This is a genomic window from Streptomyces sp. NPDC002817, from assembly GCF_053592055.1.
In genome coordinates this window covers 1-57,671 of the sequence record NZ_JBSFUY010000039.1, presented here as the reverse complement: position 1 = coordinate 57,671, position 57,671 = coordinate 1, and the positions used below count along the sequence as shown (strand labels likewise).

At 70.3% G+C, this 57,671-nt stretch carries 46 protein-coding genes and 1 pseudogene (1 of these 47 running past the window's edge); 23 read left to right on the top strand and 24 right to left on the bottom strand.

The window, feature by feature from the left end; genetic code table 11:
- From ACWD3I_RS42325 to ACWD3I_RS42310, 4 genes are all read right to left on the bottom strand, one after another.
- On the bottom strand, positions 1-835 hold the 5' portion of the coding sequence (locus ACWD3I_RS42325) for a UDP-N-acetylglucosamine--N-acetylmuramyl-(pentapeptide) pyrophosphoryl-undecaprenol N-acetylglucosamine transferase (RefSeq protein WP_365407184.1). It extends 335 nt beyond the left edge of the window; only the first 835 of its 1,170 coding nucleotides appear in the window; its start codon is at positions 833-835; the stop codon falls past the left edge of the window.
- Positions 836-1,135: 300 nt separating this feature from the next.
- Positions 1,136-2,026 carry an LLM class flavin-dependent oxidoreductase gene (locus tag ACWD3I_RS42320; RefSeq protein ID WP_365407187.1) on the bottom strand — a complete coding sequence of 297 codons (891 nt, stop codon included), beginning with the start codon at positions 2,024-2,026 and terminating at the stop codon, positions 1,136-1,138.
- A gap of 539 nt (positions 2,027-2,565) precedes the next feature.
- Positions 2,566-3,126, bottom strand: a complete 561-nt coding sequence (locus tag ACWD3I_RS42315) for a hypothetical protein (protein ID WP_365407190.1) — start codon at positions 3,124-3,126, stop codon at positions 2,566-2,568.
- 3 nt (positions 3,127-3,129) lie between these two features.
- Positions 3,130-3,495: a hypothetical protein gene (locus ACWD3I_RS42310; RefSeq protein WP_365407193.1), complete on the bottom strand. Its 366-nt coding sequence runs from the start codon at positions 3,493-3,495 to the stop codon at positions 3,130-3,132.
- Positions 3,496-3,654: 159 nt separating this feature from the next.
- Here ACWD3I_RS42310 and ACWD3I_RS42305 point away from each other — a divergent pair, with 159 nt between their 5' ends.
- The 3 genes from ACWD3I_RS42305 to ACWD3I_RS42295 all read left to right on the top strand — a co-directional run bounded on the left by ACWD3I_RS42305 (position 3,655) and on the right by ACWD3I_RS42295 (position 6,006).
- A complete protein-coding gene (locus tag ACWD3I_RS42305) occupies positions 3,655-4,647 on the top strand; it encodes an ArsR/SmtB family transcription factor (protein WP_365407196.1) in 993 nt (330 codons plus the stop codon).
- A gap of 325 nt (positions 4,648-4,972) precedes the next feature.
- Complete coding sequence (locus ACWD3I_RS42300; RefSeq protein ID WP_365407199.1) at positions 4,973-5,329, top strand: hypothetical protein; 357 nt, start codon at positions 4,973-4,975, stop codon at positions 5,327-5,329.
- A 101-nt stretch (positions 5,330-5,430) separates the two neighbouring features.
- Positions 5,431-6,006, top strand: coding sequence for a hypothetical protein (locus ACWD3I_RS42295; protein WP_365407202.1), 576 nt, complete (start codon positions 5,431-5,433; stop codon positions 6,004-6,006).
- A 24-nt stretch (positions 6,007-6,030) separates the two neighbouring features.
- Here ACWD3I_RS42295 and ACWD3I_RS42290 read toward each other — a convergent pair.
- A pseudogene (locus tag ACWD3I_RS42290) lies at positions 6,031-6,181 on the bottom strand (IS5/IS1182 family transposase); the annotation flags it as partial.
- Between the two features lie 96 nt (positions 6,182-6,277).
- On the opposite strand from ACWD3I_RS42290, the gene ACWD3I_RS42285 reads away from it, so the two are divergent.
- Positions 6,278-6,817, top strand: a complete 540-nt coding sequence (locus tag ACWD3I_RS42285; RefSeq protein ID WP_365407205.1) for a DUF6882 domain-containing protein — start codon at positions 6,278-6,280, stop codon at positions 6,815-6,817.
- 406 nt (positions 6,818-7,223) lie between these two features.
- Positions 7,224-7,385 (top strand): hypothetical protein, encoded by a 162-nt coding sequence (locus ACWD3I_RS42280; RefSeq protein WP_365407211.1) that lies wholly within the window; start codon positions 7,224-7,226, stop codon positions 7,383-7,385.
- Positions 7,386-7,776: 391 nt separating this feature from the next.
- Here ACWD3I_RS42280 and ACWD3I_RS42275 read toward each other — a convergent pair whose 3' ends face one another.
- From ACWD3I_RS42275 to ACWD3I_RS42265, 3 genes are all read right to left on the bottom strand, one after another.
- Positions 7,777-11,769: an nSTAND1 domain-containing NTPase gene (locus ACWD3I_RS42275; RefSeq protein WP_365407214.1), complete on the bottom strand. Its 3,993-nt coding sequence runs from the start codon at positions 11,767-11,769 to the stop codon at positions 7,777-7,779.
- Positions 11,770-12,188: 419 nt separating this feature from the next.
- The gene (locus ACWD3I_RS42270) at positions 12,189-13,190 is read right to left on the bottom strand and encodes an aldo/keto reductase (RefSeq protein WP_365407217.1); all 1,002 of its coding nucleotides are present in this window, start codon (positions 13,188-13,190) and stop codon (positions 12,189-12,191) included.
- Between the two features lie 49 nt (positions 13,191-13,239).
- Entirely contained in the window at positions 13,240-13,869 is a 630-nt protein-coding gene (locus ACWD3I_RS42265) for a ScbR family autoregulator-binding transcription factor (RefSeq protein ID WP_365407220.1), read from the bottom strand.
- 38 nt (positions 13,870-13,907) lie between these two features.
- Here ACWD3I_RS42265 and ACWD3I_RS42260 point away from each other — a divergent pair, with 38 nt between their 5' ends.
- From ACWD3I_RS42260 to ACWD3I_RS42250, 3 genes are all read left to right on the top strand, one after another.
- Positions 13,908-15,059, top strand: a complete 1,152-nt coding sequence (locus ACWD3I_RS42260; protein ID WP_451084338.1) for a ScbA/BarX family gamma-butyrolactone biosynthesis protein — start codon at positions 13,908-13,910, stop codon at positions 15,057-15,059.
- Between the two features lie 299 nt (positions 15,060-15,358).
- On the top strand, positions 15,359-16,594 hold the full coding sequence (locus ACWD3I_RS42255; protein WP_451084337.1) for an acyl-CoA dehydrogenase family protein: 1,236 nt from the start codon (positions 15,359-15,361) through the stop codon (positions 16,592-16,594).
- Entirely contained in the window at positions 16,591-17,334 is a 744-nt protein-coding gene (locus ACWD3I_RS42250; RefSeq protein WP_365407229.1) for an HAD family hydrolase, read from the top strand. The genes ACWD3I_RS42255 and ACWD3I_RS42250 overlap by 4 nt, the downstream gene beginning before the upstream one ends.
- An 85-nt stretch (positions 17,335-17,419) precedes the next feature.
- On the opposite strand, the gene ACWD3I_RS42245 is transcribed toward ACWD3I_RS42250, so the two are convergent.
- Together ACWD3I_RS42245 and car are read right to left on the bottom strand one after the other, a co-directional pair.
- On the bottom strand, positions 17,420-18,019 hold the full coding sequence (locus tag ACWD3I_RS42245) for a TetR/AcrR family transcriptional regulator (protein WP_365407232.1): 600 nt from the start codon (positions 18,017-18,019) through the stop codon (positions 17,420-17,422).
- A gap of 208 nt (positions 18,020-18,227) precedes the next feature.
- The gene (car, locus tag ACWD3I_RS42240) at positions 18,228-21,740 is read right to left on the bottom strand and encodes a carboxylic acid reductase (protein WP_365407234.1); all 3,513 of its coding nucleotides are present in this window, start codon (positions 21,738-21,740) and stop codon (positions 18,228-18,230) included.
- A gap of 591 nt (positions 21,741-22,331) precedes the next feature.
- Here car and ACWD3I_RS42235 point away from each other — a divergent pair.
- From ACWD3I_RS42235 to ACWD3I_RS42190, 10 genes are all read left to right on the top strand, one after another.
- Positions 22,332-23,417, top strand: a complete 1,086-nt coding sequence (locus ACWD3I_RS42235) for a hypothetical protein (protein ID WP_365407237.1) — start codon at positions 22,332-22,334, stop codon at positions 23,415-23,417.
- A gap of 134 nt (positions 23,418-23,551) precedes the next feature.
- Entirely contained in the window at positions 23,552-24,385 is an 834-nt protein-coding gene (locus ACWD3I_RS42230) for a 2-amino-3,7-dideoxy-D-threo-hept-6-ulosonate synthase (protein ID WP_365407240.1), read from the top strand.
- Between the two features lie 106 nt (positions 24,386-24,491).
- On the top strand, positions 24,492-25,604 hold the full coding sequence (locus ACWD3I_RS42225) for a 3-dehydroquinate synthase II family protein (protein ID WP_365407242.1): 1,113 nt from the start codon (positions 24,492-24,494) through the stop codon (positions 25,602-25,604).
- A gap of 75 nt (positions 25,605-25,679) precedes the next feature.
- A complete protein-coding gene (locus tag ACWD3I_RS42220; protein WP_365407245.1) occupies positions 25,680-27,044 on the top strand; it encodes an aspartate kinase in 1,365 nt (454 codons plus the stop codon).
- 118 nt (positions 27,045-27,162) lie between these two features.
- A complete protein-coding gene (locus ACWD3I_RS42215; protein WP_365407248.1) occupies positions 27,163-28,407 on the top strand; it encodes a cytochrome P450 in 1,245 nt (414 codons plus the stop codon).
- Between the two features lie 62 nt (positions 28,408-28,469).
- Positions 28,470-30,011: a GMC family oxidoreductase gene (locus ACWD3I_RS42210; protein WP_365407251.1), complete on the top strand. Its 1,542-nt coding sequence runs from the start codon at positions 28,470-28,472 to the stop codon at positions 30,009-30,011.
- Between the two features lie 53 nt (positions 30,012-30,064).
- A complete protein-coding gene (locus ACWD3I_RS42205) occupies positions 30,065-31,558 on the top strand; it encodes an aldehyde dehydrogenase family protein (RefSeq protein ID WP_365407253.1) in 1,494 nt (497 codons plus the stop codon).
- 32 nt (positions 31,559-31,590) lie between these two features.
- Positions 31,591-32,343, top strand: coding sequence for an alcohol dehydrogenase catalytic domain-containing protein (locus ACWD3I_RS42200; RefSeq protein ID WP_365407256.1), 753 nt, complete (start codon positions 31,591-31,593; stop codon positions 32,341-32,343).
- On the top strand, positions 32,256-32,612 hold the full coding sequence (locus ACWD3I_RS42195) for a zinc-binding dehydrogenase (RefSeq protein ID WP_451084336.1): 357 nt from the start codon (positions 32,256-32,258) through the stop codon (positions 32,610-32,612). The genes ACWD3I_RS42200 and ACWD3I_RS42195 overlap by 88 nt, the downstream gene beginning before the upstream one ends.
- Positions 32,613-32,664: 52 nt before the next feature.
- On the top strand, positions 32,665-33,969 hold the full coding sequence (locus ACWD3I_RS42190; RefSeq protein ID WP_365407259.1) for a flavin-containing monooxygenase: 1,305 nt from the start codon (positions 32,665-32,667) through the stop codon (positions 33,967-33,969).
- A gap of 290 nt (positions 33,970-34,259) precedes the next feature.
- Here ACWD3I_RS42190 and ACWD3I_RS42185 read toward each other — a convergent pair whose 3' ends face one another.
- The 10 genes from ACWD3I_RS42185 to ACWD3I_RS42140 form a co-directional block, all read right to left on the bottom strand.
- Positions 34,260-35,489, bottom strand: coding sequence for a cytochrome P450 family protein (locus tag ACWD3I_RS42185; RefSeq protein ID WP_451084335.1), 1,230 nt, complete (start codon positions 35,487-35,489; stop codon positions 34,260-34,262).
- Positions 35,490-35,537: 48 nt separating this feature from the next.
- On the bottom strand, positions 35,538-36,836 hold the full coding sequence (locus ACWD3I_RS42180; RefSeq protein ID WP_365413088.1) for an MFS transporter: 1,299 nt from the start codon (positions 36,834-36,836) through the stop codon (positions 35,538-35,540).
- 243 nt (positions 36,837-37,079) lie between these two features.
- A complete protein-coding gene (locus tag ACWD3I_RS42175; RefSeq protein WP_365413086.1) occupies positions 37,080-38,786 on the bottom strand; it encodes an AMP-binding protein in 1,707 nt (568 codons plus the stop codon).
- Between the two features lie 5 nt (positions 38,787-38,791).
- Positions 38,792-39,592 carry an enoyl-CoA hydratase/isomerase family protein gene (locus ACWD3I_RS42170; protein WP_365413083.1) on the bottom strand — a complete coding sequence of 267 codons (801 nt, stop codon included), beginning with the start codon at positions 39,590-39,592 and terminating at the stop codon, positions 38,792-38,794.
- Positions 39,589-40,329, bottom strand: a complete 741-nt coding sequence (locus tag ACWD3I_RS42165) for an SDR family NAD(P)-dependent oxidoreductase (protein ID WP_365413081.1) — start codon at positions 40,327-40,329, stop codon at positions 39,589-39,591. Before ACWD3I_RS42165 ends, ACWD3I_RS42170 begins: the two co-directional genes overlap by 4 nt.
- Positions 40,326-40,817, bottom strand: coding sequence for an iron-sulfur cluster assembly protein (locus tag ACWD3I_RS42160; protein ID WP_365413079.1), 492 nt, complete (start codon positions 40,815-40,817; stop codon positions 40,326-40,328). Before ACWD3I_RS42160 ends, ACWD3I_RS42165 begins: the two co-directional genes overlap by 4 nt.
- Positions 40,814-41,911: a Phenylacetic acid catabolic protein gene (locus ACWD3I_RS42155; protein ID WP_365413077.1), complete on the bottom strand. Its 1,098-nt coding sequence runs from the start codon at positions 41,909-41,911 to the stop codon at positions 40,814-40,816. The genes ACWD3I_RS42160 and ACWD3I_RS42155 overlap by 4 nt, the downstream gene beginning before the upstream one ends.
- Positions 41,912-42,799: a Phenylacetic acid catabolic protein gene (locus tag ACWD3I_RS42150; protein ID WP_266883322.1), complete on the bottom strand. Its 888-nt coding sequence runs from the start codon at positions 42,797-42,799 to the stop codon at positions 41,912-41,914.
- Positions 42,800-42,851: 52 nt separating this feature from the next.
- A complete protein-coding gene (locus ACWD3I_RS42145; protein ID WP_365413075.1) occupies positions 42,852-43,844 on the bottom strand; it encodes a 3-oxoacyl-ACP synthase III family protein in 993 nt (330 codons plus the stop codon).
- The gene (locus ACWD3I_RS42140) at positions 43,844-44,902 is read right to left on the bottom strand and encodes a ketoacyl-ACP synthase III family protein (RefSeq protein WP_451084334.1); all 1,059 of its coding nucleotides are present in this window, start codon (positions 44,900-44,902) and stop codon (positions 43,844-43,846) included. The genes ACWD3I_RS42145 and ACWD3I_RS42140 overlap by 1 nt, the downstream gene beginning before the upstream one ends.
- Positions 44,903-45,273: 371 nt before the next feature.
- On the opposite strand from ACWD3I_RS42140, the gene ACWD3I_RS42135 reads away from it, so the two are divergent.
- Complete coding sequence (locus ACWD3I_RS42135; RefSeq protein ID WP_365413071.1) at positions 45,274-45,828, top strand: transposase; 555 nt, start codon at positions 45,274-45,276, stop codon at positions 45,826-45,828.
- Positions 45,829-45,895: 67 nt separating this feature from the next.
- Here the strand turns inward: ACWD3I_RS42135 and ACWD3I_RS42130 are convergent, their stop codons facing one another.
- Positions 45,896-46,954 carry a ketoacyl-ACP synthase III family protein gene (locus ACWD3I_RS42130; RefSeq protein WP_451084333.1) on the bottom strand — a complete coding sequence of 353 codons (1,059 nt, stop codon included), beginning with the start codon at positions 46,952-46,954 and terminating at the stop codon, positions 45,896-45,898.
- Positions 46,955-47,780: 826 nt separating this feature from the next.
- Here ACWD3I_RS42130 and ACWD3I_RS42125 point away from each other — a divergent pair.
- The 4 genes from ACWD3I_RS42125 to ACWD3I_RS42110 all read left to right on the top strand — a co-directional run bounded on the left by ACWD3I_RS42125 (position 47,781) and on the right by ACWD3I_RS42110 (position 54,130).
- Positions 47,781-49,250, top strand: a complete 1,470-nt coding sequence (locus tag ACWD3I_RS42125) for an MFS transporter (protein ID WP_365413733.1) — start codon at positions 47,781-47,783, stop codon at positions 49,248-49,250.
- Between the two features lie 499 nt (positions 49,251-49,749).
- Positions 49,750-51,672 (top strand): 2-oxoacid:acceptor oxidoreductase subunit alpha, encoded by a 1,923-nt coding sequence (locus ACWD3I_RS42120; RefSeq protein WP_365413735.1) that lies wholly within the window; start codon positions 49,750-49,752, stop codon positions 51,670-51,672.
- Positions 51,665-52,777: a 2-oxoacid:ferredoxin oxidoreductase subunit beta gene (locus ACWD3I_RS42115; protein WP_365413737.1), complete on the top strand. Its 1,113-nt coding sequence runs from the start codon at positions 51,665-51,667 to the stop codon at positions 52,775-52,777. Before ACWD3I_RS42120 ends, ACWD3I_RS42115 begins: the two co-directional genes overlap by 8 nt.
- 777 nt (positions 52,778-53,554) lie before the next feature.
- Positions 53,555-54,130: a peptidase inhibitor family I36 protein gene (locus ACWD3I_RS42110; protein WP_451084332.1), complete on the top strand. Its 576-nt coding sequence runs from the start codon at positions 53,555-53,557 to the stop codon at positions 54,128-54,130.
- A 215-nt stretch (positions 54,131-54,345) separates the two neighbouring features.
- On the opposite strand, the gene ACWD3I_RS42105 is transcribed toward ACWD3I_RS42110, so the two are convergent.
- The 3 genes from ACWD3I_RS42105 to ACWD3I_RS42095 all read right to left on the bottom strand — a co-directional run bounded on the left by ACWD3I_RS42105 (position 54,346) and on the right by ACWD3I_RS42095 (position 57,483).
- Positions 54,346-55,608 carry a hypothetical protein gene (locus ACWD3I_RS42105; RefSeq protein ID WP_365414052.1) on the bottom strand — a complete coding sequence of 421 codons (1,263 nt, stop codon included), beginning with the start codon at positions 55,606-55,608 and terminating at the stop codon, positions 54,346-54,348.
- Positions 55,605-56,006, bottom strand: coding sequence for a hypothetical protein (locus ACWD3I_RS42100; RefSeq protein WP_365414054.1), 402 nt, complete (start codon positions 56,004-56,006; stop codon positions 55,605-55,607). Before ACWD3I_RS42100 ends, ACWD3I_RS42105 begins: the two co-directional genes overlap by 4 nt.
- A 286-nt stretch (positions 56,007-56,292) precedes the next feature.
- Positions 56,293-57,483 carry a cytochrome P450 gene (locus tag ACWD3I_RS42095; protein ID WP_365414056.1) on the bottom strand — a complete coding sequence of 397 codons (1,191 nt, stop codon included), beginning with the start codon at positions 57,481-57,483 and terminating at the stop codon, positions 56,293-56,295.
- Between the last annotated feature and the right edge of the window lie 188 nt (positions 57,484-57,671).

Genomic DNA, 57,671 nt, shown 5'->3' with positions numbered 1-57,671 from the left:
GCTCCGCCCCCACATACCCGGTCAGGTGGTACCGCGCCGCGCCCCACGCGGGCAGGTGCCCGGTCTGCCGGCGCAGCTCCTCGACGTTGTCCCGCCCGCACTGGTGGATCACGTTGGCATGCTCCACCAGCCACGGCAGCACGTCACGCACCAGAGAGTTGACCTGCTGGGACCCCTGTGCGCCGCCGGTCACGTAGACGGTGGGCAGCCGCGGATCGAACCCCTGCAGCCCCAGGGCGTCGACCGCCTTCCGGGCCTGCCCGGTGAACACCTCCGGTCGCACCGGGTTGCCTGTCACCACCGCGGCGGCGCGCACGCTCTCGGGCAGGAGCGGCAGCGTGGACGGTGAGGACACCGCGACCCGCGTCGCCGCTGCGGCCAGCGTCCGGTTGGCCAGCCCCAGGCGCACGGTCTGCTCGTGCACGACCAGCGGGACGTGGCACAGGCGGGTCGCGGCCACGCCGACCGGGACCGCCACGTAGCCGCCCGTCGCCAGCACCACATCCGGACCGAAACGCCTGATCGCTTTGCGGGCCTGGAGCACACCGAGCGGAACACGGCTCATGTCCTTGATGTTCGCCGGGGACACCATCTTGATCGGGTTCTTCGACCGCCGGATCTTGCCCACCGCCACCGACTCGAAGCCGATGCCCTCGGCCGCCGCAACCCGCGACTCCAGGCTGTCCGCCTCGCCCACCCACAGGACATCCAACCGGTCCCCTTGCGCCGCAAGACGGGCGTGAAGCGTTCGCACCGCGGTGAGGGCCGGATACGTGTGACCGCCGGTCCCACCACCCGTGACGAGCAGACGGAAGGGACGGTGATCGCTGTTCATGCTGATCTCCAGTTGCTGCGATTCGGGCCGGGGCAGAGCCTCAGACGGCTCCGCGGGCCTTCCCCTGAGCCTCCCACAGACAACGGTAGCGGCGCCCCGAACTGACCACGGTCGCCGCATGCCGACCGGAGTCCTTGGTGGGCAAGACGCCGGGTGATCCAACCGCGCACCCGCTCGGGTGCCGACGTCACTCTCGCATCCCCGCAGGAACGACGTCCCGCATCTTGGCCCGTTGCTCGAATCGCCTTTTGCCGAGCGGAAGTTGGCGCACCTCTCGGATACCCCGGCGGTCGGTGACGGTCAGACGTTTCCCGGAGTCCGCCACCGGGGAAGAACGTCCGCGGCGATCCGGTCGACCACCGACCGCGGCGCGGAGAAGGGACCCTGCGCACGCGGCCACGGGGCGACGACATCGGTGAACCCCAGCTCGTCGGCCCGGCCCAGAAAATCGTCGAAGCAGTCGGCCGACTGAATACTGAGTACCGGTGCGGCATCGGTCTGCAGCATTCGCCGGAACTCCGGATCGGCCTCGCGCCCGTGCGTCGCAAGGGCAGCCGTCATCCGGTCGCTCGCCTCCGAGACAAGACGCCACCACGCGTCGAGCCGCTCCGCCTTCCCTCCGATCGTCACCCACCCCTGCCCGTACCGCGCCGCGACAGACGCTGCCCCGGGACCGTTGGCCGCCACTATGAACGGCAGCCGCGGCTGCTGCCGGCACCCGGGCACCGAACGGGCGTCGACGGCGGAGTAGTAGTCACCCTGGAAGGAGACATGGTCCTCGCGGAGGAGTCGATCGAGCAGCTCGACGAACTCGCCGAACCTGCGGACCCGGCTCTTCGGCGCTCCCTCCCCGAGAACGTCGACGTCGTACCCGCTCTCCGCGCCGGCGCCGACGCCGAGAGTGAGACGCCCCTCGCTGATCTCGTCGAGGCCGATCAGATCGCGGGAGAAGGCCACCGGGTGGCGGAAGTTCGGGCTGGCCACAAGCGTGCCGATTTCCAGCCGCGACGTGACCAGTGCGGCGAGGGTCAGCGTCGGCACCGTGCCGTACCACGGGCCGTCGAGCAGCCCGTCCCAACCGAGGTGGTCGAAAGTCCAACCGTGGTCGAACCCGTACTCTTCGACGCTCGCCCAGATCTTCCGGGCGGCTTCTCCGGAATACTCCGGCAATACCGTCATCCCCACGCGCATGTGCGCCTCCTCGTCCTCTCCGCACAGCCTGCCGCCACCCGGAGCGATTTCCCTGCGCAAGGCACGCGAGTCCTCGGGCCCCGACTGCACATCCCGTGCACCGTCCTGTCCGTACGGATCGGCCGGCCTGAGCACTCGCCGTCCTGCTCCGTCTCTCGATGAGTCCGCCATCGTCGAAGCCCCGGAGGGACTTGAGCGACGAGTGCTCGAGTCTTCCGCACCGGTGATCGGCTCGCAGCTCGATTTCCTCTTGAGTCCGCGGACATCGAGTCGACCCGACGCGGGCTCCACGCCGGAGCCGGCCGCGTTCGCCCGCGACTTGGCCGATCTCACCGGGGCCCGACGGGGAACTGACGCACCAGCAGCAGATGTCACACACCAACCAACGATCAACTAACTGGCGCAGGACAGCGAATGAACGGCTCGCGAGGCGAACGGGGGGGGGTGCCCTGGGCCTCGTGACCCCTGCTGTCCGTCCCGGGGCTGTTCCAGCTCTTCCAGCCCTCATCTGTTCTCGTCTGGACAGTCCCCCTCAGGGCTCAGATGCGTACGACGGCGAAGTCGGGCAGGTCGGGGTAGAGCTGCTGCCTTGTCTCTGTCACACACTCCACGACGACCGGCTCGTCGCGGGCGGTGGCGGCGAAGTCCGTCGCGTTCTGCTCGGTGCCCGAGACACGCACCCCACGGCCCTCAAGGCACTCGCCGACGGCTCGTCTCAGCGGCTGGTCCATGACCTTGCGGTGCTGCTCCACGTACGTGGGCTCGATCATCGACAGATGGCCGAGGTTGCAGCGTTGGACCCGGTCGTTGTACGTCGCGGGGTCTCCCGACGGTGTGATGTCGTACAGCAGACTCAGCCCGTCGATCGGGCTGGTCACCGGATCACCGGTGCGGTAGCCGCTGTCCTCGATACAGGCGAGGAAGCGGGTGATCGCGGTGCGGTACTCGCCCGCCGTCACCCGGTCGTCCCGTAGTGCCCACTGCTGGCCCGGAAGGGCCACGTCCTCGTTCGCCCCTTGCGCACCGCTGTCGGTGCCGGAGGCGCAGGCCGCCACCGCGACTGCCGTCAGCAGCGCGGTGGCGAAATAGCGGAAGCGCACCTGCTAGCTCCTGGTCACGTTGCACGAGTCGCAGCCCCAGTGCAGCCCGTAGGCGGCCCGGGTGGTGGAGGTGTGCGAGGTGTAGGCGTTCTCGCTCGACCCGTAGGCGCGAGGTGTCCACCAGCCGGTGCCGTACTCGATGGCCGAGCTCAGCCGGCCGCTGCAGTCGCCGCTCTGCTTGCGGGTCTGGGCCCAGTTGTAGCTGCCGGTGAACCCGCTCGAGACGTAGTTCGTCCCACAGGAGCGGCTCACCGCCCGGTTGTTGCCGAGCGCCTGCGCGGACGGCGTCGCGAGAGTCGAGACCAGCACGGCGAGGACCCCTGCCGCCGCCACTTTCGAAAGCCGTCTGCCCGCGAGAATTCGTCCCATCACTTCTCCTCCTCGATGGAAGCCAGAGCCGGACGCGGCCCTGCGGCGCACGTCCCGGTTGGCGCGCACTCATGTTCCCGGGCCACGACCGCTGCTGTCATGCTCATGCGACCCTGCTGAAACATCGCAGATGAGGGATCTGAGCACAGGGGGAACACGTTGCTCCGCTTTCATTTCACACCTGAGGACCTGACCAGACTCAGGATCGCCACCGCACCGCACCCGCTGTGGGAGATCGCAGCGAGCCTGCACCGTTTCCAGACCCATGAAGGGCGGTGGGCCTATGCGCCCTGGTACCGCACCGCGCGGTCCGCGCTGTGCAACACCGGACTCGACCGCACGGTACGGACCGTGCTGCTGCCACTCTTCCCGCGGGCGAGCTACTTTCCCGACTTCCTCACCCCGGCAGACGGCGCCGCAGGCCTCGACGCCGGGCTCGAATCCATCCTGGCCGCACCGGACCGACAGGTCGCCCGGGAAGTCACCAAGCTCCAGGAGATCGTCGGCGCTCCTGACTGGACCCGCAAACTCACCGACGGCGCGATGCGAGAGCAGCTTGTCGGTGCGTTACGCGCCTACCACCACGCCGTGATCACCCCCTTCGAGGGGCGCATCCACGAGCGTCTGCACGCCGAGCGCACCCGCCAGACCCGCACGCTGTGCGGTACGGGAATCGAAGGCGTACTGAACTCCCTGGCGCCCTCGATCCGGTGGCGCCCTCCCGTCCTGGAACTCGGCAAATACCCGATTGAGTGCGACATCCACCTCAACGGCCGCGGGCTGCTCCTCATCCCCTCGTACTTCTGCTGGAACACCCCGGTCTCCCTGGCCGACCCCGACCTGCCTCCCGTACTTCTCTACCCCCTCCACCACTCGCCCGGCACCCCCCAGCGCGCCGGCGGCCACGCACCGCTGCACGCCCTGCTCGGGGCCACCCGCACCGTCATCCTGCGCGCCGCGGCCACCGGCGCCACCACCACCGAGGCCGCCCGGCACGCCGGTGTCACCCCCACGACCGCCAGCCATCACACAACGGTCCTGCGCGACGCCGGCCTGATCACCAGCCACCGCCACGCGAACACCGTGCTGCACGCGCTGACACCCCTGGGGGCGTCCCTGCTGGAACAGAACGGATGGCATCGCGTCCACTGACCCGTGGGAAGACGGAGTGCGGCTCGGGGTGCGTAAGCACTCCGGGCGAGGCGAGGGGTCCAGCGGCTTGACGTTCGATCAAATCGTCGACGCGCCGCTGCGGCCTTGCCTTGTCGGCTCGCCGTTGGCTTCATCGCGCCGGCTGTGGCGGTGCGCCTGTTCTCCGTGCGGCGCGGCTGAGGAGCGCCGGGTTCAGCACGTCGAGCGCGGGCAGCGCGGCACGGGCTCGGGCGAGCGTGGGCGCTGAGGCTGCTGTGACGGCTCTGTGGCCGGAGGAGTGGCTTCCGTCATACTCGGGTCGCCGCTGCCCTGGTGAGGTGACTGGATGCGTACCGTCCTTCCCGCACTGCGCGGCTGTCTTCCGCCGCTGCTGGTTCACCTCCTGATAGGTGTCCCCGCGGCCCTCGCCATTCTCTGCACACGCTGGTACATCGCCTACGGCCACTGCGAGTACGTCGACCTGAGCCGCGGGGACTTGGACGGCTGCACCTACGACCAGATCGAGAACAGCGGCTTCGCTCTGATCGCCATGATCCTTTTCGGCGCCCTTGTCCTCCTCCTGCTCCTCCTGTTCGACGTCCTGCGCCCTCTGTATCGCGGCCGGCCCCTCACACCGCGCCTGTTGACCCTGCCGGCACTCCTGATTCCGTACGTGGTGTACGTGATGAACGGGGGATGGTGAGCAGGCGCCGGTGCCGACTACACCCTTGGCGACGACGCGACCGTGCCGGATGACCGCGTGCGGCGCACGGTCGCCACCGTGCGCCTCTGCTGCCTCCCGCCGTGAACAGCCCTGCCAAGATCGCCCAGTTCCCGCAGATACACGACAAGGACGTCGATTTTCCTGGTGGTTCTCGGGTCCAGCTGTGCGGGGACACTGCTGTGGTGCTGTTGACGTGGATCGCTGAGGTGGCGGACGAGCCTCTGGTGCTGGAGCCAGCTGACCGGCGGCTGGAGTGGGAGACCAACACATGGTTTCTGGGTGCGGCTGACGAGGACAGAACCCCGTTGTCCGTCGCCGAGGTGGTGGCTGCCTTCGAGCGGACTGCTGCTGCCATCCGGGAACGCATTCGCGAACTGGGCTTCTCTGGGGTGGCGACGTTCTACGTGTGGCACGACGAGCAAGCAGGGCAGCTCCGGTGCTCGACCGGTTCTGTGCCTCCGGATGCGTTGCCGTTCAGCGGTACGTATGTGGCTTCCGAGGACCTCGGTCCGGTCGTCGAGGGATTTCTGGCCGACAACGAGCCGGGCTTCATCGCGTGGTCGGAGCTGGACGACGTGCAGAGCCTCTCGGAGCAGACCGAGAACGAGCCGGAGATCAGGTCCTTCGGTGTCTGGGTCAGCAGTGTCGGAGCCTGACACTGACTGGTCCTGCCCGTCCACACGGACGAGTCGGCGGTGGAGTCGGCTGCAGCCGGCGAGCCAGGACACGGTCCTTTCAACACCCCATCGGTGGCGGCCGACCCGCGGTGAGGGACTCGATCCCTTAGCGGGCGATGCGATGGCGGATGCCGCGATTGCTGAGGTCTTGTCGTGTGGACGGTCACGTAAGCCCGCTCTGTCGGTGGCGAGGTGCCAGGTGTGAGGGGCCATCGTCGGCTTGTCAGTGGTCTCTGGCAGACTCTGCGACATGGGAATGTTCAAGCGGGTCAAGGCGGACGGTGCTGGTCAGGCCGGGCAGCAAGCCGACTTGAGCATCCTGGTGCTGCAGGGCGGAGACATGATCGAACAGTTGGGTCGTGCCCACATGTCCTGGGGGCTGGGTTCAGCGGACCGCTGGGATCTGGACCAGACGACCGGCATCATCACCTGGACCTTCCCTGACAAGACCGCGACAGCACCAGCACAGATCCTCGGCAGTTTCAGCCCCGGCTCGGGGTCGTGGCTGTGGGCCTGGGCCAACAAGAGCATCCTCCCCGACATGAGCCGTGACGCCCGCATCTTTCGGGACTGGGCAGAAGACAACGGGCACACCGCTCTCACCCAGCCGAAGATCGAGGCCGATGAGGAGGCCGCTGGGACGCTTGCGGCCTTGGCTCTTCGGGTCACCGAGGCGACCGGCTATTACCGGGGCCCGGGAGGCAACTCCGTCGTGATCATCACGTTCGGTCCGGTCACTCTGACCGCCGCCGACGGCAGCGTCTCCAACTTCGACATCAATATCGACTAGCGCCGGAGAGCTGGGCGGAGCCGGACGTCTGGGCCTCAGTGCTCAGGTGCCGAGCGGGAGACTCCTGCGGTCAGCAGTCCTTCGCGGTCGCCGTTCCCTTCTTGTCGGTGGGCTTCCTGGGGCGATCCCAGCCGCCTCGGCCGGCGCCAGGTACTTCCTGACCGTCTTGCGATCCACCCCCAGCGACGCGCCGACCTGCGACTTCGAGGCACGCATACCAGTGGACGCAGATCTCGATGATGTCCACCACAGTGAACGTTCTCCCTGCCATCCGGTTCGTCCTTCGACCTCTCGGTCTCCAGGTCGAAGGACAACGACGACTCCGAGACGCCCAGGGCCCCCGACCCTGGCAACTGGGTCCGCGGGGAGAACGAATGGGCTCCGCGGATACGACGATGGCGTCGCGGTGTTCAACGAGTCCGGTATCGGCGACGACAACGTGTCACAGCTCCGCGAGCTGCGCGGATACCGGGTTGCCAGCGGTGTCTTGTGGCACGATCCGAAGTTCCGGCCAGCCGACTGGGACTGGGTGAAGCAGTTCGCCGACATTCCGTCCGAGTGGTGCTGACCCGGAACGTCGAGTGCAGCTACCTGGCGAGTCGGCAGTGGCAGCTGAGGGTTCCGGCGATCGCGGGGAAGGCGAGGAAGTGGGCGTCCTTGCGCTTGTCGCGGTGGTGCAGACAGCGGAAGCCGCCCAGCCGGCTCACGGTGCGCTCGACAGTCCACCGGTGCCGCCCAGGCGGGTTGAGGATTCGATACCCCGGCGGGCGATCTGGGACCCGGCGCTCCACGATCGCCATGCCCGACCCCCACCCACCCCACCAGATACAACACCTGACAGAACGTGTACCGATCCTCCTCCCTTGCCCTGTTGAGGACCGGCCGCTGGTTGCAGGGGGCGGGTCTGCACGGACGATGGCCACGTCCCCGGGCTGACAGGGCAGGCGAACCCGCGCCCGCTACTGATCGCACGGCGGTGCGTACGGGAGGCGGGGCAGGTAGGCATGCCACTCCTCCTGCGTCAGAACGCCGCGCGTGGTCGAGCAGATGTGGCGGACCGCCTCGTCTACGTCCAGGTTCCACAGCCTGACGGTGTCGGTGCCGCTCGACACCCCGAGCATGTGGCTCGTGGGGCTGAACGACAGGAAGTTGCCCGTTCTGGCATTGGGGCTCATCGACTGGCCGATAGGAGAGGCCTCGGACGGGCGGGTGATGTTCCACAGCCGGACCGTGTTGTCGTTGCCGCCGCTCACCAAGGTGCGGCCGTCTTGGCTGAACGTCAGTGCTACGACGGCTTCGGTGTGGCCTGCGAGTGGGGCACCCGCCTGCGCAGCCTTGAGGGGGGCGGCGGTGTCCCAGAGTCGTACCGTGTCGTCGTCGCTCCCGCTGGCCAGCGTATGGCCGTCGGGGGTGTAGGCGAGCGTGTTGACGGGGCCGAGGTGTCCCTTGAGTGGCGTGCCGAGTGGGACGGCGTGACGTGGGTCGGTCACGTCCCACAGCCGGATGGTGCCGTCCGCGCTGCCGCTCGCGAGGGTGCGGCCGTCAGGGGCGAAGACGAAGGAGTTGACGGAGCCCTCGTGGCCGGTGAGTGGTGCGCCGAGCGGACGTATGCGGGACGGGGCGCTGACGTCCCACAGCTGGATGGTGCGGTCTGTGTAGGCGGTCGCCAGCGTGCGTCCGTCGTGACTGTAGGCCAGTGCTTCGGGGCCCGTGAATCGTGCCTGCAGTTCGACCGGTGACCCGTAGGCGGCAGGTCGGGCCGGGTCGGTGACGTTCCACAGCTGTACTGCGCGGTTCTCCGTCAGCACCGCGAGGGTTTGGCCGTTGGGGGAGAAGGCCATCGAACGCAAGCCGCCGTCTCCGGGCAGGAATGGCCGGCTCAGCGATACGGGTGAGTCGGGGGTCTTCACGTTCCACAGCCGGATCCGTCCGTCGCGTGCGGCCGTGGCGAGGACCTGGCCGTCCGGGCGGAACGCTCCGGTACGGCCTGTCATGTCCGAGGTCGGTATCGACCAGAGGCGGACCTTGCTGTCGCCGCTTCCGGTGGCAAGGGTCTTGCCGTCCGGGCTGAAGCCCAGGGCGTACATCTCGCCGCTGCTGCCGGCGAGTGGCTCGCCGACTTGCGAGGGGTACTCCGGGTCGCTGACGTTCCACAGGCTCGCCGTGCTGTCCGCGCTGGCGACAGCGAGTTTGGTTCCGTCCGGGCTGAAGGCCACGGACCAGATGTGCCGGGTGTGGCCGGTGAGGGGTGCGCCGAGTTGGGCGGCCTGTCGTGGGTCGGTCACGTTCCACAGCCGTACGTCGTTGTCCGAGCTGCCGCTGGCGAGCGTGCGGCCGTCGGGGCTGAAGGCCAGGGAATGCACCGTGTCGGTATGGCCGGTCAGCTTTGTGTCGATCCGCTTCGGACGGCGTGGATCGGTCATGTTCCAGAGCCTGATGGCGTCGTCGTCGCCACCGGCGGCCAGCGTCCGTCCATCGGGGCTGAACGCCACGACACGCATGGCTTCACCGGCGCTGGTCAAGGTGGCCAGGGCCTGGGGCCGGTCCGGATCGCTCATGTCCCACAGGCGAACGGTGTGATCTTCGCTCGCGGAGGCCAGCGTACGGCCGTCGGGACTGAAGGCGACCAGATAGATCGTGCCGTCATGGCCGTCCAACGAGGTGCTGCGCTGCCGCGGATGGTCGGGGTCGCGCACATCCCACAGCCGAATCGTGCCGTCGTCGCCGGCGCTGGCGAGGGTGTTGCCGTCCGGGCTGAAAACCGCGCTGCTCACCCAGCTGTTGTGGCCCGTGAGGGGAGCCCCCAGCTGCTTGGGGTGAGCGCGGTCGCTCACGTCCCAGAGCCGAACGGTCCGGTCGTAGCTGGCGGTGGCCAGGGTCTTCCCGTCCGGGCTGAAGGAGGTGAGGTAGACGGCGCCGGTGTGGCCGAGCAGGGGAGTGGCCAGCGGCGCGTTCACTATCGAGATCAGCCGGTTGTTCGCGCCCTCGTCGTCCGGCCGCAGGCGGTGGGCCACCAGGTCGAGTTGGGCGGACAGCGACGGGTCCGTGTACTGGAAGCGGTCGGCTTCGGCGACCACCTGCTCGAAGACGGCGTCGTTCCGCTGCTGCCGCGCGATCCACGCCGCACCGACGGCCAGCATGGCCAGGACGACCAGCGCCGACACCGCACTGCGGCTGATCCACAGCGTGCGCTTGCGCAGCCTGACCGACGCAGCCAGGAATGCCACTGCGCTCCGGGTCAGATACGTGTCACCGGCAGACCGCGTCCAGCTGTGGGCCTGTTCCAGGCGGGAGCCCCGGTAGAGCAGGGACGAGTCACGGTTCGAGCCCTCCCAGTCTCTGCCGTCCTCCTCCAGCCGCTGGCGCAACAGGTGATCACTGCGGCCTTCGTCGATCCAGTCACGCAGGCGCGGCCAGGCATGGAGCAGGGCTTCGTGGGTGATCTCCACGGTCTCCGCATCGAGCGTCACCAGCCGGGCGCGCACCAGGACTTCGAGCGACTCCTCCGTCTTGTCGGGGTCTGTCGACTCCTCCATCAACTGGCGCCGCGTGCCTCGCCTTCGGGTCGCTTGGGTGTCCTCGCCCAGTCGGACAAGCCGCAGGAGCAGTTGCCTCGCGGCGGTGCGGGCTGCTGGATCGAGGGCGGACCACGCCCGCTCGGCGGTCGCTGCCACCGCTCCTTGGATTCCGCCCGCGGCGCGATAGCCGGCGAGCGTCAGCCGCCCGCCCTTGCGCCGCTGCCAGGTGGAGAGCAGGGCATGGGAGAGCAGCGGGAGCATGCCCGCGTCGTGTGCTCCACGAGGACCGTCAGCGCTCACTTCTCGGACGATCAGCTCTGCCAGTCCCCGTTCGAGTTCCAGCCCTACGGCCTTGGCCGGGCCGGTCACGGCTTCCCGCAGCTCTGCTGTGGTCAGCGGCCCGAGCACCATGTGCCGGTGCTGCAGGGCGTCGGCCAGTTCGGGGTACCCGAGGCACTGGTCGTAGAAGTCGGCGCGTACTCCGAGGACGACGAGCAGGGGTGCTGGGCCGCCTGAATCGGGGGGCGTACAGGCGGCGTTGAGGAACTGCACGAACGCGCGCCGGACCGCCTCGTCGGAGCAGAGGGTGAACGTCTCCTCGAACTGGTCCACGATGACCACCGGACGGGCCGCGGAAGGCGCCTCACGCTTCGACCATGCCGTGACGGCATCTCTCACCGCGTGCGTGAATCCCGCAACACCCTGCTCGCTCGCCGCTGGTTCCTCGGCGGCTGACACTGCCTCCGCGAGTTCTGGGATATGGCGAGTCAGCTCCTTGAGGGGATCGGTTCCCGGAACGAGTTGGAGCACCTTTCTCGCCTGGCTGGTCGCGGTGTCCTGCAACGCGGGTACCAGGCCGGCATGGAGAAGGGATGACTTTCCAGCGCCCGAGGCGCCGACGAGCATGACCAATCCGCCGGTCTGCTCCGCTGCGTGGAGCTGGGTGATGAGAGCTTCGGTGCTGCGATTCCGGCCGAAGAACCATCGGGCGTCTTCCTGGCGGTATGAGGCCAGTCCTCGGTAGGGGCAGACACCAAGGACGGCCGAGGCTTCGGTCGGCGGCTGCTCCTTCTCTTCGGTGGAGATGGCGGAGCGTTCGCCGGCCGGGTCGGAGACCGCCCGCTCCCACAGCTGTTGCCACTGGGCGAGGTCGTACAGCCCAGGTGACACGGGCGTCGGCCGTTCCCGACGCGCCTGGGGTATCAGGACATGCAACACCGCTGCGAGGGCGGCGAATTGAGCGGGCACGTTCCGGGCGCGACGCCAGTCGCTGATCCGCTGAGCGGAAACCCGTACGGGCCTTCCCCGCTCGTCGACCCAGCGAAGCCGGACGACCGCCTCGGACACGCTTTTGAGGGGAGGATTGCCGGCCTCCTTGTACAAGAGCGCGAGACCTTCCGCCAAGGCCGTGCGTACCTGCGAGCCGGAACTCAAGTCCCCACCCCTTGCTTCCTTCACGTGGAATCCGGACCGGAAAACTCACCTTATATGTCTGACCTGCGGCTTCACGTTCCGGATGGGTATCGGAATCTCCTCAGGGGGAGCGACAACTGGCAGGATCACGACGCAGCAGCGGACCCATTCCGCGTCGTCCACGCAAGCCGTCGGCTCAGCGCGGGATGACGTCGGCGGTCTGATCGCGTGAGCCCTGAGAGACCCGTGGCGACGGCCCCGTCAGGACCGCTCTCGCGTCGGATGCGGGTTCGCCTCAAGCCTCCGTCCACGCCACCACCCGGCGTGGACGGAGACCGCCCGCAGCGTTCGGCTCCGGTCCCGACGGGGGGAGGGACCGGAGCCGAAGGATGCGGCCCTATGGGCAGCCGGCGGTCAGCACGCCGCCGCCGGGCTGCGGGTCATTCGCGGGCGGTCGCGGTGGTGCTCATGTCCGCGTAACGGGTGCCGGCCACCTGCGCCGCCAGCGGTTCGAGCGCGGAGAGTTCGGCCGCGGACAGGGTGAGCGCTGTCGCCGCGGTGTTCTCCCGCAGCCGGGCGGACCTGCGGGAGCCCGGTATGGGGAGGACGGTGAGGCCGTGGACGCGGGACTGTTGGTGCAGCCAGGCCAGGGCGATCTGTGCGGGGGTTGCGGCATGGTCCGCGGCGATCGCGCGGACGGTCCCGAGGAGCGCGTGGTTGGTGCGGGCGTCCTCGCCGGTGAACCGGGGCATCGTCAACCGGGTGTCGCCCGGGCTCAGTTCGCCGGCGCCGGTGAGCAGGCCACGGCCGAGGGGCGAGTACGCGACGAACGCCACGCCGAGTGCCGCGGCCGCGGGGACCGCCGAGGTCTCGACGTCGCGGCTGAACAGTGACCACTCGGACTGCAGCGCGGTGATCGGGTGGACGGCGTGGGCCGCGCGCAGTTCGGGACCGGTCACCTCGCAGAGCCCCAAGTGGCGGACCTTGCCCTCCTGGACGAGCTCCGCCATCGCGCCGACGGTCTCCTCCAGGGGGACCGAAGGGTCGCGGCGGTGCGCGTAGTACAGGTCGATCGTGTCGATGCCGAGGCGCTTCAGACTCGCGTCGGCGCACTGGCGCACGTAGGTGCGGTCGCCGCGGACCTGGCTCCAGGTCCGCCGGCCCGGCTGCCTCACGATGCCGAACTTCGTGGCGAGGAAGACCTGTTCGCGGTGGACGCGGACGAAGGGGCCGAGGAGTACCTCGTTCTCGCCGTGTCCGTACAGGTCGGCGGTGTCGAACATGGTGACGCCCGCGTCGAGGGCGGCCTGCAGGGTTTCCTGCGCCTGGGCCGGTGCGCTGGGTCCGTAGAACTCGCTGAAGCCCATGCAGCCCAGGCCCTGGGCGCCTACGGACGGGCCGCCGGTGCCGAGAGGGACGACCGGGAGGGTGAGGGCAGACATGGGCAGGGCTCTCCTCGTGTGGCGGTGGGTGGCCGGGAGGGCACGAACATCACGTGTGGTGGGGGAGGACGACGTCGATGATCTCCTGTACGCGTTCCGTGAGGTCCTCACGATTGTGCTGGACCCAGGAGATGTGCTGGCTGCCGAAGAACGCGGCGACGACGACCCGGGCCATGGGGGCGACGTCGGTGGTGGCCCGCAACGTGCCCTCGTCCTGGGCCTGTGCCAGTAGCTCGGTGATGAGCTGGGTGAACTCGCTGAATGGCGTCGGCATGTCGGCGTTGACCAGGTTCCGCTCGATCTGCAGCCGGGCGCCGGCCTGCATCACCGGGTTGTCCCGCAGGGCGACAGCGGTCTGCAGGAGCAGCTCGGCGACCGCGTCGAGCGGCGGGAGCTGCCGGGCCGTGACCGATTCGCCAATGGTGGGCAGCTGTGTGTAGAACTCCTCGGTGACCGCGACGGCCACCGCCTCCTTGTTCATGAAGTGAAAGTAGACGGCCCCTTTGGTCACCTCGGCGAGGTCGGCGATGTCCTGGAGTGTGACGGCGGGGAACCCCTTTTCGGCGAAGGCCGTGGCGGCGGCGTCGAGGAGCTGCCTCCGGGTGCGGCTGGCCCGTTCCTGCTTGAGCTCCCGCGGGGTGGCCTTGGCTCGGGCGGGTGTCCGGAGATGCCTGCTCATGATCCCTCTTCCGTACTCTTCGGCGGTGCCTGGTGCACATGCTCCGCACGACCTGGTTCCCTTGCAAGATACCTCTGCGAAGGTATATTTTCACATCGCGCCACCACGGTATTCCCGAACCCAATGGGGGAAAGACCATGGACCAGTTGTGCGAACTGTCGACCAGGGTCCCAGGCGAACCGGGCACGGCAGCAGTGGATGCCTCCCTGAAGTTTCTTCAACCAGTCTCTCGGCAACTGGTCCACCGGGCCGCGGTCGCGGAGGTCTTCATCACGGACGCCTTGCAAGTGGGCAAGGACCGGTTCCTCGTGGGAGCCCAGTGGCCTCGGGACCACGCGCTGTACTATCCCGACGCCCAGGGCATGTGCGACCCGCTGCTGCTGACCGAGACGGTGCGCCAGGCCTTGGTCTACCTGGCGCACGAGTACTGCGGGATCCCGCTGGGACACCGCTTCGTGGGCAGCGACACCCACTTCGAGATCACGGACCACGAGGCGCTTGTGGTGGGCGACACCCCGTTGCACGTCACCCTGGACGTCCAGTGGTCGTGGCTGGCGAACAGACCGCCTCGGCGCTTCGGTATGCAGGTGGACGCGGTGGTGTCCGTGGCCGGGCGTGAGTGCGCCCGGGCCGGGCTGAGCGTCTACGCCGTTGATGAGGGGCTGTACCGGCGGCTGCGCTGGCGGGGGGCGGAGGGCCAGGGGCGGGACGAGGCCGCTCGCGTCGGGCACTCCGCCGCAACTCGCCTGCCGGCGGCCGACGTCGGCCGCCTGCGGGCCAAGGACAGCGTGCTGGGCCGCACGGAGGCGGGGGAGTGGCGGCTGCTGGTCGATCTTCACCACGCCGTGCTCTTCGATCACCCCGGAGACCACATACCGCTGATGGTCACCCTGGAGGGCGCCCGTCAGCTGGGCTACCGCCTGCTCCACCGCCACCACGACGTCGGCGCGGTGCTTCGCGCCGTCCGGATGGATTGCCCGGCCTTCGCCGACCTCGACGAACCGGTGCGGTTGTGCGCCGAGTTGCAGCCGCCGGTCGCGTCGGGTGTCACGGGGCTGTGCATCAGGGCGGTACAGGGGGAGGACACCGTCGCCACGGTCACCATGGAGTGGCTGCCGCGCGGACTGCCCGCCGCGTCCGAGGAGGGCGCCTTCTCCCGTGGCGCGGTCGGCTCCGGCGTGGCGGTGTAACGGTGAGCACAGACCAACGGGCCTGGTTCGACCGGGGTCTTCGATGTACGGGGGAACCAAAGGCCCGCCGTACCCTGGCAGTTGTGCGGACCGGGTCGGCCGGCTGACGCCCGGACTCCGAGCGGCATCGATCAGTGGGCCGGGCTTCACGGCCGCCGGTGCCTGCCGTGCCGGGATGTGCGCCGACACGTGCGTGCGCAGGAGGTGTTCCTGCTCTCGCGGCATCGGCACCTCCAAGTAAGAAACCGTTGAGAAAGTATTTTTACACGCCCTCGTCCGGCTCGACAAGGAGCTCAACGATGCTCGATCATGCTGAGCCGCAAGAAAAGAAGCGATCCAGCCTTTCCCTCCCGGAACGAACAGGCGGCATGCTCGCCGAGGACGCCGTACTGCGGGCCGCCCGGGCAGCGGGGCGTGCCGCCTCGGCGGCGGACCGGGACAGGCGGCTGGCTCCTGCGGTCGTGACCGCACTCAAAGAGGCGGGCTTCGCACGGCACTTCGTGCCCCGTCGATGGGGCGGCCGGGAAGGCGGCTTCGCCGACGTGATCACCGCCACGGCGCTGATCGCCGGACAGTGCCCCTCGGCCGCATGGTGCGGCATGCTCTGGGCCGCGCACGGGCGGTACGCCGCCAGGCTGCCCGAAGAAGGACAGCGGGAGCTGTGGGGGAGCGGCCCCGACACACTGATCGCCGCGGCCCTGGCCCCGCCCGCGGGAACGGCCCGCCCGGTACCGGGCGGCTGGCTGCTGGACGGCCGGTGGGACTGTGTCAGCGGCGTGGACTTCTCCCACTGGGTCCTGCTCGCGGCCCCGGTCGACGACACCCCGGTCGCGTCCGGTGCCACCCTCGCCGGTCCGGCACAGGCCGCGGCATGGGTCCTGGCGGTGCCGCGCTCCGAGGTGATCGTGCGCGACACCTGGCGCAGCACCGGGCTGCGCGGCACCGGCAGCAACTCCGTCGACGTACGCGGGGTGTTCGTCCCCGGCCGGCGCGCCTGCCCGCTCAGCGACATGCTCGCCACCGTGGTCGAGCCCGGCGCCTCACCGGCACGCCAGGCGTCCGCGCTCGTGGCCGGCGGCCCGATGCTCTGCGCGCCGGCGCTCGGCGCGGCCCGGCTCGCTCTGCGGTCCTGGACACGCTGGGCGGCGACCCCGCCCGCCGGGTGCCCGGCAGCTCTGCGCGACACGGCTGTCCAGCGGGTGCTGGCGCGCTCCGCCGCCGAGATCGACGCCGTGGCCCTGCTGTTGGACCGGGCCGGAGCCGGAGCCGACGCCGAGCCCACCGCGCCACGCGTCGAGGCGGTCAACCGGCGCGACGCCGCGGTGGCGGCCGAGTTGCTGGTGGAGGCCGTCGAGCGGCTGTTCAGGACGGGCGGTGTCCACGCCCGGGACGACGCCGGCGAGGTCCAGCGGGCCTGGCGGGACACGCACACGGTGGCGGCGCACGGCGTCCTGCGGCTGGGCGCCTCGGCCGGCGCGTACGCCGACTGGGGCGAGGACGAGTGGTCGGCGCCGATGCCGGGGGGATCCCGGTGAGCCGTCCGTCCCGCCTGGTGTTCTGCGACGTCGACGAGACGCTCATCTCCGTGAAGTCCTTGTTCGACTTCCTCGCGTACTACTTCCGCGGCACCCGCGGAACGCGAGGCGCCCAACTTGCGGCGGACGTCCGACGGAATCTGACCCGACGGACGCTGGCCGGCGCTCCCCGGGAAGCCATGAACCGCCTGTACTACCGGACTTGGGCAGGTGAGCCCGCCGCCCGGGTCGCGGAGCTGGCCGAGGCCTGGTACGCCGAGCGGTCGGAGGCTCCCGGCTTCTACCTGGCCGCCACCCGCCGGGCACTGGAACTGCACCGCGACGCAGGGGACGCGGTGATCCTGGTGTCCGGGTCGTTCCCTGCGGTCCTCGCGCCCATCGCCGCCGAAGTGGGGGCGACGCGTCTGCTGTGCTCGGTCCCCGGGACGCGTGACGGAGTGCTGACCGGCCAACTCGTGGGCGATCCGTGTATCGGCGCGGCGAAGCGTGCGGCGGTCCGTGACACGCTGCGGCGCTGTCCGGACGTGGACCCGGCGCGGTGTTACGCGTACGGGGACCACCTCTCCGATCTGCCGATGCTGGCGGAGGTGGGGCATCCCGTCATCGTGGGCGGCTCGGCGGAACTGGCGGCGCGGCTGCCTCGGGCACGGGTGCTGCATCCGCACGCCGCGCTCGACGTCTCTGTCCTGCTCTCGCCCGCTCCGGTGGCCGGCGCCGCCTCTTGCCGGGACGGCGCTTGACCGGCCGTACCAATGGTCGTGCGTCGTCGGCCGGGCCGGCCCGTCTCCACCGGAGCCGAGCGCCCGGCCGGGGGCTGACCGGCGCTCAGCGCTTTTGCGGGCCGGCGGCGGCCTGTCCGTCCGGCCCGGACATGGCCGCCCACAGGTCGTCGAACCGTCGCGCGGCGTCGGCGTCGTCACGCGGCACGGGATGAGGAACCCCGAAGAAGACCGTCACCAACAGGCGGGCCACGGCTTCCGGGGGGTATCCGTCGGTGCTCTTGTCACCAGCCTGCGCCTCCTTGACGGCACGGGTGAGCTGCAGGCAGATCCGCTGGACCAGCCCGAGGTCGTGCCGGTCCAGATGAGGGCTCTCCACGGCGAGCCGCAACGCGGACCGGGCCCGCGTGTCCTGGCGGAGGTGCCGGGAGAGATCGAGCACGGTCTCCCGCAACGTGCGCACCGCCGGCGTGTCCGGCTCGCCGGCCCCTTCCGCGCGCGTGCTCAGCTCGTCGCCGGCCTCCTCGATCAACGCCGCCGCCAGCTCCTCCTTGGAGGAGAAATGCCCGTACAGTGCGCCCTTGGTCATGCCGGTGCGCTGGATCACGTCGAGCAGCGTCGTGCCCATGTAGCCGTGCGCGGCGAATTCCTCCGCCGCAGCGTTGAGCACGTGCTCCCGGGTGCGGACCGCACGCTCCTGAGTCACACGGATCCCCCCTTCCAGAGAAAAAACCTTCACAAAGGTATGTTATTCGGTGGACGTGCCTCGCCGCCGACCTCTGAGCGTGATCCTATCCGCGCACGACCCGATCGCGTGGCGATAACCCGCTCCGGGGAAGCCTGGTCATCGGTGCTCGGCCGAAACCCGCCGCCCGGGCCGACCGGGCTCAGGCGACGAGTGTGCGACCGATGTCCTAGATCAGGCCCAGGCGCCGCAGGTCCGCCACGTACTTCTCGACCAGTGGCCGGGACAGGTGCGGAATGTCCTGATCGGCGCCGATGCCGGCGGTGCGCACCGCTGCGCGGAACCGTTCGGCGGGCAGCGCCGACGCCGTGCGCGGGACGAGCGGCTCGCGCCACGCGGCTATCAGCGGCAGCAGGGAGTACGGGCGCTGCGCCTGTGGCAGCGCCTGCAGCGCGGCCTCGAACTGCTCGCGCCACCGGCGGTGGCCGTCGACCCGGCGGACGGTGATCCCGCTGTCGGCCAGCCAGTCGACCACGGTGTCCAGCGAGATTCCGTCGTCGTGCGGATTGACCACGTTGAATGTCCGGTATCCGTCGGTCCGGAAGCCCAGGGCGGCCACCGCGGCGGCGACGAAGTCCCCCGGCAGCCCGTCGTAGTGCGCCCGCGGGCGCCGGCCGCCCTCCGCGCCGCTGTAGAACGACTCGGGCGCGATTCCCGTGGCGATCAGGCTCAACAGCAGGCGGGTGAAGGTGTCGGGCACATTGAGCTGCCCGGCGTACCGGGCATGCGCCAGGATCATGCCGGAGCGGAACACGGCCACCGGCAGCCCGCACAGGTCGTGGGCCTCGCGCAGCAGCACCTCGCCTGCCCACTTGCTGGTGGCGTAGCCGCCCGCGTGCCTGTCGTCGATCGCACGCTGCGGGCTGTCGTCCCTGATGTCGGTGTCCTCGTCGGCCGTTGCCGCGCCATGTGCGGCCACGGCCACACTGGACACGAACACGACCGGCTTGAGCCGGGTGGTCAGGGCGGCGCGGACGACCTCGGCGGTGCCGACCACGTTGGGCTCGAACAACTGCCGGTACGGCAGTACGTGGTTGACCAGTGCCGCCGGGTGCACGATGAGGTCCACCGTCGCGGTCAAGCGCTGCCAGTCCTGCTCGCCGAGGCCCAGGTGAGCCGCGCCGATGTCGCCGGCCAGCACACGCAGCGCGCCGTTGGCCGTCAGTTCGGCGAAGCGGCTCTTGAGTGCGGTGTCCCCGCTGTCCAGAGACTCCTCCAGGCGCTGTCGGGCTGCGCTGTCGTCGGCGGCGCGCACCAGGCAGACCAGCGTGCCGCCCACCGGGGCCAGCCGCTGAAGCCACTCCAGGCAGAGCAGGCGGCCGAGATAGCCGTTGGCCCCGGTGAGCAGCACCGTGCGCGGCTCGCCGACCGGTCGGGGCAGTGCCGTGGCGGCGGTGAGGGTCTCAGCGTCGATGAACTTGTCCAGAGTGAGCTCCCCGGCCCGCACCGAGGGGGCGTGCTCGCCGTGGACGGCGGCGAAGGTGGCCCGCCGGACCGCGGCGGCGCCGCGCAGCCGCTCCACGTGAGCGGTGATCTCGCCGAGGGTGTTGGCCGGTCCCAGGACGGTTCCGACCGAGACCTCGATGCCGAAGATCTCCCGCAGCAGGTTCGCGAACGACAGTGCCGACAGCGAGTCCCCGCCCAGATCGGTGAAGCGATGCTCCGGGCCCGGTTCGATGTCGAGCCCCGGCAGCAGCGCCTGCGCGGCGCGGGCGACCGTCTCGGCCACCGGGCGGTCGTGGCCTTGCCACACCGCGCGCAGCCCCGCGGCCTGACCCGCGGCGAGTTCGGCGTAGCGCTGTTCGAGCCGTTCGCCGTAGCGCTCCTTCAGCCGTGGGCGCAGCTGCTTGGTCGAGTCGGTCAGCAGGCCGTTGTCCTGGCTGAACGGCACGGTCTCGACGATCAGGTCGCGCGGGACCTCGTACGGCGCCAGGCCGGCCTGCGTGGCGACGCTCTGCAACGACCCGGCGATCGCCGCCTTCAGTGCCGCCTCGTCGCCGGCCTGTGCGATCGCCTCGGGGGTGGGCACCACCACGGCGAGCAGATAGGCACGGGAGCTGTTGCCGTACACGAAGATCTGCCGCACCAGCGGGCTGGCGACGAGCGCCGCCTCCACCTTGGACAGGGCGACGAACTCGCCCTGGGAGAGCTTGAGTACGTTCTTGCGGCGGTCGACGTAGACCAGTTCGCCGGGCGCGGTCTCGGCCATGATGTCGCCGGTGCGGTAGTAGCCGTCCTGGTCGAACACCTCGGCGGTGTCCTTGTCGCGCCGGTAGTAGCCGGGGGTGATGAGCGTGGTCTTCACCAGCAGTTCGCCGCGCGGGTGGGGTGAGTCGGCGGTGGAGTAGCCCAGTTCGGGCACGTCCACGAGCTTGTAGTCCGCCACCGGGGGCCTCTGCACGCGGTGGTCCAGCATCACCAGACCGGTCTCGGTCGTGCCGTAGCTGTCCAGGAGCGGGACGTCGAGGGCGTCGCGGAGGAACTCGGCCAGCTCCGGGGCGAGCGGGGCGGACCCGCAGGGGGCGTGGATGACGCGGCCTCCCAGCACGTGGTCCCGCAGGTGCGCGATCACCTCGGCGTGGTCGGCGTCGCGCAGCTCGCCGCGCGCCGCGCGCTGGTTCAGCTGGGCGTGGTAGCTCTCGAAGAGCAGCTCGCAGACCCGCGGCACCATGGCGATCTCGGTCGGCCGGATCAGCGCCAGGTCGTCCAGGAGGGTGGACAGGTCGCTGTTGGCCACGAAGTGCGCGGTGCCGCCGGTGGCCAGCGTCTTGATGACCAGCCTCCTGGCGACCAGGTGGCTCTGCGGCAGGAAGTTGGCCGTGATCAACGGGTACTGGTTGTCGGGTCCCGCGGGCGGGCGCCACATGAGGGACACCGTCGACTCCGGGAACATCACGCCCTTGGGCGTGCCGGTGCTGCCGGAGGTGTACACCAAGGCGGACAGGGCGCCGTCGGCGCTGCTGTCCGGCGGCAGTTCGGGCACCGGCGGCAGCGAGCCCGCGCGGCCGACGACGTCGGACAGCAGCTCCAGCGACATCGGTGCACCCGTCGTGGCCAGCAGCCGGCCGGCGGCGGCCAGTGCATCCCGGTGCTCGGCGAGCTCGGGGTGGTGGTCGAAGACGAGGATCCGGTGCACGCATGTCTGCCCGTCCAGCGCTTCGAGCACGGTCGCCAGCCGGTCGGTGCTGGTGGCGAAGACGCGCGGGGCGGCCTCCGCCACCAGGTGGCGGATGTGGTCGACCGAGGCGTTGGTGTGCAGGGGCACGGCGACCGCCCCGACCTGGCCGCACGCCAGATCGACCGTGGTGTAGTCGGTGCCGGCGAAGCCCAGGACCGCGACGAAGTCGCCTTCGCGCAGCGGGTGTTGCGGGTGGTGGTACCAGTCGGAGGAGACCGCGCTCAGCCGCGACCACAGCTCGCCGTACGAGACGGTGTCGAACCGGGGCAGCAGCCGCACGGTGACGCGGCCGTCCACGCTGACGTACTGCCTGGCCCGCTCGCCGAGTGCGGGCCGGTCGGCGTATGCCGCAAGGGTCCGCCTGACGATCTCGGACAGACGCGGCCCGCGCCCGGCGCTCTCCGCGAAGACGCCGGCCGCGGGCATGCTGTCGGCGAGCTCCGACTCGGCCCGGAACAACTCGGCAATACGCTGCTTCCGGCTTTTCGCTACGGAAGCGTGCATGGTGGTGCCTGGTGAATCATTACCCATGACCACGCCTTTCTGTGACCGCGAATTCTTTCCGGCACATGAACCCGGCCGAAAGCCGAAAAGGGCCGCCACGGGCCGGGCCGGCACATTGGAGCAGAGAGCTCCGGTGGCCAAGGCGCGGTCAGCATACGGTGCGGAATGAAATGGACGCCAGGGGTGGCCGGGGGAGGGGCTTGGAACTGCGCCCGCGACACCGATCGGCATTCCGCTCGCACGGATCGGTGTGGAATTTCCGCGGTAATTCCGCAGACCGGATTCGGCACCGCGCGGTCCCGTGGTCGCGCCGCGGGCTGCCCGGGGCGCGCTCGGCCCGGCGCCCGTCGGCGGGGAGGAGAGCCTGCCGGCAGGAAGGGCCCTTCCTCTTCGCTCGTGGCCGGTGTGGCCCGTGCGGTCACCGGATGTGCAACCGGGGAAGTTCCCCGGTTGCACAGCGCACCGAGTGCCGCGGCAAGGTTGCAAAAAAATACCTTGGCGGAGGTATTCTTATGGCGGGTCGGTCGGAGTGCGCGCAGGCTCCGAGGCCCCTGGCTGAGAGCGGCGGGTGTGGCTGAGGAGTGGTCGAACGTGGCAGACAGCGAAGCAGTGCTCCAGCAACGGGACGCGCGCGATCACCCACCGGAGCACGTGGGTGTGGAAGCGCGGTGCGCGGATCCCGACGCCGGTACGGACGTCGAATGGATCCCGATCACGGCGCTCGACCTGTCCCACTCGCCGCGCTCCGCGGGGGAGAACGGCGAGCACGTACGGGTCCTGGCGGAATCGCAGGCCGACCTGCCGCCGATCATCGTGCAGCGCGGCACCAACCGGGTGGTCGACGGCGTGCACCGGGTCCGTGCGGCCCGGCTACGGGGCGAACCGGCCATCCGGGCCCGCTGGTTCGACGGCGACGACGCGAGCGCCTTCGTCCTGGCGGTGCGACTGAACGTGCGGCACGGACTGCCGTTGTCGCTGCCCGACCGCAAGGCGGCCGGCACCCGCATCCTGTGCGAGCAGGAGGACTGGTCGAACCGCGCGATAGCGTCGGCCGTCGGGCTGTCGCCCAAGACGATCGCCGCCCTGCGCGAGGCGGTCGGGCGGCCCGGAGGGCAGGCCAGGATCGGCAGGGACGGCCGCGTGCGGCCCGTCAGCACCGCCGCCGGGCGCGAGCGTGCCAAGGAGATGCTCTTACGGGAACCCGCCTCCTCCCTGCGGGCGGTGAGCGCGGTCGCCGGCGTGTCCACGGGCACCGTCCGTGATGTGCGCGACCAGCTCCACCGGGAGAGCGGGGCAGCGGTACCCAGGCAGCGGCGCACCCCGCCCGCGCGGAACGCGGAGACGCCGCGCGCGCCGGCCGCACCGTCGGGGCAGGTCCCGCTGGACAGGTCGACCGCGCTGCTGCGCTCCCTGCGCACCGACCCCTCGCTACGGTTCAACCAGTCCGGCCGCCTGCTGCTGAGCATTCTCGCGGTGGCCGCCATCGACCCGCAGGCGCAGGACGGTCTCGTCCTCGACCTGCCCGACCACTGCCTCGACTTCGTCGCGGAACTCGCCCAGGCGAGCGTGCAGGCGTGGCAGGACCTTGCCGTACGTCTGTCGCGGCGCCGGTCGGCGCCGCCCGAGCAGAGCCAGTCGGCGGTGAACCCTGAAAAGCGGGGAAATCGCGGGGCTTGACGGTCCGGCGAATTCCTTGGTTTTGTCATTGGAGCAACACCGAAAACACCGAAAACAACTTCCGCAGAAAGCGCGTTGAATGCGCACCGGACAACTCATCTGGTTATCCGGGTTTGGGACGGAGTGTTGAGAAAATGACCGATGCATACGGCTGGACCGGAAAGGACCGTCGGGTTCAGCGAATTGTCCACTCGGCTTCCGGGACGACGTTCCTGGTTCCGCTCGACCACTCCCTGGCCGACGGCCCGGTGGCTTCCGCCGTCGGATTCGCCGGGCTCGTCGAGGCGATGGCCGCCAACGAGGTGGACGGGATCATCGTCCACAAGGGACGCGTCCGGTTCCTGCCGACCGATGCGCTCGGCCGGCTGGCCCTGATCGTCCATCTGAACGGAAGCACGCAGCACGCGCCGGACGTGGACGCGAAGATCCTGGTCGGCGCCGTGGAAGAGGCGGTCGCCCTGGGCGCCGACGGCGTCAGCGTGCACATCAACCTGGGATCGAGCACCGAGGCCGCCCAGCTCACCGACCTCGGCGCGGTCGCCGGCAGGTGCGCCCGCTGGGGCCTGCCGCTGCTCGCGATGGTCTACCCGCGCGGCCCTCGCATCACCGACCCGGCCGACCCCGTCCTGCTGGCGCACGCGGCGAACGTCGCAGCGGACCTCGGAGCCGACATCGTGAAACTCCCGTACACCGGCTCGCCCCTGACGATGCGCGAGGTCGTCGCGGCCAGCCCGATCCCGGTCGTCACCGCCGGCGGCGGCGTGCTCGAGGACACCGGGAAGTTCCTCGACCGCATCGACAGCACGATGGAGTCCGGCGTGCTCGGCGTCGCCGTCGGACGCAATGTCTTCCAGGCGCCCGACCCGGGCGGGCTGGCTCGCTCGGTGGCCCGCCGGGTCCACGCCGGACCGCGGTCGCTCGACACCCTGGCCGCCCTGCGCCAGGAACTGGCCGAGACGACCGTCTGACGGGCATCCCCCACCCGGCAATCCCGACACCGCACACCGTGACGACCGTCGCCGACAACCACGCGCGGCCACGACAGGCAAGCAACCCACAACCAAAGGTGCGAACATGAAATCCGCATGGATCGACCTCCGCGGCACCGCCGCCGAACTCGCCACCGCCATGGTCGAGGAGAGCACCCACGTCGGCGTCGAGACCGTCGTGCTGGACGACCCCGAACTGGCCGGCAAGGTCCCGCCGAACGTGCAGAAGGCCGCCGTCGTCACCGGCGAGACGCCCACCACCCTGATCGACCAGCTCGTCGACGTGGTCGACATCCTGATCGCCGACCACAGCATCGCCGAGAAGTTCGAGGGCCTCCGCCCCGGCCTGCGCTCCGGTGTCCTGATCAAGGTGCTGGACGAGCAGAGCCTCGAACTCGCCTGCCGGATCGCCAACGAGGCAGAGCTGACCCTCGTCGAGTTCCGCCAGGACCCCAGCAAGATCCCGCTGGAGATCCTGCTGGCCGCGGCCGACAAGGCCAAGGGCTCCATCGTCACCGTCGTCGAGGACGTCGAGGACGCGGCCACCACCCTCGGTGTGCTGGAGCGCGGCTCGGACGCGGTGCTGCTGGCGCCCAAGCGCGTCGGCGACGCCACCGAGCTCATGCAGGTCACCCGGGGCGAGTCCGCCTCGCTGGAGATGGAGGAGCTGGAGATCGTCCAGCTCACCCACCTCGGCCTGGGCGACCGGGTCTGCGTCGACACCTGCTCCCACCTGCGGCCCAACGAGGGCATCCTGGTCGGGTCGTACTCCACCGGCCTGGTGCTCGTCAGCAGCGAGACCCACCCGCTCCCGTACATGCCCACCCGCCCGTTCCGGGTGAACGCGGCCGCTCTGTCCTCCTACACCCTGACGCCCGGCAACCGCACCCAGTACCTGTCCGAGCTGCACTGCGGCTCGGAGATCCTCGCCGTCAGCACCGACGGCAGCGTGCGCACGGTGGTCGTGGGCCGGATCAAGATGGAGTCCCGTCCGATGCTGCGGATCGAGGCCCGCACCCGCAGCGGCCAGCTCGTGGACATGGTCGGGCAGGACGACTGGCACGTCCGGGCGCTCGGCCCCGGCGGCAGCGTGCACAACTTCACCGAGCTGCGGCCCGGCGACGTCATCCTCGGCCACACCATGACCGACCAGCGCCATGTCGGCTACGCGATCCGGGAGTTCCTCCACGAGCAGTAGAGCCCCCGCCGGTCACCGCGGCGCTCGGGCAACGTCCTCCGCGTCCCACGGATCTGAAGGAAGAGAGTGCGTGAGATGGCGCTCATAGTGCAGAAATACGGCGGAACATCGGTCGCCACACCTGACAAGGTCATCGAAGCTGCACGGCAGATCCGGGCGGCACACGAGGACGGGAACCAGGTCGTCGTGGTCGTGTCCGCCATGGGCGGGGCCACCGACGAACTGCTCCGGCTGGCATCGGCGGTGACCCCCCGCCCCGACGCACGCGAACTCGACGCCCTGCTGTGCACGGGCGAGGCCGCATCCGCCGGACTGGTCTCGCTGGCGCTGAACCACCAGGGCGTCGCGAGCCGCTCGTTCAGCGGACCCGAAGCGGGCATCCGCACCGACCACCGCCACGGCCGGGCCACGATCGTGGCGGTGGACCCGCGCAGGCTTCGCGAGGAGCTCGCCAGGGGAGCCGTCCCCGTCGTCGCGGGCTTCCAGGGCGAGTCCATCGCCACCGGGGCCCGCACCACCCTGGGCCGCGGCGGCTCCGACACCACCGGCGTCGCCCTGGCCGCCGCGCTCGGCGCGGACCACTGCGAGATCGTCACCGACGTCGCCGGCGTCTACACGGCCGACCCCCGCACGGTCGCCGGCGCCCGACGGCACACCGCCCTGCTCTACGAGGAGATGGCCGAACTGGCCGTCAGCGGTGCCAAGGTGCTCGCCTCCGACTCGGTCGACTACGCGCGCACCCACGGCGTCGACCTGAAGGTGCGCTCCAACCGCGCGGCGATCGGCCCGCAGACCTGGGTGGGCGACGGCCGACGCGCCGCCGGGGCGGCGTCCGGGGAGTCCTGGACACCCGCAGGCCGCCTCCGTCCGATCGCCGGGGTCGCGGGGCGCTCCGGCCTGGTCCGCTGCGTACTGCGGCGGATCACCTCGGACCACGTCCTGCGCCTGCTCGGCGAACTGGTCGAGCGCGAGACCGAGGTCGAGCTGCGCCGCTACGGCAACCTCGGCACCGAGGACGCCGGCGACATCGCGCTCACGTTGCCCGAGGACAGCGTGGAGGAGATGCGGGAACTGCTGGCCGACACCGACCGCGGCATCCGCCTCGACGAGGCGCACTGGACGTCCAACCTCGCCCGGCTCTCCGTCGTCGGCCTGGGCATCGGCCGGCGGCCGTACGCACCGCTGCGGCTGCTGCAGGCCCTGCGCTCGGTCGGCGCCGCGCGCACCGACCTGCACGTCACCTCCAACCGGCTCAGTGTGCTGACCGGTCGCAGCGACCTGGCCGCGGCCACCCAGATCGTCCACGACACCTTCCTGTCCGAGCCGGTGACGTCCCTGGTCCACCCGGTGGACGCGGACCACCCCGTCACCGCCTGGCAGTTGGCCGCCGGGTGCGGACAGCTCGACGTCGCGGTGCCCGCGCTGGTCGCCGCCGAGTGACCCCGGCCCCCACACCACGAGGGAGAACACCGATGTCCGTCATCCGAGTCGACCCCGGCCGTCCGAGCGGGCCGACACCGCGCGGCCCCGCCGCAAGGCCGCGGCCGGAGGGTCCCCGATGACCGCCACGCCGACCTTCGACCCCACCTCCGACGAGCAACTGGCCGACCCCTACCCCGTGTTCGCGCAGATGCGCGCGCAGTGCCCGGTGCTCCACGACCAGGACCGGGACATCTGGATCCTCACCCGCCACGAGGACGTGGTGCGCGTCGTCCACGACCCCGAGACGTTCTCCTCCGAGAGCGCGGTGCGCATCACCGCGGGACCCGAGTCCGACGAGGTGAAGCAGGTCCTGGCCGAAGGCTGGGCGCTGACGCCGAACCTGACCGAGAGCGACGGCGAGGAGCACACCCGGCTGCGCGTGGCGGTCAACCGCGTCTTCACCCCGCGGCGCGTGGCGGCGCTGGAGCCCTTCGTCCGGGACACCGCCGATGAACTGATCGCCCGGTTCGCCGCGGACGGCTCGACCGACATCATCGAGGGCTACGCCTGGCCCCTGCCGCTGATGGTCATGGCGCGGATCCTGGGCGTGCCGCCCCAGGACGTGCCGCTGCTGCGGCAGTGGAGCTCCAACTGGCTGAAGCTGTCCGTCGGCACCGGCGAGTCGGCCGAGCGCGTCGACTGGGCCCGCGACGTGGTCACCATGCAGCACTACGTGATGGGACTGCTGGACGACACCGACCGGGCCGGCGAGGACTCGCTCATCTCCTCGCTGGCCCGGTACGGCGTCGAGCACGGTCTCGACGACGTGGAACTGATGCGCATCGTGATGAACCTGATCATCGCGGGGCACGTCACGGTCACCCGCGCCATCGGCAACGGCCTGGTCACCCTGTTGCAGAACCCCCGCCAGCTCGCGGCACTGAGCGCCGGCGAGGCATCCGCCGAAGCGATGGTCGAGGAGATTCTGCGCATCGAGTCCCCGGTGCAGGGCCTGTTCCGCACCGTGACACGCAAGACAGAACTCGGCGGTAGGCACCTCGTGCCCGGCGACCGCGTGATGGTCCACTGGGGCTCCGCCAACCGCGACGGATGCGTGTTCGACAACCCGGACGAGTTCGCGCTGAGCGGCAGGCCCCGCCGGCACCAGATGGCCTTCGGCCGCGGCATCCACGCCTGCCTCGGCGCCTCCCTGGCACGCCTGCAGTTGCGCATCGCCATCCCGCTGCTCTTCGACCGGCTCCCCGGACTACGCCTGGGCCCCGCCGACTCCCGCACCCGCGAACGGCTGGTCATCGCGCGCGGATTCGAAGAACTGCACCTGAACTGGAACGTCCCTCCCCAGCGAGAGGCCGCATCATGACCGCGCCAGCGCTCGACCCGCGACGCGTCGCCGGCCGACCCGGTTCTGTGTAGGCGGCCGCCATGACCTACGACGTGATCGTGATCGGCGGCGGATCCGCCGGCTGCGTCCTCGCCAACCGGCTCAGCGCCGACCCACGGCGCTCGGTCCTGCTCCTGGAGGCCGGCCCCGACTTCGCCACCACCGACGCCACACCGCCGGACATCAAGGACGCGACCTACGCCCCGTACACCTACGACTGGGGCTACAGCTCCGTCCCGGATGCCTTCGGCAAGCAGGTGCCCATCCCGCGGGGCCGTGTCATCGGCGGCAGCTCCGCCGTCAACGTCTGCGTCGCCATGCGGGCCCGGCCCGCCGACCACGACGCGTGGGCCGCCGCGGCCGGCCCCGCCTGGGGCTACGCACAGATGCTCCCCCTCTACCAGGAGATGGAGCACTACCCGTACGGCGAGGAGAAGTACCACGGCCTGGGCGGCCCCTTCCGCATGACACTGAGCGCCCCGGAGGACCTCGGACAGCACGCCATAGCCGCGCAGCACGCCGGCGTGCGCCTCGGACACACGGAGGTCGCCGATTTCAACGCGCCCGGCGCACCGGGTTTCGCCCGCACCCCGCTCAGCGCGGCCGACGGCATACGGCTGAGCACCGCCATCGGCTACCTCAACCCGGTCCGCGACCGCCCCAACCTCCAGGTGCGCGGCGAGACGCTGGTCGACCGGGTGCTGTTCCGCGGCACCCGGGCCCGGGGCGTCAGGCTGGCCACGGGGGAGGAGATACCCGCCCGGCACGTCGTGCTCAGCGCGGGTGCCTACAACTCGCCCGCCATCGCCCTGCGTTCGGGCATCGGCGGCAGCGGCGACCTGACGGCGCTCGGCATCGGTGTGGTGGCCGACCTCCCCGCGGTGGGACGCAACCTCACCGAGCACCCCGCCTACTGGAACGTCCACGCGGCCAAGCCGCCCCAGGCCGAGGCGCGTTCGGTGTTCGGCAGCGTCCTCAGCGTCGCCACCGGGCCCGACGAGCCCGACTTCGACGTGCAGATCCTGCCCTCGGCGGCCGTGCCGGCCGGCAGCCTGCCCGAGCAGTTCGTGCCGCGCGCCGAGAACCACCCCACCGGCTGGGACATGGTCTTCTTCGTCTCCTGCGTCCAGCCCCGCTCCCGCGGGAGCGTCCGGCTGACGTCGCGCGAGCCCGAGGACGCACCGACGATCGACCTCGGCCTGTACGCCGCCGCCGACGACGCCGATCGGGTCGCCGACGGGGTACGCCTGGCCCGCCGCCTGGCCCGCACCCGACCGCTGGCCGACCTGCTGGCCGACGAGCGGGTGCCGGGCCCGGACATCAGCGACCGGGAGCTGGCCGACGTCGTCCGCCGCGCGCCGGCGCACTACAACCACGCCAGCGCCACGATGCGCATGGGCCGCCCCGACGACCCGACCGCCGTGGTCGACGCCGACGGCGCGGTGCGCGGCGTCGAGGGACTGACCGTCGCGGACGCCTCGGTGTTCCCGGCGATGCCCCGCGTGGCCACGAACGTTCCCGCCATCGTGGTCGCCGAGCGGATCGCCTCGGTGCTGCGCGAACGACTCGCCCCGCGCAACTGAGCCCCACCACCCGCCGAAGCCGGGCGTGCCCGGCGCACTACCAGGAGGATTCCGTGTCCACGACCGTCGAAGCCGTACAAGTCCTGCGTACCCGCTGGTCGTCCGAGAACGAGGCCGACCGGTTCACCGTGGACGACCCGGCGACCGGCCGGCCCCTGACCGTCATCCAGGGTGCCGACGCCGACCGGGTGGACCAGGCGGTCAGGACCGCCCACGAAGCCCACCACGCGTGGAAGGCCCGCACCCCGCGCGAGCGCGGCAAGTGGCTGTGGAAGGTCGCCCAGGTGATCCGCGAGCACGCCGACGAGATCGCGGCGCTGGAGTCCAGCGACAACGGCAAGCCGCTCACCCAGGCCCGCCAGTTCGACCTGGAGGGCGCGGTCACCATCTTCGAGATGTTCGCCGGAATGTGCGAGGCGATGCCCGGCCAGGTCCGCGACGCGGGCAGCATGCTCGACGTCACGGTGCGCGAGCCGTTCGGCGTGGTGGGCGCGATCGTGCCGTTCAACTGGCCCCCGCTGCACACGGCGGGAAAGCTCGCCCCCGCCCTGGCGGCAGGCAACGCCGTGGTCATGAAGCCGCCGGAGCAGGCGCCGCTGTCGGTGCTGCGCATCGCCGAGCTGGTCCAGTCGGTGCTGCCGGACGACGTCGTGCACATCGTGCCCGGCGGCGGCGAGATCGGCGCCCACCTGGCCGGCCACAAGCTGGTCGGCAAGATCTCCTTCACCGGCGCGCCCACCACGGGGCAGGCCGTGATCAGGACGGCCGCCGACAACCTGACGCCGACGCTGCTGGAACTCGGCGGCAAGAACGCCCTGATGATCTTCGACGACGCGGATCTGGAGTCCGCCCTGCCCTGGGCGGTCGAGGGCGGCTACTTCAACCAGGGCGAGGCGTGCACAGCCTCCTCGCGGGTCCTGGTCCACGCCGACCTGCACGACGAGGTGGCCCGCCGCCTCGCGTCCGCCGTCCGGCGGTTGAAGGTCGGCGTCGGCTCCGACGCGGGCACCCACGTCGGCCCGCTGGTGAGCCCCGGGCAGCGGCAGCGGGTGCTGGACTACCTGGAGATCGGTGTCGGCGAGGGCGCCACCATCGCCGCGCAGGCACCCCTGCCCACCGACCCGGAGCTGGCGGACGGCTACTACGTGCCCCCGACCCTGTTCACCGGCGTCACCCCCGACATGCGGATCGCGCAGGAGGAGATCTTCGGGCCGGTCGTATGCCTGATCCCCTTCCGCGACGAGGCCGAGGCCGTCCGCATCGCCAACGGCACCGAATTCGGCCTGGTCGCCGGCGTGTTCACCCGCGACTCCGAGCGCGCCCTGCGGGTCAGCCGCGAGCTGCGGGCCGGCGTCGTGTTCGTCAACCACTACAACCGGGCGTTCACCGGCACGCCGTTCGGCGGCGTGGGCGCCAGCGGGTACGGCCGTGAGCACGCCCTGGAGACGCTGCAGGAGTACAGCTTCAGCCGCAGCCTGCGCCTGCCCTCGGGCCGCGAGGCGATCCCCCGCTGGGCCCCGTCCCTCGACGTCGTCGACGAAGCCTGACCGGCACCCGGACACCCGCAAGGTGGTTGCATGTGAGTACGACAATGCGCGCGGCGGTCTGCGTGGCGGCGGGCGGCCCCGAGGTCCTGCAGATCCGCGACCTGCCCGTCCCCGAGGTCCGCGACGGCTGGAGCCTGGTACGCGTGCACGGCGCGGGCCTGAACCGCTCCGAGCTGAGAACCCGTCAGGGACACTCCCCGAGCGTCACTTTCCCCCGCGTGCTGGGCATCGAGTGCGTGGGTGTCGTGGCCGACTCCACCGACCCCCTGCTGCCGGCCGGGACGACGGTCGCGGCGGTGATGGGGGAGATGGGCCGCCAGTTCGACGGCGGCTACGCGCAGTACGCGCTGCTGCCGAACACCCTGTTGATGCCGGTGACCACCACCCTGCCGTGGGAGGTCCTGGCGGCGCTGCCCGAGACCTACCTGACCGCGCGCGGCTCCCTGGACGCCCTGGGCATCGCACCCGAGGGCGGCGGACGGCTGCTGATCCGCGGCGGGACCTCCTCGGTGGGGTTGGCGGCGGCGCAGATCGCCGCCGCCCACGGCGTCGAGATCGCGGCCACCACCCGCAACCCGGACAAGGCCCAGGCGCTGAAGGCGGCCGGCGCCGACCACGTCCTGCTGGACGATGCCCGGCCGTTGGCGGATGCGTGCACGCGCTGTGGCCCGACGGGCCGGAGCACATCCTGGACCTCGTGGGGACCAGCACCGTGTTGGACTCGCTGCGGCTGGTGCGCCGCGGCGGAACGGTGTGCGTGGCGGGTTCGCTCAGCGGCTGGCTGATCCCCGACTTCGAACCGATCGCCATGATCCCCACCGGGACCAGGCTCACCGCCTTTCACAGCGACACCCTCAAGGGCAGCGCCGGCCAGGGGTTGTTGCAGCGGATCGTCGACGAGGTCGAGGCGGGCGTCTACCGGCCGGGCCTCGACCGGGTTTTCGCCCTGGACGACATCGTGGCCGCCCACCGCCGGATGGAGGCCGACCAGGCCATCGGCAAGACGGTCGTGCTGCCCTGGGCCGACGCCACCGGCGCGTGCACGGATGGATGACGCACCACCGCCTGACGAGAAACCACTTCCTAAGCGGACCAGGAGCGCTGCCATGAGGACCGAGTTCGTCGAGACCGCCGTCGTCGGAGGGGGCCAGCAAGGGTGCTCGGTCGCGGGCTCACTCGCCCGGCTCGGCTACCGGGCGGTGGTCTTCGAGCGGGGGGAGATCGGCCAGGCCTGGGCGAAGGAGCGCTGGGAGAGCCTGCGCGTCAACACACCCAACCGGACCGTCACCTTCCCCGGCATGCCCTACGACGGAGACGACCCCGAGGGGTACATGCCGGCCCGCGAGGTCGCCTCACGGCTGCGGCGCTACGTGGCCGAGGCGGGCATCGACGTGCGCGAGCACACGCCCGTACGGTCGGTCGAGGCACCCCTCGACGCCCCCGCCCACCCCGACGCACGCTTCCGGCTCCACCTGGAGAACGGCCAGAGCGTCGAGGCCCGCAACGTCGTCACCGCCCTCGGCGGCTACTCCTCGCCGCGCCTGCCCGAGCTGACCGCCCGCATCGACTCGTCGGTCACCCAGCTGCACACCCGCTACTACCGCGACCCCCAGTCCTTGCCGCCCGGCGCGGTGCTCGTCGTGGGCTCGGGCAACAGCGGCCAGCAGATCGCCGAGGACCTGCGCGACGCCGGCCGGCGGGTGTATCTCGCGGTCGGCCGGCACAAGACCTCACCGCGCCGCTACCGGGGTGCCCAGGTCCTGGACTGGCTGCAACTGCTGCCGCTGGAGGGCAACTTGGAGTCCGCGTCCGGCGGGCGAGGCAACTCGCCGGTCCTGCCGGGCGTGTCGGTGCTCAGCGGCAAGGCCGGCGGCCGCGACCTCAGCCTCGGGGTGCTGGCCCGCAAGGGCGTCACCCTCGTCGGCACCGTCCGCGGTGTGCAGGGAGGCATCCTGCTGCTCGAGGACAACGTCCGCGCGATCGCGCGGGACGCGGCCCGCGCCGAGTCCGAACTCCTCAGGGCCATCGACACCGCGATAGAGCAGCACGGCCTGGTCGTGCCCGAGCGCACGCCCGTACCCCCCTTCGACCCCGCGCAGTTCGCGGACTACGGGGACAAGCTGGACCTGGCAGCCCAGAACATCACGACGATCGTCTGGGCCACGGGATTCGTGCCCGACTACGGCATCCTGCCCCGTACCGCCCTGGACGAGAGCGGTATGCCGGTGCATCACGCGGGGGCCGGCACCCTGCCGGGTCTGTATTACGCGGGCCTGCCCGAGGGCGGTTCGGTGATGCCGTTGCTCATCGCCTCCACCCGGATCCAGGCCGAGCGGGTCGCCCGCGGCATCCATCTGGACAACACGCTGCGCCACCGTTCGCCGGCGGCGCTCGGCCGGCTCTGGGGCTGACCACCCGCCGGTTTCGGCAACCAGTACGACGCAAGCAGCGGCGCCCGGCGGGTCCTCCCGCCGGGCGCCGCTGCGTCGGCTCCGCCCCATCGAGCTGCGTCCCCGCCCTGTTGCACCGCTGGTGTGTCGCGTGCTGCCGGCCGAGCCTGCTTCCCCACCACGCCGGTGACCGTGCCGGACAGGACCGGTGAGCGGCGTGGTGGGGACGCGGCCGACGACGTGCAAGCGCCGCCGGCGTCCGCCCCGAGTACGTGAGGCGGACGCCGGCGGCGCGGTGTGGTGCGGGCAGGTCAGGCCGGGCGGGGGACGACCTCCAGGCCCAGGGGGCCGTTGATGATGAAGGACTCCACGCGCGCGGGCTGCTGACCGGGGTGGGCCAGGGCGAGCTCCGGCAGCCGGCTGAAGAGCGTGCTCAGGGCGACGTCCGCTTCGAGGCGGGCGAGGTGCGCGCCGAGGCAGAAGTGGGGCCCGTGACCGAACGCGAGGTGTTCCTTGCTGGACCGGGTGGGGTTGAAGCGCTCCGGGCACTGCGGGTGCAGCTCCGGGTCGCGTCCGGCGGCGGCGAAGGCGACGGTGATCGCATCGCCTTTGCGGATGACGACGCCTTCACCCAGGTCGATGTCCTCCAGGGCGCAGCGCATCGGTATGTGCATGATCGGTCCCTCGAGGCGCAGCGTCTCCTCGATGACGTCCTGCCAGCCGATGGTCCCCTCCTGGATCCGGGTGAGGGTCTCGGGGTGGTCGAGCACGGCCTGGACGGCGCTGGTGATGAGGTTGACGGTGGTCTCGTAACCGGCGCCGATCATGAGGAACAGCGTGCCGAGCAGCACGTCCTGCGACATCGGCTCCTGGCCGGGATCGGAAGGCAGCAGCAGGTCGCTGGTCAGGTCGGCGGCCGGGTGCTCCTGCTTGTACCGCAGTAGTTCGCCGAGGTGCTCGTACAGGTTGTTGTTGGCGGCCAGCGCCTCCTTCGGCCCGAGCGAGGAGTTCAGCACCGCGTCGATCCCCGTGCCGATCTTGGTGCGCAGGTGGTCGGGGACGCCGAACAGATCGCAGATGACCGTGATGGTCAGAGGCAGAGCCAGGGTCTGGCGGATGTCGGCGACGGCACCCGGGGGCAGTGCGGCCAGCGCGTCGATCAGGCGGTCGGCGGTCGTCTGGACCTGCGGGCGCATGCGCTCGACCTGCCGCGGTGAGAACGTGGGGGCGACGCGGCGCCGGGACCTGCGGTGCTCGTCGCCGTAGAAGTTGAAGAAGCTCTGCTGCAGGGCGAGGGCGGCGAGCGGCCAGCCGTCGGGCATGTGGTCCAGGTCGGGCCAGTGCTGCCGTATGTCGCGCGAGACGCGCGGGTCGTTGGTCAGCGCCTGGATGACGCTGTGCCGGGTGACCGCCCAGGCGCGGACGGGTCCCGGCAGTTCCACGAGCACGGCCGGTGCCTCGCGCAGCGCGGTGGCCTCGGCGTGCATCGTCCGGCCGGTGGGATCGAGAACGGGGCAACTGGTGGTGGACAGGGATGGCATGGGGGACTTCCTCACTGGAGATCGAACGGGAAGTTGCGCCGGTGCCTTTCAGCTCCTGGCGGTGGCGACGTCGGCAGTCGCGGCCACCGCCAGTGCGGCGGCGGGGTGTCGCACGGGGGAGCCGGCGGGGCGCTCTCGCAGGAACAGCGATGCCACCAGGCCGATCACGCCGGCCGCCGCCATGTACAGGGCGATGGGCGTCCAGCTGTGGTACTTGCTGAGCAGGGAGGTGGCGATGAGCGGGCTGACGGCGCCGCCGAGCAGACCGCCCACGTTGTAGCTGATGGACATTCCGGAATACCGCAGGACCGTGGGGAAAAGCAGCGGAAAGAGCGCCCCTTGGACGCCGTAGTTCGCGGCGAACCCGGCGAAGAGCAGCAGGAAGCCGAGTGCCATCAGCGGGAAGGACTTGCTGTCGAGCAGCGGGAACCAGGCGAACGGGGCCGCCGTCATGGCGACGATGCCGCCGATGAATACCGACTTGCGGTTGAACCGGTCGCCCAGCCAGCCGAAGAACGGCATGGCGAGGATCAGGAAGGCGCAGGATCCGACGAGCAGCATCAGCATGGCGGACTGGCTCACGCCGATGCTGGCACCGTATTTGAGCGAGAAGACCGACCCGAGGTAGAACACCAGGAACAGGGGAAGCGCCGACAGCGACGCGCACAGGGTGACCAGGCCGTACCGCGACAGGACGTCGAACGCCGGGATGGTCCTGACCGCGCCCTCGGCCTTCGACCGCTGGAACTCGGGGGTCTCCGCGAGCCGCAGTCGGACGTGGAGCGCGATGCCCACGAGTACGGCACTGAAGAGGAACGGCAGTCGCCATCCCCAGGCCAGCACCTGACGTTCCGGAAGCAGGGTGGTGAGGAGGAGGACGCCGTTGGCCAGCAGTAGTCCCCAGGCGTTGCCGGTGCCGACGATGGCGGTGAGGAGGCCCCGCCTGTTCGGCTGGGCGCTCTCCAGCGCCATCAGGAATCCGCCGCTGGACTCTCCGCCGACTGAGCACCCCTGGATGAAGCGGAGGATCGTCAGCAGTATCGGGGCGGCGATGCCGATCGTCTTGTAGGTGGGCAGCAGGCCGATCAGGACTGTCGCGCCACCCATCACGACGAGCGTGGTGACCAGTGTCGCCTTGCGGCCGATCCGATCGCCACAGTGCCCGAAGACGAAGGCGCCGAGCGGTCTGCCCACAAAGGCAACCGCGAACGTTGTCAGAGACAGCAGGGTGCCGGTGGTGGGATCGAACGAGGGGAAGAACAGCTTGTTGAAGTAGAGGGATGAAAAAGAACCGTAGATGAGGAATTCGTAGAACTCGATGCTGTTCCCGATGAGGCTGCTCAGCACGGCTCTTCTGCGCTGTCCCCTGCTTATGATGACGGAATTCACTTCGGCTCCGAGGATGGTTGGCCGGTGGATCCGGCTGGGCGGGCGAGCTGTGCCGCGTGGGAGATCCGCCAGGGGCAGAGCCCGCTCGCCGAGGTGAATTGAAGCGGCAGACCAAGGGCTGTCCCGTGTTCCCCGGCGGGCGCACGACGACAGCCACGGCACCTCGCCGCGCTGATCCACGAGGAATTACGGGACAGCCCTTTAGTTCTGGAAGTCCTCCTCCCACCATTCCTGCGCTGACCGCGATGCCCGCTGCGCCTCACGCCTGCGCAGCTCTGCGCGCTGGGTCTTGCCGGAGACGGTGGTCTTGGGCAGATCGGCGAACTCGATGCGGCGGATGCGCTTGTAGGGCGCGAGGTGTTCGCGGGCGTGCGCGAGGATGTGCTGTGCGATCTGGGCTTCCGGCAGGTAGCCGGCGGCGAGCGTCACGTACGCCTTGGGCACGGCCAGGCGCAGTGGTTCGGGCGAGGGCACCACGGCGGCGTCCTGGACGGCCGGGTGCTGCAACAGCACGCTCTCCAGCTCGAAGGGGGATATCCGATAGTCGGATGCCTTGAAGACGTCGTCGCCGCGTCCCAGGAAGGTGAAGCGGCCGTCGGTGTCACGGGTGGCGAAGTCGCCGGTGTGGTAGTAGCCGTCGCGCATGCTGTGTGCGGTCGCCTCGGAGTCGCCCAGGTACCCGACCATCAGTCCGAGCGGACGGGCAGCCAGCGGCAGGCAGATCTCGCCCTCCGCGGCGTCGCCCTGAACGGGTGCGCCGGTGCGCGGGTCCAGCAGCGTCACCTCGTAGCCCGGCATCGCCCAGCCCAGTGTCCCGTCGCCGTTCGGCATCCCCGGCGGATTCCCGATCGAGGCGGTGGTCTCGGTCTGTCCGTAGCCGTCCCGTACGGTGATGCCCCATGCCTCGCGGACTCGGCGCACCACCTCCCAGTCCAACGGCTCCCCGGCGGCCACCGCCTCGCGCAGCGACATCGGCAACCGCGTGAGGTCTTCCCTCAGTAGGCTCCGCCAGACGGTGGCCGGCGCGCAGAAGGAGGTCACCGCGCAGCGCGACATCGTCTCCAGCAGCGGACGGGCGGCGAACCTCGGCTGGTTGACGACCATGACCGTCGCCTCTGCGTTCCAGGGGGAGAACAGGTTGCTCCAGGCCCATTTCCCCCAACCGGGCGAGGAGATGTTGAGGTGCACGTCGCCGGGGCGCAGGCCGAGCCAGTACATGGTGGACAGGTGGCCGACCGGGTAGCTCACGCTCGTGTGCCCGACCATCTTGGGGAGGGAAGTCGTGCCCGAAGTGAAGTAGATGAGCGACAGGTCCTCGGGCCCGGTCCGCACGGCCTCCCGGAGCGGGTCGGCGGCATAGGCCTGCTGGTAGTCCCGCCAGCCCGGCACCGGGGGCCCGACGGCGATGCGTGTCCATCCGCCGTTCAGCTCCTCCAGCTTGGGGGTGAGGTCGGTCTCGGCGATGACATGTGCCACCCCACCGCGTTCCAGCCGGTCGGCCAGGTCGGCGGGCGTGAGCTGGACGGCCGTGGGGATCACCGTGGCGCCCAGCCGGAACGCGGCCAGCACGGACTCCCACAGTTCCACCCGGTTGCCGAGCATCAGCAAGATGCGGTCCCCGCGCCGTACGCCGGCCGACCGCAGCCATTGGGCGACCCGCTGGGAGCGCTCAGCCAGCTCGGCGAAGCTCAGTGCGGTGTCGGCGACGAGCGCACCCTGCTTGTCCAGGTCGACCACGCGCAGCGCGGTGGCGTGGTTCCCTTCGGCGATGGCGTCGAACCAGTCCGCGACCCAGTTGAATGTCTCCCCGATCACGGGCCTGGGAAAGGCCCGGGCGCGCGGGAGGTCCCCGTAGGAGGACAGCAGGTGGTCGCGGGCGCGTCGAAACTCCTCGGTCGCTGTGCGCATGGTGGTTACCTCCCGGTGAAGTCTGCGTGGCCCGGGCCGTCAGCGATGAACCGCTGCATGCCGGCCGTTCGATCCGCGGTGCCGAACAGCCCGGCGAACGCCGTCTGTTCGATCGCCAGTCCGGCGGCCAGGTCGGTGGCCAGGCCCCGGTCGATGGCGGTCTTCGCGGCGTGCAGGGCCAGTGCCGGGCCTGCCTCGAAGCGCCGCGCCCATTGCAGTGCGCTGTCCAGTACCTGGTCGGTGGGCTTGACGAGGTCCACCAGGCCAAGTTCCAGTGCCTCGGCCGCGCTGACCTGGCGCCCGGTGAAGATCAGCTCCTTGGCCCTGGCCGGGCCGATCAGCCTGGGCAGCCGCTGGGTGCCGCCCGCCCCGGGGATGACGCCGAGCAGGATCTCGGGGAGTCCGAGCCGCGCCTCGCTGCCGCAGATGCGCACGTCGGCGCAGAGGGCGAGCTCGCAGCCGCCGCCGAGAGCGGGCCCGTTGATCGCGGCCACGACCGGCTTGGGGATGGCGGCGACCGCGTCGAAGGCGGCCTGGAGCACGGCCGCGTGCCGGACCATCTCGGCATGCGTCATCGCGGCCATTTCCTTGATGTCGGCCCCCGCCGAGAAGGCCCTGGGCCCGCCGTGCAGGACGACCGAGCGGACCTGGTCGTCGGCTGCGGCCTGCTCGGCAGCGCGGTGCAGCGCGGTCTGCGCGGCACGGTCGAGCACGTTGAGCGGCGGTCGGCTGAGACGGATGACGCCCACCGCTCCGTCGACGTCCAGCCATACGACGGGGCGCTCCACCTCAGGGAGAGTCCTCATGCCCACAACAGGCCTCCATTCACTTCCAGGACGTGGCCGTTGACGTAGCTGGACTCGGCGCCGGCCAGGAAGACCGCCGCGTCGGCGGCCTCGTCGGCATAGCCGGGCCGGCCGAGCGCCAGCCTGGTCTTGTAGCGCGACCAGACCCGGTCGTTGGCAGTGAGCTGCTGGCCCATCCCCTCGTCGAGGATTCCCGGGGCCAGGGAGTTGACGAGGATGCCGCGTGGGGCGAGCTCGATCGCGCTGACCCGGGTGAACATCTCCACCGCAGCCTTGGTGGCGCAGTACCCGGAGGCCCCGACGGCGACCCGGGTCGCCATGCTGGAAGAGACGTTGACGATCCGGCCGGCCGGGCTGCGCTCCAGGTAGGGGACGGCGGCCCTGGTACAGAGGAAGACCCCGGTCAGGTTGGTGGCCACCATGTCCTGCCAGTCGTCGACCGCCAGCCGGTCCACCCGCCCGTCCCGGCTCACGCCGGCGTTGGCGACCAGGATGTCGAGACCGCCGAAGAGCTCGGTGGTCCGGGCCATCAGTGCCTCGACCGAGCCGTCGCTGGTGACGTCGACCGGGATGTAGGCGCTGCGGTCGGGCGCGAGGTCGAGGACCTCCTTGATGTCGTAGGGGTTGCGGGCGGCGCAGACCACCCGCGCCCCCTCCTGCAGGTAGCGTTCCGCGATCGCCCGGCCAAGGCCCCGAGAGCCTCCGGTTATCACGGCGGTCTTCCCTGTGAGCCTCATCGTGGTCCTCCGTGGTCGGAGTCGGTGAAGGGGAGCCCGGCGGAGCAGCCGGCCGTGCCGATCACATCGAAGAGCGAGCCGCAGCCACGGCAGTCGTAGGGCACCTTGCACACCGCCCCGCCGAAGCGGCCGGCCCGCACGACGTCCTCCCCGCCGCAGTACGGACACCGGGGGGCGGCGCCCGCCACCTGGTATCCGGCCATGCGCAGGGCGTCCCGGCCGTCCGGGGTCACCGCTGTCGGCTGCCACGCGCCGCGCTCCCACACGATCTCGCTCTCGTGTCCCGGGGCCGCGTCGGCGAGCGCTGACCGCACCCGCCGAGCGATCTCGCCGAGGGCGGGGCAGCCGAGCCGGGTGGGGGTCAGGTGGACCTGGATCCGGCCGTCGGCCAGTGACACCGAGCGCAGTACCCCGAGGTCGCGCAAGCTGATGTCGATCTCTGGATCGGATATGCCGGCGACCACGTCGGCGAGCTGATCGGCGTTCAATTGAACACCCCCGGGGTGTACTCGCGGCGGACCGCGCGGCCGCGGGCGAGGGAGTGGGCCAGTGCGTTCCCGCCCAGCCCCGCGGTCCGCGCCAGCGGGCGGTCCGGCAGCCGCGATCCGGGTCCGCCGTTGTCGCTGACCAGCGCGGCGAGACGCTCGTGGAGCGTGACGGCCAGAGCCGAATCGCCGGACGGCGTGCCTGTCGCAACCCCCTGCAGCCGGGCGCCGAACATGTCGGCGGCGCACTCGGTCACTTCGGCGTAGGCACGTGTGAACTCCGCCCGGGTCTCGGGCCAGGCGGTCAGCGCCCGCGCCCACCGCCGCCAGTGGTCCAGATGGACCAGCTGCTCACTGCGGATGGCGGTGATCGCGGGCAGTTGCGCCGCGCCGGGCTCGGCTGTTGCGGTCTGCTCGGCGAGTACGGTGACGGCCGCGGCGACGACGAGGCCGCATGCCACGGTGGACGGCCAGTCGGTGAGCCGCTCGATGGCGCGCGAGACCTGCCACTGCGCCTGCTCCCGATCGAAGAACCGGTCGTCGACAGCGGCCTGGTCGAAGCCGTACCGCATCAGGATCGTCCCTGCATGCGCCAGCGCTTCCTGTCCGATCGAGCCGACCGCCAGCGCCTCCTCCAGGTCGATGTAGTCGCAGATGCGGTCGCCCAACCGGTTGCCCAGGACGAACAGGTCGTCGGCAAGCGCCAGCCACAGGTCCCGGAGCCCGGGCTCGCCGACGCCGTGCGTATCGTCGCGGCGCTCGGACAGGCCGATGTCGCGGTCCTCCGGCGCGGGGGCGACGGCAGGCAGGGCGGAGCGGTCGCGGCGGCGTGTGGTGGGGAAGCCGGGTTGGCGGTGCGGCATCCGGGTCTTGGCGGCGAGGAGGTCACGATCCCCCGCGCTGGAGACGATCATGTCGGTGCGACGGACCACCCAGAGCTTGGCGAGGTCGTCGCGGCGCCCGTAGGTCTCCTTGGCCAGGTGCCAGGCGGCGTCCCGGCATGGCGAGACGAGGGAGCCGACATGGTTGAGCGCCGTGCTGGAGCCGCTCTGCGCGAACACCTCGTAGACGTCGGTGTCGGTCGGGACATGCGGCATCTACGCCACCCCCTTCAGCGCCCGCCGGTACCGCGCGTTGCGGTCCAGGGAGTCGCGCACCCAGTCCAGCCGCCGCTGCGATGACGGTCCGCCGTTCGCGATCAACTTCTTCACCTCGGCCCAGCCGGGCATCGCGAACTCCCACTCGCCCGAGGGCGCCTGACGGACCAGCGCGGGGTCCACATGCACGCCCAGCTTCCGGAAGACTGGAATGATCTTGTTCAGCCAGGCCTGGCGCACCGCGTCGTTGCTGTCCGGCTTCAGGCCGACCTGCCACATGCGGTTGGCATGCAGGGTGTCGGTGTCGGGCGGCCCGAGGTAGACCAGGATGCGAGGCAGCCACAGCTCGAACGCCTCCTGCACCCGGCGGCGCTGCTCGGCGTCACCATGCGTCATGACCTCGTGGGTCAGGTCCAGGGCGTGCTGGTAGTGGAAGGACTCCTCGCGCTCGACCTTGCGCAGCGCCCGGGCGTACGGCAGGTACACGCCCTTCGCCAGGGACTGGAACTGGCAGATCGCGGCCGAGTTCGTCAGGAGCAGCCCGGTGCCGAGCTCCTCCCAGGTCGCGAAGGAGAAGTGGAAGATGTTGTGCAGCCTGGTACGGCCCTCGAGGTAGTCGAGGAGGATCTGTTCGCGCGGCATGCCCAGGTCTTCGGCGACGCGCGCGACCGCATGTCCGTGGCCGACCTCGTCCTGGATCTTGGCCATGAGCATCTGCCGCCTGGTGTGGCTGGGTGCGCGGTCCAGCCACTCGACGTACTGCAGCACGCCCACCAGCTCGTTCAGCGCCTGCACGCTGGCGAACCGCCTGGCGCCCTCCCGTACCTCGTCAGGCATCGGATCCCACAGCTCGTAGCTGCGGTGCCCCGCCGCGGTTGCCGTCGGCATGTCTGTCTCCTTCCATGGCGTTTGCACGGTTTTCAGTAGGTGTCCGGCCGGCTCAGTACCAGCGGACGACCACGGCCCCCGCCGTCATCCCGCCGCCCACTCCGGCCAGCACCAGGCGCTCGCCCCGCCGGAACGGCCGGAGTTCGTTCTCCGCGCGGAGGGTGAGCGGGATGGAGGCCGTGGCGGTGTTGCCGAACTGCGGTGCGGTCAGCGGCACCCGGTCGGGGGCGACGCCCAGTTCACGCGCGCACGCTTCCACCAGGCGGGTGTTGGCCTGGTGCAGGATGAAGCGGTCCACGTTCTCCAGCCGGACCCCGGCCGAGTCGAGCGCCTCGCCGACCACCTTGGGCAGCACGCCGAGCGCGTACTCGCGTACCTCGCGGCCCCGCATGCGGAACAGGTGCTCGCCGGCCTCCCGGCTGCGGGCATCCAGCGGCGTGCGGGTACCACCGGCGGGCACCTCCACCAGGTCGCGGTGCTCGCCGTGGGCGACCAGCCGCCAGCCCAGCACGCCGTACCCGTCGGGCACCGGACCGAGCAGCACCGCGCCGGCCCCGTCGCCGAAGAGGCTGACGGTGCGCCGGTCGGAGCGGTTCATCAGCGAGGAGTAGATGTCGGTGCCGACCACCAGGGCGTGGTCGCCGCCCTGCCCGGCCAGCCGCGCCGACAGCATCGAGTCGGCGACCGCCAGTGCGTAGAGGAAGCCGGAGCACACCGCATTGACGTCGAACGCCGGTACTTCGGTCAGGCCGAGCTTGTCCTGCAGGATCGCCCCGGTGGAGGGCTGCGGCTGGTCGGGGGTCGACGTGGCGACGATCATCACCCCGAGCCGGGCCGCTGCCTCCGGCAGTGCGCCCAGCGCCTCGCGCGCGGCGTGCAGCGCCAGGTCGGAGGTGACGGTGCCGGGCTCCCGGTACCTGCGCTCCCGGATGCCGGTCCGCTCGACGATCCAGTCTTCTTCCGCGCCCGTCCACTCGGCGACCTGCGCGTTGTCGATGACCAGCGGTGGCACGTGGCCGCCGAGGCCGAGGAATCCGAAGCCCATCAGAGGTCCCTCGCCGTGGCGTGTTCCTGCGGTACCTGGACGACGGCGCAGGCCCAGGTCCAGGCCGCTCCACCGCCGATCACCAAGGCGAAATCGCCCGGCTGGAGCGACGCGTGATCACGCAGGTCGGCCAGGTTCGCGAGGAAGTCCCCGCACCCCAGGTGGCCGGTGGCCGCGCCGAACCGCAGCGCCTCGGCCTTCAACACGTCGTCCAGTACCGGCGTGTAGATGGAGTCCAGCACGCTCACTCCGAGCCGCGGCAGCGCGATGTACTTGATCCGCGGGTCGTCGGGTTGCAGTCCCGCGTCGTGCACGCTGTCCACGATCACCTTGCGGATCAGCCGGCCGGCTATCTGACTGAACCGTTCCTTGCCGTGCTCCGCCATGTAGGACTTCTTGGGACGGCGCAGGTCGATGTACTCGTTGTGTGACAGGGGCGCGGGGCTGAAGTCGTCGCCGTGCCGGAGCATCAGCTCGAGACCGGCGTCGGTCGCGGTGGCCATGGACACGAGCGCGTAGTCGTCGGGTTCCGCGTCGCCGCGGTGAAGCAGCGCCGCCGTCCCCGCGTCGCCGTAGCCGAGGCCGTAGTCGCAGGCCCAACGGCGGAAACCGGGGGGTTCGAAGCGGTCGCCGGTGGTGACGAGCGCGGCGCCGAGCCCGCGGTCGGCGGTCAGGTGCATCGCGGCCAGCTGGAGGGCGAGGGCGCCACCGTTGCAGCCCTGCTGGACGCCGTAGGACTGGGCCTCGGGATTGCCCACCTCGTTCGCCACGAAGTGCGGTGGCGACCACATGTCATGTCCTTGGTGGTAGATCCAGGTGTGCAGCACGAGGCCCACCTTGGAGGGGCTCCAGCCCGCCCGGCTCATCGCGTCGCGGGCGGCCGCCACCGCCAGCTCGGGACCGGACCACTGGGTCGAGACCGGTAGCTGGCTCACACCGATCTTGTCTGCGTCCGGGGTGTCCAGCTTGCCCGCCGCAATGGCGTCCTCGACGGTTTCGCGGTCCGGTGGAAACCACGAGGTCGCGGTCTTGATCCGAAGGTCGTTTCCGAATTTCATCAGGTTCCTTCGAAAGCTTGGGATCTGTGGGAGCGGTTCTCCGGCAGGCGAGCGGATGCCGGGCGGGGGCCGGCGTTTCGTGTGGCCGGGGGAGAACGAGCACCTCGTACCGGGCGTAGTGCGGCACGCGGTCGTCCACCAACGGGGAGCTGACACCGGCGCCCTGAGTCGTCGGTGGCTTCCCGTCAGAGCTATATACCTTCGCGGAGGTATATAGCTCCGGCGGAGTGCGGTCCTGCGGCCTGTGCGGAGTCGCGTGCGCCGTGGGTGGCATCCCGGCTGCTGTGCAAATGTGGGACATCCCCAGTTGCACACCGGGAGCCATTCCTGGGCGACGTCAAATACCTTACCGAAGGTATGTTCTTTGAGCCATGGCCTCCGCCCGACGCACGCTCGTTGCTCTGGTGGCGGGCGAGCGTGACCCGGACGTCTTCTCCGAGCCGGCGCCGGGCACCCTGCGCGGGAAGAGCCCGGTGCTCAACACGGCGCCGGCCTGCTTCTACAAGGTCAGGGCCATGCTTGAGGCGGTGGGCCGGACCACGGCCGGGATCGAGGGGCTGAGCGCGGAGATCGACCGGCAGCCTGCGCCCTACCGCCGCCGGATCGAGCTGTTGGTCCCCGTCCCAGGGCCAGTGCTGTCTGCGGCCGAGGTGGTGCCGGCGGAGATCGGCCCGGACGTGAGCCGTTTCCCCGCCGCGGGCCACCTCGCCTCGTGGACCGGGATGTGCCGGGGCAACCACGAGTCCGCCGCAGGCAACGCCACGGCACCACCCGGCCCGGCGATGTGTGACTCAAGGGCGCGCTGGACATCGCCGCGATGTCCATCACCGGGCCACGGTTGTCGGCGTACTGCCTGTGGCGTCGCACTCAGCACGGGATCACGTATCGCTTCCGGTGTACGCGACAGCCCCGCTGATCCAGGATGATCAAGGTCGAAACGCGTTCAAGAGAACGGTGGCACGTGGCCGCCGAGGCCGAGGAATCCGAAGCCCGTCAGAGGTCCCTCGCCGTGGCGTGTTCCTGCGGTACCTGGACGACGGCGCAGGCCCAGGTCCAGGCCGCTCCACCGCCGATCACCAAGGCGAAGTCGCCCGGCTGGAGCGACGCGTGATCACGCAGGTCGGCCAGGTTCGCGAGGAAGTCCCCGCACCCCAGGTGGCCGGTGGCCGCGCCGAACCGCAGCGCCTCGGCCTTGAGCAGCTCATTGATCACCGGGCCGTATATGGAGTCAAGCAGGCTCGCCCCGAGCCGCGGCAGCGCGATGTACTTGATCCGCGGATCGTCGGGCCGCAGGCCCGCGTCGTGCAGGCTGTCCGCGATCACCTTGCGGATATTCCGGCCGGCGACGGTCTCGAACTTCTTCTTGCCGTACTCCGCCAGATAGGACTTCTTGGGACGGCGCAGGTCGATGTACTCGTTGTGCCACAAGGGTGCGGGGCTGAAGTCGTCGCCGTGCCGCATCATCAGCTCGAACTGGGCGTCGGTCGCGGTGGCCATGGACACGAGCGCGTAGTCGTCGGGTTCCGCGTCGCCGCGGTGAAGCAGCGCCGCCGTCCCCGCGTCACCGAAACCGAGGCCGTAGTCGGAAGTCCAGCGGTCCATACCGGGGGGTTGGAAGCGGTCGCCGGTGGTGACGAGCGCGGCGCCGAGGTGGCGGTCGGCGGTCAGGTGCATCGCGGCCAGCTGGAGGGCGAGGGCGCCACCGTTGCAGCCCTGCTGGACGCCGTAGGACTGGGCCTCGGGATTGCCCACCTCGTTCGCCACGAAGTGCGGTGGCGACCACATGTCATGTCCTTGGTGGTAGATCCAGGTGTGCAGCACGAGGCCCACCTTGGAGGGGCTCCAGCCCGCCCGGCTCAACGCGTCGCGGGCGGCCGCCACCGCCAGCTCGGGAGCGGAAAGAGTGGCCGCGACCGGCAGCTGGCTGACGCCGAGCCGCTCCGCGTCCGAGTCGGTCAGCTTCCCGGCCGCCACGGCGTTCTCGACATGCTCGCGCTCCGGTGGAAACCACGAGGTCACGGTCTTGATCCGAAGGTCGTTTCCGAATTTCATCGGGCTCCTATCGAAAGCACGGGATCCGTATGGAGTGCGGGTCTCCGGCCGGCGAGCGGGGGGCCGGGTGAGTGCTCGGCAGTTCGTCCGGCCGGGAAGTGGGGCACGCCGTACCAGGCGCAGTGCGGTACGCGGGTCGTCCACCACCGGCAGCGGGCACTGGCGCACTGAGCGACCAGTGGCCTGCCGCCAGGATCACATACCTTCGCAGAGGTATGTGACTGTGCGGAATGCTGTGTCGAGCGACCACCGGGCCGTGCCGAGCCTGCGGGCACTGCAACCGCCGCCGCCTTGTGCCGCGGGCGCCGCGGGGGAGTGTCGGCCGCTGTGTGGGTGAGGACCGCCCTCGCCTGCGCAAGGGTGCCGGCATGCACCAGGGGAGCAGGGGGTTCGCGGCCGCCGGGCCCGTCCGCGGCGCGCCGACGGGCCCGCCGTCCATTTGTCCCCCACCCGAGACGGACGACCGGGACGGCATCCACGGTCTGAGCCGTGATCCGTGCGGTCTGCCCCCACCGTCCACCTGTGGACGCACCGCGCCCAACGGTCCCGCCCCATGCCGCCGTCTCAGGGTGGCGCGGCCGTCACGGCACCCCGGTGCTCCTGCGCCTCCGCGCGCATTTCGACGCGCGGTCTGTGTGATCGTCGAGGGGCGCCCGCTGCTTCGCATCGCCGTCGCCGTGGCGGAGTCTCAACTCCCTGGCAGCTGTGTGAGGTTGAGCGATCGTGTTTCCGTCCCAGATTTACATACCTTCGCGAAGGGATTATTCTGTGAGAGCCCGCCTCGGGCGGCCGCTGTCCCGCTCATCCCTATGGAAGAAGCCACACCATGGCCATCTCAGACGCCCGATCGCCACGGTGGGCCGGGTACACACTCGCCCTCCTGGCGTTCGTCCAGTTCATCGTCACCATCGACTTCAACATCGTCTATGTAGCGTTGCCGGACATCGGTCGCCAGCTCGGCTTCTCTGCCCAGGCGCTGCAGTGGGTCGTCAGCGCCTACGCGGTCGCGCTCGGCGGACTGCTGCTGTTCGGAGGTCGCGCGGTCGATCGGCTCGGCCCGCGCCGCATGCTGGTCATCGGCCTGGTGATCTACGCGCTCTCCTCGCTCACAGGCGGACTCGCGCAGAACGCCGGGCTGCTGGTGGCCGCCCGCGCGGCACAGGGCGTGGGCGGTGCGCTGCTCACGCCGGCGACGCTGATGCTCATCTTCACCACCTTCGCCGCGGGTTCGGAGCGCAATCGGGCCACTTCCGTGTGGGGCGCCATGGGCAGTGCGGGCCTGGCTGCCGGCTCGCTGCTCGGCGGGGTACTGACCAGCGCCTTCGGCTGGAGCTGGGTCTTCTTCGTGAACGTCCCGCTCGCGCTGGGCGCAGCCTTCGCCGCCACTCGGATCCTGCCCGCGGACCGCTCCTTCGATGGCGGTCGAAGCTTTGACGCAATCGGGGCTGTGGTCGCCACGATCGGTTCGACGCTGTTGGTGTTCGGTCTCGTCAGCGGCCCGGACAAGGGCTGGGGCTCGATCGAGGGTGCCGGCTCCCTGGCAGTCGGCGTGCTGCTGCTGGCAGTCTTCGTCCTCATCGAGAAGAGCTCCGCCGACCCCCTGGTACCGCTGAAGCTGTTCGGCCTGCGGGGCCTCACCGTCGCCATGCTGGCGTTGATCGTCTTCCAGGCCTCCGCGAGCGGCACGTACTACCTGCTCACCACCTACCTGCAGACGGTGCTCGGCTACGCACCGCTCGCCGCAGGGCTGGCGTTCCTGCCACCGACCGTGGCCTGCATGGCGGTGTCGATGAAGCTCAACGCCCGGGTGCTGGGGTGGCTCGGCGTTCGGACGACGCTCTTCGGGGGCACGTTGCTCACCGCAGTCGGGCTGGCCGCGATCGTCGCCGGCATGTTCGCGCACGGCTCCTACTGGACGCTGTTGCCGGGGGTCGTGATCTGGGGCGCCGGCGGCGGCTTCGCCTTCCCGTCGCTCTACGTCGCCGTGGCGTCATCAGGGGCCGAGCCGGCCCAGCAGGGCGTCGCCTCGGCGCTCGCCTCCACATGCCGTCAGATCGGCGGCGCCCTCGGCCTCGCGGCCCTGGTCGCGGTGGCGAACTCCTCCGCCGGCCACAACCCTGGCCCTCACGCGCTGGTCGGCGGGCTCCGAATGGCAGGGTGGGTCGCCGCTGTGGGGACGCTCGCCGGCGCCTTCATCGGACTCGGCCTGAAGAAGCAGCCTCGGCCCACCCCTGTGCCTGCCACTGCCCCGGCGGTGGAGGCGGATCTCTCGGAGGCCGCTCCGCGGGTCAGCTGACACTGCATCAGCAAGATGTGCGCTCGGGTGGGTCCGGTCGGCCGGCACGGGGACACCTCGGCGTCCGTACGACGCGGATGATCGTGGGCGAGCCCGGGCCTGCATCGGCCGCGCGCAGGGTCCTCGCCAGGGCCGACGCACGGTCGGCGAGCAGGTCGGCGACCGCCATCACACCGGCACGGCACCGGGGCGGCGTCGGGGCGTCCCGGCCCCGGCCGCCGGCCGTACGGGCAGCAACGAGGCTCTCGTGCCGAGAGTTCGGGGCACCACGCACGTCTGCCCGCGGCACGGAAGCCTCGCGCGGTGCGGCAGGGCGGGTCCCGGCCCATGTATCCGCCGCGCCCGGCCAGTCGCCGGCACCGCGGCGGCAACCAACGGCCGGGACGCCGACAGGGATCCGCCCGCCCCCGCCGCGATCCCCTCTCTCGCGGGTTGCGGCCGCGCACGGCGCCCTCCGGCGCCGCGATCTGCGAGATCAAGGATTGACAGGAGCTTTCCCATGCTTGTCCAGACCAGCCTGTCCGCCGAGACCGAGACCGAGGTGCCTCCTACGAAGGAGGTCCGCCGTCTTGACCGGGTCATCATCCGGTTCGCGGGGGACTCCGGGGACGGCATGCAGCTGACGGGCGATCGCTTTACGTCGGAGACCGCGTCGTTCGGCAATGACTTGTCCACGCTGCCGAATTTCCCCGCAGAGATCCGAGCGCCGGCAGGCACGCTGCCGGGTGTGTCCTCCTTCCAGCTGCACTTCGCCGATCACGACATCCTCACGCCGGGCGACGCTCCGAACGTCCTGGTCGCGATGAACCCGGCCGCCTTGAAGGCGAACCTGCCGGATGTGCCGCGCGGCGCGGAGATCATCGTGAACACCGACGAGTTCACCAAGCGCGCGCTGGCCAAGGTCGGATACCAGGTAAGCCCGCTCGAGGACGGGTCCCTGGACGGCTACAGCGTGCACCCGGTACCGCTGGGGACGCTGACAGTGGAGGCGCTGAAGGAGCTCGGGCTCTCCCGCAAGGACGCCGACCGGTCGAAGAACATGTTCGCGCTGGGTCTGCTCTCGTGGATGTACCACCGACCCACCGAGGGCACGGAAGCCTTCCTTGAGAGCAAGTTCGCCAAGAAGCCGGACATCGCCGCGGCGAACATCGCCGCCTTCCGGGCCGGATGGAACTTCGGGGAGACGACCGAGGACTTCGCGGTGTCGTACGAGGTGGCTCCGGCCGCGAAGGCGTTCCCGCCGGGTATGTACCGTTCCATCTCCGGCAATCTGGCACTGTCGTACGGTCTGGTAGCGGCCGGTCGGCGGGCCGAGCTGCCGCTGTTCCTCGGGTCGTACCCGATCACGCCGGCCTCCGACATCCTGCACGAGCTGTCCAAGCACAAGAACTTCGGTGTCCGGACCTTCCAGGCCGAGGACGAGATCGCCGGCATCGGAGCCGCGCTGGGCGCGGCCTTCGGCGGCTCGCTGGGCGTGACGACGACCTCGGGTCCGGGTATCGCGCTGAAGTCGGAGACCATCGGCTTGGCGGTCTCGTTGGAGTTGCCGCTGCTGGTCATCGACATCCAGCGCGGCGGCCCGTCGACCGGGCTGCCGACCAAGACCGAGCAGGCGGACCTGCTCCAGGCGATGTTCGGCCGCAACGGTGAGGCACCGGTGCCGGTGATCGCCCCGGCCACCCCGTCGGACTGTTTCACCGCCGCCTTGGACGCCGCCTGGATCGCGCTGACCTACCGCACCCCCGTCCTGCTGCTGTCGGACGGCTACCTCGCCAACGGCTCCGAGCCCTGGCGGATCCCGGAGACCGATGAACTGCCGGACCTGCGGGTGCAGTTCGCCTCCCAGTCGAACCACACCCTGGACGACGGCACCGAGGTCTTCTGGCCGTACAAGCGCGACGAACACACCCTGGCGCGGCCGTGGGCAGTCCCCGGCACTCCGGGCCTGGAGCACCGTATCGGCGGCATCGAGAAGGCCGACGGCTCGGGCAACATCTCCTATGATCCGGCCAACCACGACTTCATGGTCCGCACCCGGCAGGCCAAGATCGACGGCATCGACGTCCCGGACATCGAGCTCGACAACCCCGGCGCCACCGACGGTGACGGGGCGAAGCTGCTGGTCCTCGGCTGGGGCTCCACCTACGGCCCCATCACCGCCGCCGTCCGCCGCGTCCGCGCGGCAGGCCAGAAGGTCGCGCAGGCCCACCTGCGGCACCTCAACCCCTTCCCGGCCAACCTCGGCGAGATCCTCACCGCCTTCGACAAGGTGATCATCCCCGAGATGAACCTGGGCCAGCTCGCCATGCTCATCCGCGCCAAGTACCTGGTCGACGCCCACTCCTACACGCAGGTCAACGGCATGCCGTTCAAGGCCGAACCGCTCGCCCACGCCCTCAAGGAGGCCCTCCACCATGGCTGACACCGCTACCAAGGCGCCCGGGATCGCCGCGCTGTCCCTGGTGCCGAAGTCCGACACCAAGCAGTCCATGAAGGACTTCAAGTCGGACCAGGAGGTGCGCTGGTGCCCGGGCTGCGGTGACTACGCCGTCCTCGCCGCCGTGCAGGGCTTCATGCCGGAACTGGGCCTGGCCAAGGAGAACATCGTCTTCGTCTCCGGCATCGGCTGCTCCTCCCGCTTCCCGTACTACATGGACACCTACGGCATGCACTCCATCCACGGCCGCGCACCCGCGATCGCGACAGGGCTGGCGACCTCGCGCAGGGACCTGAGCGTGTGGGTGGTGACCGGTGACGGCGACGCACTGTCGATCGGCGGCAACCACCTCATCCACGCCCTGCGCCGCAACGTCAACCTCAAGATCCTGCTGTTCAACAACCGCATCTACGGCCTCACCAAGGGCCAGTACAGCCCGACGTCGGAGGTCGGCAAGATCACCAAGTCAACGCCGATGGGCTCCCTCGACACCCCTTTCAACCCCATCTCCCTTGCCCTGGGCGCCGAGGCCTCCTTCGTCGCCCGTACCGTCGACTCCGACCGCAAACACCTCACCGACGTCCTGCGGCAGGCCGCCGACCATCCCGGCACCGCTCTGGTGGAGATCTATCAGAACTGCAACATCTTCAACGACGGCGCGTTCGAAGTCCTCAAGGACAAGGAGCAGGCCCAGGAGGCCGTCATCCGCCTCGAGCACGGTGAACCGATCCGCTTCGGCACGCCGCTCGCGGACGAAAGGGGCGCCAAGGGCGTCGTTCGGGACCCGGCCACCGGTGACCTGAAGATCGTCGATGTCACGCCGGAGACCGAGGCGCAGATCCTCGTCCACGACATCCACGCGACGTCCCCGACCACGGCCTTCGCGCTCTCCCGCCTCGCCGACCCGGACACCTTGCACCACACCCCCATCGGCGTGCTGCGCTCGATCGACCGCCCGGTCTACGACACCGAGATGGCCGAGCAGCTCGACACCGCTGTTCACCAGCAGGGCAAGGGCGACCTCGCCGCCCTGCTCGCCGGCGGCGACACCTGGACCGTCCGCTCGACTCCGGGCAGCCGCCCGCTCTGACAACCCGTCAAAGTCTGCTGCCGGGGCCGGACGCGGGGGCCCTGCGGAGCTTGCTCCGCTTCGGCCAGCGCCCGCTGCCCGTGCATGGGTGGGGTGCGCCGGGAACGGTGCAGGTGTGGCTGATCGGGCTTCCGTGGATCCGCTACGCGGTGGACCGCGGCCGCGATGTGCTGGACGCGGCGGAGCAGGCCAGGGCGCGCGGGTGGATCGGGCCCGGTGCTGCTGGCGGCATATCGCGCTCCGCCGGCCGCTCGGGCGTACATGGCCCTGGCACCTGAGCTGGGCAAGCCTGCTCGTCTGTTGGGCGAAGAGCCCTGATCCGCCGGTACCGAGGTTGCGAGTGGCCGTCTTGGATGACTTCGCGCTGCGCTGCGCTCGCCGATACGCCGCGCTCCGGAGTCAGCGCCGGGCCATGCCTTGCTGGGGTTTTGCGTGTCGTCCTGACAGATGTCAGGACGACACGGCGGGGAAGGCGAGTACGTTCTCCCGCATGCCGCAGTGCATCGGCGTGCGAGCCCACCGCTTACCGGAGGCCTCGCGCGCCGGGTGACAACCGGTGTGCACCATGTCCGTTGCTTCCCGCATGCGGCGTCAGGCTCAGGAACCACAGGGCAGCGGACTTCACTTGGAAGGCAGGAGGAGATCGGGCCTAGCCCGGCTCGGCCTCTGCATAACCCTGGTCATGCAAGTGCGGACCATGACCATGTTGCCCGGGAGGTCGGCCCGGCGTCCGGACCAGGTCCTCGTTGCCTCATGCTTCGTCAGGAAAGGAATGGCATGTCCCTATTGAAGCGCTACGCAGCCCTCGCGGCTGCAGCTGTGGCTGTGTTGTCCGTGGGTTTGGCGGTACCGGCGTCCGCGGAGACGACGCACACCCAGGCGGCCTTCGGTGAACAGGCCCGCGCGGCCGGCCTCGGCCGAGACGATGCCGAGGCCCTCCAGGCGAAGGTGGACCGCTACCTTGCCCACCACGACGGACGGCAGGTCGCGGCGAATGAGATTGCCCTGGCCGACGGTGCCAGGCTGACCGTCACCGTTCCCGGCGAGAAGTACGTGCGTGAGCTGAGCACGTCGGCCGGAACCCGTGCCGCGGCACAGTGGGAGTGCGACCAGGACTACTTCTGCATGTACCGCCAGCAATTGGGCATGGGCGACCGACTTGCCCTGTACTACTGCCAGGACTACGCGCTGCAGGACTGGACCGGCGAAGGCTCCTACTACAACCTCCAGACCCGCGGCACCCAGGCACTGCTCAAGAACCAGAACCGCACAGTCATCCACACCACGCCGGCCGCTCCCTATGGCAACCCGAGCTATGACTGGACCCCTGTCTGGTACGTCAGGCCCTGCTAATACTTGCAGTGGGCCTTCAGCATTCGCCCTCCTCAGAGGCGTAGGCCCGAGCTCAGCGGGCTGACGGATCATCAGTAGGCCGTTCGACCAAGCCGGCCGGTTCGGCGGGCGAGGCCGCGCATGATCGGGCCGGGACGGCGGACTTCGTCATGGGGCCGCAGTGGCCGTTGTTCCTGCGGGTGGGTAACCAGGTCGCCCGCAAGAACAGCTGGGGCTCACCTTGGCTTCGGCAGGTCCATGAGGTACGCGAGGCTGCTGGCGCCTCGGTCTCTCTTCAGCCAGTGCGTCAGCAGCTCCCGCACCGGCTCCTGGAGGACGGCCGTGAGCGGGCCGCCGCCGAACAGCACGATGGTGAGCGGGGAAACCACGGGAAACACTGTCGTCAGCAGGGCTGGGGCAGCAGTCACGGAGAGTCCGGCCAGGGTCCGGTGGAACAAGCTGCGATAGGCCTCGCGCAGGGACTGCGCATGGTCATGAATCTCCTGTCGAGCCGCTGCGATGCGTTCCTCGATCTGCGACACGATCTCGGGTGACCACGGCTCTGCATGCGCGGTGCGCACGACATCGTGAAGAAAGCTGCGGAACGCTTGGCGCTCCTCGTGAGTCCGCTCGCGGTAGCGCAGACAGTCCTCGAGGGACAGGGCCGCCAGGTCCTGGTGGGAGATGACGGAGTCGACGACCCGCTGCTGCACCAGCGCGGTCTTCTGTGCCCGCACCGGGTCGGGTTCCGCCTGCAGACCCGGAATCCGCTGGACCTCGGATGCGGCCGCCGCCGCTCGCGCCATTCGCATGGACAGCAACCGGAAATGCGCGCTGCTGTCGGTGAGAGGGACCGCGTCCTCCGCCAGCGCCAGGGCCAGGGCGGTGGAGGTGGCGAGGGAGGAACCGGCAATGTAGGGGACGAGAGCGGCGTAGTCGTGCCCGTCGTCGGGCCAGACGGTGCCCGCATCGGATGGATGGGCCTGCGGATGGCCATCGAGATAGAAGGCTACGAGGCCGCTGACGTTGGCCCGGCCCAGGACGCGGGCCGGAATCTGATGGGCCAGGTGGGCGAACGCCTGTTGGGGAATCCTCGTGCGCAGCATGCTCCATGTGGTCGGGTAGCCGCGCTCGAACAGGCCGCGAGCCTGTGGGTCGGCAAGGTCCGCGCGTAGCGCGCGGGCGATGAGTCGATCGTTCGCTGGCTCCGTAACCACGCGCGCCGGGTCGATGAGGCGCAGCAGACCCTCGCGCAGCAACAGGTCGTAGCGGTTGCTGATCGCCGTCCACTCCTGCGCCAGGGAGGTCGCTACGTTCGCGGGAAGGTACGGCAGATGTTCCTCGACACCGTACAGGCCGGCGCGCACGCGGTGGCTCATCGGATCGACGAACAGGATCTCGTCGTAGAGGAGGACGGCGCGCTTGAGCGTCGTCTCGTTGATGGTTCGCGAGAAGGGGTAGTAGAGGGCGCGGAACGCGGCCGGTTGGGCGGTGGTCACTCCCATACCTCCGACGCGTCGCCTGTGTTCGTAGTTGGGGCGGGCCAGCCGTCGGCGCCTGTGTCCTCTATGGGGATGTTGCCCGGGGCGTGGACGCCTCGCCCCGCTGCAGATTCCCGCCCGTACTTGTCAGACTGGGCCACGAACACGATCACCCTGAACGCCAGCGTCACAGCACCTGCCGCGAGACCGAGCAGCACGAGTCCCCCCGTAGTCGCCACGATCACGCTGGTCGAAGTGGCTACGCCCGCGATCCTGTGCAGCCCGAGCCCCGTCAGCGCCGTGCCGGTCACGACGATCACCAGGGTCAGTGCGGCTCTGAAGGGCCAGAGCATGACAGCCGAACGCAGCGCACGCACCGTTGTCACAGAACTGTCGTTCACCCGCCGACGGGACATCCCCACTCCTTGGAGACAAGGGCTCTCAAGTCAACGCGTGCGCGCCGGCACAGACCTCTCCGCCCCCCACACATCCCCGCCCCGACGAGAGCAGAAACGGCTGCGCTGCCGCATGCGCGATGTTTTGATCATGCCTGGCTTCAGGGCCGTACAAGATCCGGTTCAGCTCAAGCTGCGCCTTGTGCGTGCAGGCCCTAGCCGAGCCCCTGTACGACCTGCCCGCAGTCGGCCATGGCCAGATGCCGCGGGTCGGACGGTAGAGCTGTGAGCCCGGCGCCGGCGTACTTCACCGCCGGTCGACGGCCACGCGGAGTCCGCGGATGACATAGCCCCCTATCTCGTCCTGGAACGTGACGCGGGGCGGAGTGAGCATGCGGATGCCCTCAAGGGCGAAGAGGTGACCGAGGAAGACGTTGGCCTCCATCAACGCGATGTCGGCACCGGGGCAGCGGTGCGGTCCGTCGCCGAAGGACAGGGCGGCCGCGTAGCGGCCGGTCGTTGTCGGCCTGTCGGGCCTGACCGCTGTGGGGGTGTCGCCCACGGCCTCCGGGTCGGTGTTCGCCTCGTCCACGAAGATCTCGACGAGCGCGTCACCGGGCACGGTGACCGCCCCGTCGGTGCTCGGCAGATTCAGGTCGCCGGTGGTCCGCCGCTTGAGGCGGGCGACCGCGGGCTCCAGGCGCAGGAGTTCGTGAATCACCGCCAGGCGTTCGCTCTCGCTCCCGGTCGTGTAGCGCTCGCGCAGCTCGGCGTCGGTGAACAGATGCCATGCGGCGACGCTGATGAACTCGCGCGTGGTGACCATGCCGGCAGCGGCGTAGGTGAGGCACTCGCCGAGGATCTCGGCATGGGAACAGCCCTCGGCGATCAGGTGCGAGATCAGGTTGTCCGCGGGCCGTTTGCGGTGGGCGCGGACGGCTGGGCGGACGTCGGCGAGGTAGATCCGCAGCCAGTTGCTGTTCTGGCGGAACATCCAGTAGATCCCGTGCCAGCTGGTCAGCCCGGGCCTGCCGAATTCCTCGGGGAAGAAGCGCTCCAGCCGGCGCTGGATCCCGCGTCTGCTGCGCGTCAGGCCGATCACCCCGCACGCCACATCGATCGAGACGCCGAAGGTGAGGTCCTCCAGCCATGCCTCGCCCTCGTTCTGCAAGGTGTTGAGGTGCCGGCGCGCGATGCGTTCGGTCAGTTCCCGGTAGTGCTCGTCCACGCGGCGGGGTGTGAAGTAGCGGGCGGTCTGACGGCGGTGTTCGCGGTGCTCAAGTCCGTCGCGGTACAGCACGGGCCGCCGGATCCGAGCCGGCAGCTTCTCCACGGTCTCGATCCCGAGGCCCGCCTGTACGGTGTCGGTGCTGCGCAGAACGGCGCGTGCCGCGTGATAGCCGCGTACCTGCCAGGTGCCGTCGTCCCCGCGGTCGATCGGGCAGACGGGTCCGGTGTGATCCCTGCGAATCTTGCGTGCGTCGTCGGCTCGGTCCATCGACTGCTGCCTCCGTCGTCGTGTCGCCACCCTGGTGGGAGGAGCCCGCTGTCAGGCATGTGCGGCCAGACTTCAGGATGGCCGGCCGTGCCGCTAGGCCGTGTTTTAGAACGGGGTGTCCCGCCACGGCTCGTGCCGTGATGATCCCGGTGTGGGGCGTGGGGATCTCTCGGATGAGCAGTGGGCAG

Coding starts and splice junctions, on each gene's coding strand:
- ACWD3I_RS42115 (WP_365413737.1), top strand. CDS start 51,665: ATGGCTGACACCGCTACCAAGGCGCCCGGGATCGCCGCGCTGTCCCTG.
- ACWD3I_RS42150 (WP_266883322.1), bottom strand. CDS start 42,799: ATGCCGACGGCAACCGCGGCGGGGCACCGCAGCTACGAGCTGTGGGAT.
- ACWD3I_RS42175 (WP_365413086.1), bottom strand. CDS start 38,786: ATGCGCACAGCGACCGAGGAGTTTCGACGCGCCCGCGACCACCTGCTG.
- ACWD3I_RS42320 (WP_365407187.1), bottom strand. CDS start 2,026: ATGCGCGTGGGGATGACGGTATTGCCGGAGTATTCCGGAGAAGCCGCC.
- ACWD3I_RS42310 (WP_365407193.1), bottom strand. CDS start 3,495: ATGGGACGAATTCTCGCGGGCAGACGGCTTTCGAAAGTGGCGGCGGCA.
- ACWD3I_RS42110 (WP_451084332.1), top strand. CDS start 53,555: ATGTCCCTATTGAAGCGCTACGCAGCCCTCGCGGCTGCAGCTGTGGCT.
- ACWD3I_RS42135 (WP_365413071.1), top strand. CDS start 45,274: ATGGCCTCCGCCCGACGCACGCTCGTTGCTCTGGTGGCGGGCGAGCGT.
- car (WP_365407234.1), bottom strand. CDS start 21,740: ATGCACGCTTCCGTAGCGAAAAGCCGGAAGCAGCGTATTGCCGAGTTG.
- ACWD3I_RS42155 (WP_365413077.1), bottom strand. CDS start 41,911: ATGCCGCATGTCCCGACCGACACCGACGTCTACGAGGTGTTCGCGCAG.
- ACWD3I_RS42185 (WP_451084335.1), bottom strand. CDS start 35,489: ATGCCATCCCTGTCCACCACCAGTTGCCCCGTTCTCGATCCCACCGGC.
- ACWD3I_RS42225 (WP_365407242.1), top strand. CDS start 24,492: ATGAAATCCGCATGGATCGACCTCCGCGGCACCGCCGCCGAACTCGCC.
- ACWD3I_RS42285 (WP_365407205.1), top strand. CDS start 6,278: ATGGGAATGTTCAAGCGGGTCAAGGCGGACGGTGCTGGTCAGGCCGGG.
- ACWD3I_RS42120 (WP_365413735.1), top strand. CDS start 49,750: ATGCTTGTCCAGACCAGCCTGTCCGCCGAGACCGAGACCGAGGTGCCT.
- ACWD3I_RS42165 (WP_365413081.1), bottom strand. CDS start 40,329: ATGAGGCTCACAGGGAAGACCGCCGTGATAACCGGAGGCTCTCGGGGC.
- ACWD3I_RS42100 (WP_365414054.1), bottom strand. CDS start 56,006: ATGTCCCGTCGGCGGGTGAACGACAGTTCTGTGACAACGGTGCGTGCG.
- ACWD3I_RS42190 (WP_365407259.1), top strand. CDS start 32,665: ATGAGGACCGAGTTCGTCGAGACCGCCGTCGTCGGAGGGGGCCAGCAA.
- ACWD3I_RS42130 (WP_451084333.1), bottom strand. CDS start 46,954: ATGAAATTCGGAAACGACCTTCGGATCAAGACCGTGACCTCGTGGTTT.
- ACWD3I_RS42140 (WP_451084334.1), bottom strand. CDS start 44,902: ATGAAATTCGGAAACGACCTTCGGATCAAGACCGCGACCTCGTGGTTT.
- ACWD3I_RS42270 (WP_365407217.1), bottom strand. CDS start 13,190: ATGTCTGCCCTCACCCTCCCGGTCGTCCCTCTCGGCACCGGCGGCCCG.
- ACWD3I_RS42125 (WP_365413733.1), top strand. CDS start 47,781: ATGGCCATCTCAGACGCCCGATCGCCACGGTGGGCCGGGTACACACTC.
- ACWD3I_RS42210 (WP_365407251.1), top strand. CDS start 28,470: ATGACCTACGACGTGATCGTGATCGGCGGCGGATCCGCCGGCTGCGTC.
- ACWD3I_RS42095 (WP_365414056.1), bottom strand. CDS start 57,483: ATGGACCGAGCCGACGACGCACGCAAGATTCGCAGGGATCACACCGGA.
- ACWD3I_RS42230 (WP_365407240.1), top strand. CDS start 23,552: ATGACCGATGCATACGGCTGGACCGGAAAGGACCGTCGGGTTCAGCGA.
- ACWD3I_RS42265 (WP_365407220.1), bottom strand. CDS start 13,869: ATGAGCAGGCATCTCCGGACACCCGCCCGAGCCAAGGCCACCCCGCGG.
- ACWD3I_RS42255 (WP_451084337.1), top strand. CDS start 15,359: ATGCTCGATCATGCTGAGCCGCAAGAAAAGAAGCGATCCAGCCTTTCC.
- ACWD3I_RS42260 (WP_451084338.1), top strand. CDS start 13,908: ATGCTCCGCACGACCTGGTTCCCTTGCAAGATACCTCTGCGAAGGTAT.
- ACWD3I_RS42220 (WP_365407245.1), top strand. CDS start 25,680: ATGGCGCTCATAGTGCAGAAATACGGCGGAACATCGGTCGCCACACCT.
- ACWD3I_RS42300 (WP_365407199.1), top strand. CDS start 4,973: ATGCGTACCGTCCTTCCCGCACTGCGCGGCTGTCTTCCGCCGCTGCTG.
- ACWD3I_RS42215 (WP_365407248.1), top strand. CDS start 27,163: ATGACCGCCACGCCGACCTTCGACCCCACCTCCGACGAGCAACTGGCC.
- ACWD3I_RS42145 (WP_365413075.1), bottom strand. CDS start 43,844: ATGGGCTTCGGATTCCTCGGCCTCGGCGGCCACGTGCCACCGCTGGTC.
- ACWD3I_RS42170 (WP_365413083.1), bottom strand. CDS start 39,592: ATGAGGACTCTCCCTGAGGTGGAGCGCCCCGTCGTATGGCTGGACGTC.